This window comes from Terrabacter sp. GCM10028922, from assembly GCF_042666095.1.
Classification (GTDB): domain Bacteria; phylum Actinomycetota; class Actinomycetes; order Actinomycetales; family Dermatophilaceae; genus Terrabacter.
The window spans coordinates 226,126-283,475 of record NZ_JBHTFG010000036.1 but is presented as its reverse complement, the minus strand read 5'-3'; the positions used below and the strand labels follow the sequence as shown (position 1 = coordinate 283,475).

Below are 57,350 nucleotides of genomic sequence, written 5' to 3'. Positions count from 1 at the left end.
CGACCCTGCCGCCAGCGCACGATCCCCACGCTCCAGAGCCCGTAGGCCTCCGAGGACAGGGCGCCGTGCCGCTCGGCCAGAGCCAGGGCCTGCTGGCTGAAGTCCTCGACCCGCGGGTCCTCCATGAAGAAGGCCGCCGCCGAGAGGAGGACCAAGGTGTCGAACTGGCCCAGCGGGTCGCCCACCGTGCGGAACCGGCGCAGACCGCTCTCCAGGTAGGCGCAGGCCCCGGCCAGGTCCCCTTGGTACATGGACGCGTGGCCGCGGCACTCGTCGATCCGCGCCCGCAGCAGCTCGTCGTCGAACCGCTCGGCGAGCTCAGAGCACTCGCCCAGCATCGTGCGCGTCCGGTCGAACTCGCCGGCGAACATGGAGAGGTAGCTCGCTGCCCACAGCCCGTACGCGCGGCGGCGGTCGGGCTCCGTGGCGCGGTCGAGAGCCCGGATGAGATAGCGGTGCCCCTCGCGCAGGAAGCCCGCGAACCAGAAGTTCCACAGGGGTGCGGCGATGTCGAGGGCCACGGCTGCCTCGCCCGGCGTCTCCAGGCACAGGTCGATGGCGGCTCGCAGGTTGCCGTGCTCGCGCCGGAGCTGCAGGAACCAGTCCGCCTGCCGCGGGCTGAAGCTCTCACGCCCGAACTGCTGGGCGAGAGCACGGTAGTGGTCCCGGTGGCGGCGGCGCATCTCCGGCACCTCACCGGCCTGGACGAGCTGCGCGGCACCGTACTGGCGGATCGTCTCGAGCATCTGGTACCGGGAAGAGGCATGGCTCGTCGCGTCCTGGCGCGTGATGATCGACTTGTTGACGAGACTCGCGATGAGACCCAGGATCTCGTGCCGCTCCAGGCCGCTGCCCGAGCACACGTCCTCAGCGGCGTCGAGGTCGAAACCTCCGACGAAGACCGAGAGGCGGCCCCAGAGCAGCTGCTCGGCGGGGGAGCACAGGTCGAAGCTCCAGCCGATCGCCGTGTCGAGAGCACGCTGGCGGGCCGGCGCGGCGTTCCTGCCGGAGGAGAGGAGCGCGAAGCGGTCCTCGAGCCGGTCGAGGATCTGGGCCGGCGAAAGGGTGCGGAGCCAGACTGCGGCCAGCTCGATGGCCAGGGGAACACCGTCGAGGCGCCTGCACAGCTCGAGGACGGCGGCACGGTTGACGTCCACCAGCCTGAAGTCCGGCGCCACCGCGCCGGCGCGGTCCAGGAACAGTGCCACGGACTCGTAGCGGCGCGGATCACCGGGCGCGGGCCCGGCCTCGTCGGGCGCGGAGAGAGGCGGCACCGGCAGGATCCGCTCGCCCTCGACCCCGAGGACGTGGCGGCTCGTCGCCAGCACGTGGAGGCCGGGAGCCGCTGCCAGAAGCTTGCTGGTGAGCACCGCGCAGGCATCGGTCAGGTGCTCGCAGTTGTCGAGCACCACGAGCAGCCGCTTGTCCTCGAGGTACTCGGCGAGGTCGGCGGCCGGGTTGGCGGACACCTGACGCAGGTCGAGAGTGCCTGCCACCGTGTTGGGGAGCAGCTGCGGGTCCTGGAGGGAGGCGAGCTCGACGAACCAGACACCGTCGGGGAAGGTGCGGCGCAGGTCTGCGGCCATCCGCACTGCCAGACGCGTCTTGCCGACTCCGCCCGCCCCCGTGAGCGTGAGCAGACGACTGGTGGAGAGCAGGCGGCGGGTCTCAGCCATCTCCCGGCGCCGACCGACGAAGCTCGTCATCTCGGCCGGGAGAGACCCTGGCGCCCTTACCGCTGTCTTCGCACGTGCCATGCCCGTCCGAACCCTTCACCCGCCGGTTGAGGCCCCAGCGGTCACCGTCCACCAGTGTAGGTCTGCCGCGGCGTCCGGTCGTTGCTTCCGGTGGTGTACCTCAGGTTACGGACCGAACTTCTGGGCCTCGCTGGACTGAGGCAGAATCGAGCCAGTCCGTCCCATCCAGCGAAAGACAGTGCATGCAGACTCCGACGGCCATGACGGCAAGCGACGCCCGGTCGGTCACAGAACAGAGCAGTCGCCTGAAAGTGCTGCTGCTGGAGAACATCCACGCTGTCGCGGCGGAGGCGTTTCGCCGCGACGGCTTCGAGGTCGAGGTCCGTCCGGGATCGTTGACCGAGGGCGAGCTGGTCGACGCCCTGCAGGGCGTGTCACTGCTGGGGATCCGGTCCAACACGAAGGTCACCCCTCGGGTGCTGGAGTCGGCGACGGACCTCCTGGCGGTGGGCTGCTTCTGCATCGGGACCAACCAGGTCGACCTGGCCGGTGCGGCCGCACGCGGCGTGGCCGTCTTCAACGCCCCGTTCTCCAACACCCGCAGTGTCGTCGAGCTGGTTCTCGGTGAGATCCTCGCCCTGGCGCGACGCCTCCCCGAGAAGACCCAGCGCATGCACGACGGCATCTGGGACAAGTCGGCGAAGGGCAGCCACGAGGTCCGCGCTCGCACCCTGGGCATCGTCGGCTACGGCAACATCGGAACCCAGCTGTCCAACGTGGCCGAGTCGATCGGCATGCACGTGGTGTTCTTCGACACCGCGGACCGGCTGGCGCACGGCAACGCCCGTCGCGTCGGGTCGTTGGACGAGCTGCTCGCCGAGGCGGACGTCGTCAGCCTCCACGTCGACGGGCGGCCCGGCAACGCAGGGCTGTTCGGGGCGGAGCAGTTCGCACTGATGAAGCAGGGTGCGGTCTTCATCAATGCCTCCCGTGGCATGGTCGTCGACGACGAGGCGCTGCGCGACCACATCCTCTCGGGGCACCTGTCGGGTGCGGCGATCGACGTCTTCCCGACCGAGCCGAAGGCCCAGGGCGACGCGTTCGAGTCCCCGCTGCGCGGGCTGGACAACGTGATTCTCACGCCGCACGTGGGAGGGTCGACCCAGGAGGCGCAGGAGGAGATCGGGTCCTTCGTCGCCACGAAGCTGCGGGGCTTCGTCGGCGCCGGGGCAACTGCACTCTCGGTCAACCTGCCGGAGGTCCTGCCGCCCCCCGCGGAAGGGGCATTCCGGATGGGGTACCTCCACCGGAACGTCCCGGGCGTGCTGGCCTCGATCAACCGGACCCTGGCCGACACCGGGGCCAACATCATCGACCAGATGCTCTCCACCCGCGGGGAGTACGGCTACGTCGTCACCGACTCGAGCGTGGCCCCGCCGGAGGCCACTCTGTCGGCCCTGCGCGAGTCTCCGGAGGCCATCTGGCTCCGGACCTGGCCGGCCTGATCACGAAGCTGACCCCCCTGCGGCCGGCACGTGCTCGTGCCGGCCGCAGGCGTGTGGTCGCAGAGCTGATCGAACCGGTCAGCCCTGGGGCAGGGGCGCCGCGAACCTGCTGACGGTCAGCTTGTCGACCAGCGGTGCGTACCTCGACCGAAGGGGCTCACCCGGGAAGGTCTGCGACGCGTACGACTGCCCGTCGAAGTTCGCCAGCTCCTCCGACGAGAAACGGATCGTGTTCTCGCCCGCTGCCAGCTTCATGGGGATGGTCAGCATCCAGAAGTTGTTCTGGTGGAACGTGTGCGGGAAGAGCGTCGGCGTGGACGGTCCGCCGTTGACGGAGATGTCCGCGCGCCGGGCCAGCGGGTCGGGGTTGTAGTGCGTCGCCGGCGACTGCTCCGGGTTGGAGTAGCGCACCCGCACCGCATACGTGCCGGCGGTGGGCACCTGCACCCGGAACGTCAGAGCGTTGTCGTTGCCCGGGGCTCCGCCGATGCCGTCGATGGCCTGCCCGCCACTGGCCAGGGCCAGCGCCGCGAGTGCGGCAGACCCCGTCCGCTGCGCGGCCTCGGCCTCGTAGGCGCGCGGGGCGAGGCGGCCGGTGCCGCCGCCCACGACGAGACGGTCGAGCACCGACGACCTGCTGAGGCCGGTCACGGTGATCTTGTTGACCCCGCCGGAGAGGGAGGCCGCCACCTTGCGCGTGGCCGCCGTGGCGACGAGGACCTTTTCGCCGTTGACCGACACCGCGGCGTCGCCGGCACCGACCATACCCACGTCGAGGGTTGCCTCGCCGTCGTCTCGCGCGTACACCCAGAAGGTTGCCGAGTCGCCCTTGGCCAGTCGCACGGCCCCCGCTCCCGAGATGGTGCCCGGCGTACCGGGCAGGCCGGCGTAGATCGCCTGTGCCCCAGCCAGACTCGCGGTCTCCGCCTCGTAGATCGCGGTGCTCGCGTCCGGGTTCGACAACGCGAGGTGGATGCGGTCGACGATGGCGTCTCCCTTGGTCACCTTGCTGCCGTCGAGGCTCCTGGCCGCGAGCGCGATGACATGTCGACCCGCGCTGAGCGCCACCGTGGTGTCGGTGTGGTCCCACACCACCCACTTGTAGCCCAGGGGCAGGAACAGCTCCTGCTCGGCGGCGCCGTCCACGCGCAGGAAGACGTTGGTCGGCCCCTGCTCCTGTACCCGCGAGAACGTGTTGAGGGAGTTGGCGAAGACGCTGAGGTCGTAGCGGCCGTCCTTGGGCACGTCGACAGTGAAGGAGAGCACGCCGTCCGAGCCGGTGCGAAGGCCACCGACGTCGTACATCCCCGACGTGTAGAACTTCGACACGTCGTTGGGCGACCCCTCCGGCCCGTTGCGGCTGTAGCCGGAGCCGGTGTAGGTCGCCTTCTCCGCCTCGTAGTCCTGCTGCCAGAGGAAGGGCCTCACCGACGTCGGGTTGCGGACGCCGCTCGGGCTGAGCACGATCTCGTAGGCCGACGACTCCTTCAGCTTCGGCAGGACGCCGCCGTCGAAGTCGAAGGCGACGGTGCCGTTCTGCACGGTGGTGTCGAGCTCGGCCACGGCCTGGGGCTGCGCGGAGTCGCCGATCTGACCGGTCCACGGGATCTCCCGGACCCAGGCGTGCACCGACGAGCCGAACGTGCTTGGCACGTGGTCGAACTGGATGTACCCGGGGCCGTCGGCACCCCCGAAGATCGCGCGTGACTGCGTCTTGGTGTCGTCGATGGTGGCCAGTCCCTTGAGCGTGTAGTTCTGGCCCGGCATCGGAGGCGTCACGGCGACGGTGTCACCGGTCATGCCCGCGTACGCGTTGTAGAGCCACCACTGGCCGTTGCCCCGGTTGGCCTGAACCGCCGAGTCGGAGAGGTTGCCGTCGATGTTCCAGTACGCGATGTCGGCGTCGACCTTCGACTCCTCGATGGCCGACATCCACTGCACCATCTGGCCCGGCACGGACGTGTGGTAGTTGAACGCGTACTCGTTGATGTTGATCGGCAGCTGCCTGCCCTCGTAGGGCGTTCCGGCGAAGACCTCCTTCTCCCAGCCGCGGTACTTCACCACGCTGGTGCGCACCTGCTCGGGGTGGCTCAGCTCGTGCCACGTCATGACGTCCGGCACGGTGCCGGCCTGCACGGCGTGCTGCAGGAAACCCTTCACCTGGCCGTACAGGACGCTCGTGTTGGGGCCGGCGATCCGGGCGCTCGGCATCTTGCCCTTGATGAGCGCGTACGCACGGTCCCACGCACCGAAGTAGTCCTTCGGGTCGTTGAGCCAGCTGACCCGGTTGTAGCTCCAGTCGCCGGTGCCGAACATGTTGCCCTCGGGCTCGTTGAACGGCACGAAGACGACGTGCTTCTGGTACGTCGGGTCGAGCGTGAGGACCTGGTCGACCTGCTTGGCCATCTTGTCCATGTAGATGGAGAGCTTCTCCTGCGGGGTGCTGCCCTCCCACTGGTAAGGGAACCCGCGGTGGATGTCGGTCATGTAGATGTAGACGTCGCCGCCGGTGCTGTCGGCGAGCGGCTTGACCACCTCGAGGGCGTCCGCGCCGGGGTGCTGGGGCCCGTCCTGCGCCTTGGTCGACACGGTGCGCAGGCCCATTCCCTCGATGAGGTTGCGGGTGGGCACCCCCTCGCCGTAGAGGCCGTACAGGGTTCCGGACGCGCCGCCGTGGAAGGCGCCGGTGCGCGTGCCGAGGTCGATGTGCATCTCCCCGGCACGGATGACGGTGACGCTGGCCGTCACGGGGAACGGGCCCGCCATGCCGGCCACCGTGAACGTGCCGGGGCTCGCGTACCGGTCCGCGGGCACGGCGTCCCACGTGATCGGCACGTTGCGGTCGTAGCCGTCGGTGAACTCACCCCGGGCGCCGGCCGGCAGGGCGGGCGCGGTGCCGACGAACGTCCTGACGTCGAAGCTGGTCGTCGACACGTCCGTCAGGCTCGCAGCCCCGGCGCCCACGAGCTCGGCCACCTGCGCGCCCGAGAGTGCGCTGCGGAAGATCTGGAAGTCATCGACTGCTCCTGCGAAGTACGGGTCAGGGTAGAACGACCTGCCGATGTAGCCGCCGGTGGTGGCGGTCGCGTCGACGAGCTGGCCGCCGCTCACGGAGGTCGGGGCAGAAGCCACGGCGGCGCCGTCGAGGTAGGCCGTGATGCGGTCAGCCTGGTCGTCGAGCACGACCGTGACGGTCTTCCACGAGTCCTTCGGCAGGGCGGCGAGGCCGGTGACCTGGGCCTCCGCAGCCCCGCCCCCGTTCGTGGTCACGGCTGCTCGGAGCTTGCCGTCGCTGTTCGACGGCGTCGCGAAGAGGTAGCGGGTCGTGTTGGTGCCAAGGGTGTAGATCCACTGCCAGGGCGCGCTCGTGCCGTCCCAGCGGACGCGCGCAGAGATGGTGAGGTCGGTGGATCCGATGACGGGCGCAGCCGGAACGCGCACGTATGCGGCAGCCGAGCTCGACGCTCCGCCAGGCAGTTTCAGCGCCTGGCCGTCGACGCCGGCGACCAGGGACGCGGTGGAGGCGTTGACGAGCGTGGCGTCGGCGCCGTTGCCGGAGGAGTCGGTGATGCGACCGGTGCCGAGGTCGTCGCCGAAGGTGTAGTGCACGGCGGGTGCGGGCACCGCGGCCGAGGCCGGTAGGCCGGTCGCGACGACGCTGGACGTCGCCAGCAACCCGGCGACCAGAACCGTGGGGATGAGCCCCCGTGGACGTGGATGAGGCATGGGCGTCATTGCTCCTTGTCGTCGAACCGGTTCGAATGGCGATCAAGGTAGCCAGTGGCACGAACAGGCACAAGAGGCATCTCGCGGCGCCGACCCGGCGTCGACCCGGCGTCGACACGGCGTCGAGGCGGCGAGGCGGGGCCATCAACGAGCGTTCGACAAGCTCCGGAGGAGCCGACGAATGCGGACATTTCGCGCTGATCGGCGCGTTCGACCTGGCGCTGGGCGGAATTCATGAGATGGAGCCTTGTCACCGGGCCAGTTCGGCCGCTACATTCCATCGAACCGGTTCGACGTGTTCGACCAAGGAAAGGGGCATGAGATGGGTCCGACCATCGGCGACGTGGCCAAGGCCGCAGGTGTGTCGCGCAGCACCGTCTCGTACGCCCTCTCCGGGAAGCGGACCATCTCCGCCGAGACGCGCGACCGCATCCAGGAGGCGATCCGCTCCCTGGGCTTCACGGCGAACGCCGGCGCCAGAGCCTTGGCCACCCACCGCACGATGGTGCTCGGGCTGCTCCTGCAGTTCGAGCCCGACGAGTTCGCGCCGGCCATGCTGCAGTACCTGCTGCCCATCACCGACACCGCCCGAGCCAACGGCTACGACATCCTCATGGTGACCGACGCCGACGGACCTGCGGCGCTTCGGCGCATCACGGAGTCGGACATGGTCGACGGCGTCGTGCTGCTCGACGTGCTCCACGACGACCCGCGGCTCCCGGTCCTCCGGGAGGCGCGCCAGCCCGGAGCGATGGTCGGCCTGCCGGCCAACACCGAGGGCATGGACGTCTACGACCTCGACTTCGGCGAGGCGGCACGGATGATCGTCGACCACCTCTGCCAGCTCGGGCACCGCGAGATCGCCCTGGTCAGCCCGCCGGCTCACGTCTTCGAGCGCGGCGGGGCGTACGCGTGGCGCTTTCGCGACGCCGCGGTCGAACGGGCGGCGCGCCACGGCGTCCGGCTGTTCCCCCACTTCGGGGCGGCGGACCAGGCGGAGATCGGCCGCTCGGTCAACGCGGTTCTCGACGCACGCCCGGGGGCAACCGCCCTGGTTGTGCACAACGACACCACCGTGGCCATGCTCCCAGCGATCCTGAACGCGCGTGGCACCTCGGTTCCTGACGACCTCTCCGTCGTCAGCCTGTTCTCGAGCGACTTCGCCCGAAACTTCTCGCTGCCGTACACCTTCGTCGAGTCGGCGCCGGACGTCCTCGGACGGTCGGCCGTCGAGGCGCTGGTCCACCGGATCGAGCACCCCGACACGGTGGACGATCCCGTCACCCGTTTCATCGCACCGGAGCTCGTCGACCGGGGCACCACTCGCTGAGTGGGCTCCGCTCCGGGACCGGTGCCCCCACCGGCTCCCCACCTGCCCCGTTCTCGAACCGGTTCGATTCCGTCAGCATCCCGGGTCCTTCACGGAGAAGACCCCGCGTCACGTCATCAAGGAGGATTCACGTGATCACCCAGAACAACCGCACCGCGACGGCAGCCGTCGCAGGCCTCCTCGCCGTCGGTGCCCTCGCCGCCTGCTCGAACGGCGGCTCGGCAGCGTCCCCAGGTGGCACGGCCGCCGGTGACGGCGCAGCCGGCGGCACCTACACATGGTGGGACCCGTACCCGCAGTACGACGCGTCGTCCGACTGGGCGAAGGTGATCGACAAATGCGGCCAGGCGGCCGGCGTGACGATGAAGCGCACGGCATACGACACGTCCGACCTCACCGGCAAGGCGCTGCTCGCCGGCCAGCAGGGCAGCTCCCCGGACCTGCTGCTCGTCGACAACCCCGTGGTCTCCACCCTCGCCGAGGCGGGCGTGCTCACCACGACGAAGGACAGCGGCCTCAGCGTCGACGGCTTCGCGGCGAACATCCTCGCCGCAGGCCAGAGCGGTGGCGAGACGTTCGGTGTGCCGATCGGCGCGAACACGCTCGCGCTGTACTACAACCCCAAGGTGCTGACGAAGGCCGGGATCGACGCGGCGTCGGTCAAGGACTGGGCCTCGCTCACCGCCGCCCTCGAGAAGGCCAAGGCCGCAGGGTTCAAGGGCATCACCTTCTCCGCGGTGGGGACCGAGGAGGGCACCTTCCAGTTCCTGCCGTGGTTCTGGGGAAGCGGCGGGCAGCTGACCGACATCGGCAGCCCGAACGCCGTCGCCGCGCTCGACCTCTGGGCGGGCTGGGTCAAGCAGGGACTGGCCCCCAACTCCGTCATCAACAACACCCAGACCACCAGCTGGCAGGAGTTCCAGGCCGGGAAGATCGCCTTCGCCGAGAACGGCACGTGGCAGAAGGCCGACGCCAAGAAGAACGGGTTCGAGGTGATGCCGCTGCCCGGCAAGGACGGCGGCACGGCTCCCGCGCCGACGGGCGGCGAGTTCCTCAGCCTCCCCGTGCAGAAGGACACGGCCCGCTACGCGGTCTCGGCCAAGATCGCCGCGTGCATGACCGACACCGCCAACATCGTCGGCACCGACAACACGCTCAACTATGTCGCGCCGACGGAGGCCGCCCAGAAGGAGCAGCTCGGCGCTGACGGCTCCCTCAAGCCGTGGGTGGACGCGGTCGGGGCGGCCAAGGGTCGCACGAGCGACGACCTGGGCACCAAGTACCCGAAGATCTCCGAGCAGCTCTGGACCGCGGTGCAGAGCGCCCTCACCGGGAAGTCGTCGGCACAGGAGGCGCTCCAGCAGGCGCAGACGGCCGCCAAGGAAGCCACGCAGTAGCCCGTCCGGTGGGGTGGGGAACGCAGCCAGAGATCCAGGAGACACCGAGATGAGCACGACACGAACACACCCCGTCGCCGGTCGGGCGACCGAGGTGCCACCTCGGTCCAGGACCTCGCCGCCGTCGAGACGACGGTCGTCCCGAACCCGCGACCGCCTCGCCGCGGCAGCGTTCCTCACCCCACTGCTCGCCTACCTCGCCCTCTTCTACGCCTTCCCGCTGTTTCGCAACCTCGATCTGAGCGTGCGGGGCTACACGGTCCGGAACTTCGTGCAGGGCGGTGCCCCGTTCATCGGGTTCGACAACTACGTCAAGGTGTTCACGTCGCAGACGTTCGTGCCAGCACTCACGCACACGGCGGTCTTCACGCTCGTGTCGATCGCCTTCCAGTTCGCCGTCGGGCTCGCGCTCGCCGTGTTCTTCCACTCGAGCTTCCGGCTCTCGGCCACGCTGCGTGCGCTCTTCCTCGTGCCGTGGCTCCTGCCCCTCATCGTCTCCGCGTCGACGTGGTCGTGGATGCTCAACAGCGACTCGGGGGTCGTCAACTCGCTCCTGCGCGCGGTCGGCGTCGACCCGGTCAACTGGCTGACCGACCCGAACATGGCACTGGTCAGCGTCCTCGTCGCCAACATCTGGATCGGCATCCCGTTCAACCTCGTCATCCTCTACAGCGGGCTGCAGAACATCCCCAAAGACCTCTACGAGGCGGCGGCCCTGGACGGAGCGACGGCGTGGCAGACCTTCTGGCGCGTCACGTTCCCCCTGCTGCGTCCGGTGTCGGCCATCGTCATCCTGCTCGGACTCGTCTACACGCTCAAGGTGTTCGACATCATCTGGATCATGACCCGAGGCGGGCCGGCCGGCTCGTCGACGACGCTCGCCACGTGGACGTACCAGCTGGGGTTCGGCTCCCTGCTGCCGAACTTCGGCCCCGCTGCGGCGGTCGGCAACATCCTCATCGTCCTCGCGCTGCTGGCCGGACTGGCCTACATCCGCCTGCAGCGACGTCAGGAGGCGTGATGACCACGCGACGTTCCTCGTGGCGCACCGCCGTCGGCGTGGTGCTCACCGCGATCATGCTCTTCCCCGTCTACTGGATGGTCAACGTCTCGCTCACCGCGACGACCGACATGCGCAAGGACCCGCCGAACCTCTTCCCGGTCAACCCCACCCTCGTGGGCTACGAGGCGGTCCTCGAGCAGCAGCTGCCGTTCCTGACGACGAGCCTCGTGGTCGGCATCGGCACCGTGCTGCTGACCCTGGCCGTGGCCGCGCCGGCCGGCTATGCGCTGGCCAAGCTGAGGCCGCGGGGCGAGGGGGCGCTCAACTTCGTGCTGCTCATCAGCCAGATGATCCCGGCGATCATCATGGCGATGGGGTTCTACGCCATCTACCTCAAGCTCGGCATCCTCAACACCGTCGCCGGGCTCGTCGTGGCCGACAGCACCATCGCCGTCCCGTTCGCGGTCATGGTCTTCACGGCCTTCATGCAGGGCATCCCCGACGAGCTCGTCAATGCCGCCAAGATCGACGGCGCGTCCCACCTGCGCACCTTCTGGTCGGTCGTCATGCCGGTGAGCCGGAACGCGGCGGTGACGGTGTCGCTCTTCGCCTTCCTCTGGGCGTGGTCGGACTTCATCTTCGCCTCGTCGCTCGACAACGGCGGCGACTCCAGGCCGATCACGCTCGGCATCTACGCCTACATCGGCAACAACAACCAGCAGTGGAACGCGATCATGGCCACGGCCGTCGTGGCCTCCATCCCGGCCACCGTGCTCCTCGTCATCGCCCAGCGCTACGTCGCCGCAGGCGTCACGGCCGGCGCCGTCAAGGACTGATCCCCGCACCCCTCAGCCGTGATGACCGGGCAATGCCGTCGACCCCAGCCGTCTCCCATCCGAGAGGACCTCCGTGCCATCCCTTCCCACCGTCGAGCTCGACGTGCGCGCCATCCCGTTCAGCACGCGGGGCGCGTGGCTCAACATCAGTCCGGTGGTCGGGCTGCACGAGTACGCCGAGGACCTGCACCTCGTGGCCCACCGCAACGGGCACCGCAACGGTCTGACCCCGGTGCTGCGGCTGCAGCCGTGGCGCGACGGTGCGGTGGTGCCGGCGATGACCTCCGCGACGAGCTCGGTGCTGACGTGGCGCGACGAGCGCGGCAGCGTGGAGGCGGTGTTCGACGGGCCGGAGCTCGTCCGCCTGCGCGGCACGGGCCTCGGCCTGCGCCTCGAGGACGCCGCGGCCACGCTGACACCCTTCAGCGGCACCTACCTCTACCTCGACGCCGCCACGGGCGACCACGTGTTCACGTCGTACGAGACCGGCCTTCGCTATCGCGTCACGGTGCTGTCCGCTCACTGCGAGGTCGATGGTGCGGGCGCCCTCGGGACGGCACCTCGTGCGCTGACGCTCGGTGGGGACGGCGGGCCATGGGAGGTCGCCGTCGAGGAGCTCAGGACGGCGCGTGCCGCCCTGGTGGTCTCGTCGACGTTCGACGAGGCGCTCGAGGGCGCCGAGGCGCGTTTCGCGGCCTATCTCGAACGGGTCGCTCCCTGGCGCGACGATTCCACGCCCGCAGCGGCGCTCGCGGCCTACGTGCTGTGGTCGGCGACGGTCGCGCCCGAGGGTTTCCTCCGCCGTGAGTCGGTGCTCATGTCGATGCACTGGATGGACAAGCTGTGGAGCTGGGACCACTGCTTCAACGCTCTCGCCCTCGCCCAGGGTGAGCCCGAGCTGGCCATCGACCAGTTCCTCGCACCGTTCGACCACCAGACGGACGAGGGCGCGCTCCCTGACTCGATCTCACACTCGGAGCTGCTCTACAACTACGTCAAGCCGCCCATCCACGGCTGGGCTTTCGAGGAGCTGCGGACGCTCCTGCCCGCGACGGACACAGAGCTGCTGGTGCAGGTGCGTGACCGGCTCGCCGCGTGGACCCGGTTCTGGCTCGACCACCGTCGGGCGCCGGGCCACGCGTTGCCGTACTACCAGCACGGCAACGACAGCGGCTGGGACAACTCCACGACCTTCGATGCCGACCGCGTCATCGAGTCACCAGACCTCGCGGCGTTCCTCGTGCTGCAGCTCGACGCGCTGGCCGGCCTCGAGGAGCAGCTCGGTGACGCAGCCGGGGCTGCCGCGTGGCGCGCGGAGTCGGAGCAGCTGCTCGACGCCCTGATGACGCTGTGGGGCGGCGACGCCTTCGTCGCACGGTCGGCCAGCACGGGTGAGGCCAGCAGCACGAGCAGCCTGCTCAACCTGCTGCCTCTCGTGCTCGGTGACCGGCTGCCCGATGATGTCCGTGCGTCCCTCCGGGAGCGGCTCGCGGAGCACATGACGACGTGGGGCCCCGCGACCGAGCCACCGACCTCTCCCCACTACGAGGCCGACGGCTACTGGCGCGGTCCGATCTGGGCACCGTCCACGGTGCTCATCGAGAACGGGCTGCGACGTGGTGGGGACACCGAGACCGCCGACGACGTCAGCGAGAGGTTCCGGCGGCTCTGCGAGACAAGCGGTTTCGCGGAGAACTTCGACGCCCTCACCGGTGAGGGGCTGCGCGACCGCGCCTACACCTGGACGGCGAGCGCCTACCTCCGGTTCGCTGCCGCCTCGGTGCAGCGCAAGGCGGTCGACCTCGGCGCGCTGTCGGGGAGCATCTCCGGCCGGTGAGCCGGCGGGCGTCCGCGCACCTGAGACAGCGCTTTCCAAGATTCCCCGGCAAATGGTTGTATGCGTCGACGGCCTACCCGTAAGGTGTGGGAAAGCGCATTCCAAGCACCGAGGGTGAGGAGCGATCATGGCGCACCAGCGCGGTCAGGTGTCCGCATGACAGCCCCGGCACCGTCACCCGTGATCCCGAGTCCCGAGCACGTGCCCGCACCGGCCGGCAGGACCCCCCGCCGTCCGGGCGCGACGGCGCAGCGGCGAAGGCCGCGCGACCTCGTCAGCGTCCTGCTCCTCGCGCTGCCTGCGCTGACCCTGCTCTTCGTCTTCGCCTACCTGCCCATGCTCGGCCTGGTGGTCGCGTTCAAGGCGTTCAACATCACCGATGGCGTGGCAGGCAGCCCGTGGGTCGGCCTCGACAACTTCACCTTCTTCTTCACGAGTGGCGACGCCGGGCGCGTCCTGCTCAACACGGTCGGGCTCAACACCCTGTTCCTGGCGGCAACGCTCTTCAGCGGGCTGCTCCTTGCCATCATGCTCAACGAGATCCGCTCGAAGTACCTGCGCAAGCCACTGCAGTCCGCGATCTTCTTCCCGTACTTCGTGTCCCCGATCGTCGTGAGCGTCATCCTCCAGACCCTGCTCTCGGGGGTGGGTGGTTCCGGGGGAGCGGTCAACAAGATGCTCGGCTTCTTCTCCCTTCCCGACGTCAGCTGGTACACCGAACCGGGCCCGTGGCCGTGGATCCTCACGATCGTCAAGATCTGGCAGCTCGGCGGCTACACGTCAGTCATCTTCCTGGCTGCGATCACCGCCATCCCCGAAGAGGTCTATGAGGCCGGCGCGCTCGACGGAGCCTCCCGCGCACGAATGGCGCTGCACATCACCGCCCCACTCCTGCGCCCGACTGCGGCGATCCTGCTGGTCCTCGGCGTCGGACGCATCTTCTTCGGAGACTTCGGCACCATCTACGCCATCGTCGGAGACAACGGCACCCTCTTTCCGACCACGGATGTCATCGACACCTACGTGTTCCGGGCCCTTCGATCGCAGGGCGACTTCGGGATGACCGCGGCGATCGGCCTCTTCCAGTCCGTCGTCGGCTTTGTCCTCATCAGCGTGGCCACTCTCATCAGCCGCCGCTACTCGCGCGAGTCCTCGCTCATCTGACCCCGGAGTCCTGCCATGACCACAACGATCTCTCGCGACTCGCAGCAGGAGCAGAGCAGAGCGTCCGCCGACCCACCGACCGCGGTACCGAAGCGCTCCAGCAAGGCGGAGCCCTTCACCATCGTGAGCCTCGTCGGCGTGGGAGCCTTCGCGCTGTTCTGCCTCATCCCTCTGTGGATGATCCTGGCGGGCTCCCTGACCGACGAGAACAAGCTCTCGGTGGACGGGTACAGCTTCTGGCCATCGCCGTTCTCGCTCAAGGCGTACTCGGCCATCGTGGCCGGGGGCGCCCTGTGGAAGGCCATGGGGGCGAGCCTGTTCATCACGATCGTCGGCACGGCGATCTCCCTCGTGGCCACGGCGGGGATCGCCTGGGCCATCGCTCGGCGCGTGCCCAGGCTCAGCACGTCCCTTGCGGTCGTGGGCTACGTCCCGATGCTCTTCCACGGTGGGCTGGTCCCGCTCTACATCCTGGTGACCCAGTACCTGCACCTGCAGGACTCCTGGTTCTCGGTGATCCTGCCGCTGGCCGTGGCCCCGTTCCTCGTCTTCATCGGCGTCAGCTTCTTCGCCCAGCTGCCGAAGGAGATCCTCGAGTCGGCCCGCGTCGACGGAGCCGGCGAGCTGCGCACCTTCTTCCAGATCGTGCTGCCCCTCAGCAAGCCGATTCTCGCGGTCATCGGACTGTTCTATGCCGTCGCCTACTGGAACGAGTGGTTCATGGCGCTGCTGTTCATCACCGACCCCGAGAAGTTCCCCATGCAGCTGGTGCTGCAGAACCTCATCGCAAGTGTCTCGAACGCGGCAGGCATGGTCCCCGCGAGCTCCGACGTGGCGCCGGTCTACCAGCTCCGGCTGGCGCTCACGGTCGTCACCATGCTGCCCATCCTCTTCGCCTACCCCTTCGCCCAGCGGTACTTCGTCAAGGGCCTCACGCTCGGCGCCACCAACGGCTGAGCCTCGCACCACCCATCGGCTGACCAGTTACGGCATCGAGCAGGCACGAGCAGGCACCGGGCACCGGTGCACCCCCATCCCAGAAAGGCACGTCATGTCCGAATTCCTCTCCGCCCCCGTCTCCCGGCGGTCCGTGCTCGGCGGGGCAGGTGGCGTCTCACTCGCAGCCCTCCTGGCCGCGTGCAGCTCCGGAAGTGGCAGCACCGCCGCCGGCGGCAAGTTCGCCGGAACGATGACCTTCCTGCTCCCGGGCACCGCCCCGGCCGGCTGGCAGGCCGTGCTCGCCGCGGTGAACAAGCAGCTCAAGACCGACCTTGGTTTCCAGATCAACCCGCAGTTCATCTCATGGACCGACTACTCCACCCAGTCGCTCCTTCGGTTCACGTCCGGCGCCAACTTCGACACGGCGCTCCAGGCTCGGTGGCTGGCGATGAACCAGCTCGTGAGCGACAAGGCCGTCATCGGGCTGAACAGCCTCTACGGCTCAGGCGAGTACGCAGACCTGGCCGGCGCGATCAGCCCTGAGATCATCGAGGCCAACCGGTGGAACGGCGAGCTCTACGGCATTCCCCAGGTCAACGGCGCTGCACGCATCCACCACTACGTGATCCGTCAGGACCTCGCCGAACAGGTCGGCGCCGGTGAGATCACGAGCTTCGACCAGCTCGAGAAGTACTGGTACGACGTCAAGCAGAAGAGCGCCGGCGTCATTCCGTTCGGCCTCTCCTCCAACAACACCCGCAACTCGGTGTTCGGTCCGATCACGCCGGTCCTCAACCCGTACTCGTGGGACAACCGGATGATCTCGGCCGTGAACTTCACGGGCGAGTCGCTGTGGTTCTCGCTGAGTCCCGACGGCGTCTCGACCGGTAGCTCCAACCCGGTTCCCTTCTGGGAGGCCGAGGGTGTGGTCGACGCACTGAACCGCGTCCGCAAGTACTACCTCGACGGCATCATCAACAAGGACATGCTCAACGCCGACTCCAAGGCCGTCTCCGGCCTGTTCAGCGCCGGCAAGTACGCGACGAGCTGGGCGATCACCGACGGTACGTCGTCCAACGCCATCACCGCGCTGGCCAAGGCAGTGCCCAGTGCGAAGCTCGCCAACGTCCTCCCTCTCGCGGGAGGGCTGGAGAGCATGCCGTACCAGACGTTCCAGTCCGACAACTTCGTGGTCCTCAACGCGCGGGGACAGAGCCACGAGTCCGCGATGCAGCTGCAGAACTGGCTCTCGGTCAAGAAGAACCATGACCTCATCAGCTACGGCATCGAGGGCAGTGACTGGAAGGCCAGTGGCGAGGACGGCATCCAGCGTGTCTCCACCTACGACTTCCCGGGCTTCGCGCTCTGCTGGCGTGTGCCGCTCGAGCGCAAGCCCGTCACGATGTCCGCCTCCGAGGAGAGGATCTTCGAGTGGTCGAAGGACCCGAAGAACTTCGAGCTCGACCCCTACGCCTCCTTCATCCCCGACGTGACGCCGGTCAAGAACGAGAACACGCAGCTCGCGGCCGTCATGACCCAGTACTGCAAGCCGCTCTTCGCTGGTGCGGTCGATGTCGTCCAGGGCCTCGACAACCTCAAGAAGGCGTGCGAGCGCGCCGGTCTGGCCAAGGTGCAGGCCGAGCTGGCCAAGCAGGCCGACGCCTACCTGAAGACGAAGAAGTCCTGAGCCCCAGGGCAGCCTGACCGTCGACCAGAGTGCCGCGAGGCAGGCCCCGGGTGCCCATGCACATGCACACCCGGGGCTTCGCGATCTGACGCGCGGTTTCGCGCGCTCGTACCGCGAGCGCGCGAACGAGCCTGTCTGCCCCCGTGACCCGACGTGGACCGGACGACTACGGCGTTCGGGCGTCGAGGTCGAGCAGCGCGCCGGCAAACGATGTCGGACGGCTCAGCGTGGGCAGAAGCGCCGCCTGGTATGCGTGGTAGACGTCCGGTCGGCCTTTCCAGACAGTGCTGGCCTGGTGGTTCTCCGGCGACAGCTCATGGCGCCATGATCCGTCGCGTGCGTCGACGAACAGCTCGCGCGCATGCTCCCACCACACGGCGTGCCACGCCGCGTACGCCGGCTCTCCCGTGGCTTCGTACAGAGCCCAGGCCGCGGCGATCGCCTCGGTCACGACCCAGTGGAGGCGGTCCCGCACGACGGGCCGACCGGTGAAGTCGGTGGTGTAGACGAAGCCCGGGCGGCCGTCCACCGCCCACCCGTCGCGTACCGCCGCGTGGAAGAGGGACCTCGCATCCGGGAGCATCCACGCGGGCGCGGACGCCCCCAGGGCGGTGCGGGTCTGAAGCGTCAGCCGGGCCCATTCGAGAAGGTGGCCGATCGTGACCCCGAAGGGCCTGAACGGGTGCGCGGGGTCGTCCCGGTTGTGCTCGAGCACCGCCTGCCAGCCGGCCGTGAAGTGCTCGGGCAGACGAAACGCGTGGCCCGCGGCGAATCCGTGCACCACGCGCTCGACGATGGACGCGGCGCAGTCGGACCAGCGGGTCCGGCGCGTCACGTCAGCGGCGGCCAGGAGCGCCTCGACCATGTGCATGTTGGCATTCACGCCCCGGTAGGACTCGAGATCGCTCCACGAGCGGTCCCACACGTCAACCGTCAGACCGTCGTCCGGCCGCCAGAACCGCGCCTCGAAGGTCTCGAGGGCCTCGTCGAGAAGCTGCCGCGCGCCATCGGCCCCTGCCGCCGAACCGCTGCACAGCGCAAGGATGACGAACGCGTGCTCGTAGGCGCGCTTGTCCGAAAGGGTCGGTGCCCCGTCGTGCACGGCGGCGAACCAGCCGCCGAACCTCTTGTCGCGGAACAGGTCCCGGAGCGCGACCACCCCGTGCATCAGCGCGTGCTCGAGGCTCGGGTCACCTTCCAGCACCGAGAGCGCGGCAACGTGCGTCATGCGCGCCGTGATCCACAGCTCGACGGGGCGCTCGAGCTGCGGTGTGCAGTCGTCATCGAGCCAGGCAAAGCCACCGTCGGGATGAACCGCCGAGATGACGTGGTGGCGTAGCAGCCGTCTCTGCAGCTCGAGCCAGGCACGGGACGGGGCGTCGACGACGTCTGTCATGTCTCTCAACTCGCTCGCTCGGCCGAAGGGGTGGATGGGAGACCGGCGGCGTCGAGGCCTGCAGCCATCACCCGACCCGCTTCACGCGCCCAGGCCACTGGGTCGGCCATGGCTGCTTCCGCGCTGCCGGCCACGTCACGGAGCGTGGTCACCGAAGCGACGTGTCGAACGGCCTCCGGGTCCGCTTGGCCCACCAGCGCCCAGAGCGGCTTGCCGGCACGTCGAGCGGAAGCCGCGACCCGGCCGACGACCTTCCCGCGAAAGCTCTGCGCGTCCAGCCTGCCCTCGCCGGTCACGACGAGGTCTGCCGTTTCCACGTGCTCATCCAGTCGCGTGAGCCGGGCGACCGCATCGGAGCCTGCGGTGAGGTGCGCGCCCCACAGGTTGACAAGGCCGAAGGCCGTGCCGCCTGCTGCCCCGCTTCCGGGGGCGGTGCCGTTGTCTCCGACGACCTGCGAGAGCCGTCGAAGACCGGCTTCGAGCAGGGCGACCTGGTCGGGCCCGGCACCCTTCTGGGCCCCGAAGGCACCCGCGGCGCCAGCAGGGCCGAGCAGCGGCGCGTCAACGTCGACAAGCACTTCCACGCCTTCCGGGGGCGGCGGCAGTGCGCGGCTGGAGTCGATGCGCTCGAGCCGCGGGAGGTGTCGACCGCCGAGGGGCAGCCGCAGGTTGTCGGGGCCCATGAAACGATGCCCGAGCGCCGCGAGGGCGGCGGTACCACCGTCTGTGCTGGCTGAGCCGCCAAGGGTGGCCACGATGCGTCTGACCGATCCATGAACGGCAGCTGCTGCCAGCTGTTGGCCGAACCCGAAGGTGTGTGCCCCCAGGGCGTCCGGCGTCGGAAGGAGCGGCAGACCGCTTGCCCGTGCGAGCTCGACGACGGCAGACCCGTCCTCGAGTAGCAGCCACGGCGCCACGAGCGGGCCGGCTGGTCCCAGTACGCGGGTGTGAACGCGTTGGCTCCCTGGGGTCGCGGCTTCGACGACGTCGAGGGTGCCTTCGCCGCCGTCCGCCATGGGCACGCACACGAGCTCGTCGCGAGGCCGTACGTCCGACCAGCCCTCGGCGACCGCTTCGACCACAGCCTGGGCGCTCAGCGTGCCCTTGAAGGAGTCTGGGGCCAGGACGACGCGCATGGTCACCCGGCCATGACGTCACGCTGGGGCATGGCGCGGATGCCCGCGTCGCGGTCTGCTGTCCGGACGTTGCCGATGGTCTGCGTGGTCAATGGCTCGGTCCTCGCCGGAGATGGAAAGCGCTTGCCCGACACCGTAGTCGCGGCTGGGATCGGGACGCAAGCCTTCGCGCCGCTTGGCATTCATCCCCACACCGGGGCGAGCCGGTGTCGCGGGCTGGGTCCGCGCAGTGTCTTCGACCAGGGTTCCCAGGAAAGCGCTTGCCTGTCAGACTGGGCAGCGAATCCACCGCAGTCACCCTGCGCCCTCCCATCGAAAGGAATGCCGCGTGACGTCCCGCCCGGTCGCCCTCCTCACCATGGACTCCGACCTGCCCGCTCGGCTCTTCGACGATGCGGCTCGTCACCGAGTGCTGCAGGTGCTCGATGTCGACTTCTCGAGGCCCGTCGCGACGTTCGACGATGTCGACCCTGCAGCGCTGGCCTCGACCGAGGTTCTCATCACCGGCTGGGGAAGTCCGAGGATCGACGGTGACGTGCTCGACCGCGCACCCGCACTGCGCGCCGTGTTGCACGCGGCCGGCTCCGTGCGCGGCCACGTCGACCCCGTCTGCTGGGAACGCGGCATCCTCGTCACGACGGCGGCGGATGCGAATGCTCAGCCCGTGGCGGAGTACGCGGTCGCCATGATCATCCTCAGCGCCAAGGAGGTCTTCCGCGCCCAGGCTCTCTACCGCAGGTCTCAGACGCTGGACCACCGCTCCGAGTTCGCGTCCGTGGGGTGCAACGGGCGTCGGGTAGGCCTCGTGGGTGCGTCACGGATCGGGCGTCGCGTCCTCGAGCTGCTCGCCGGCTTCGACCTCGAGATCTGGCTGAGTGACCCGTATGTCGATGCTCACGAGGCGAGCCGCCTCGGCGTTCGCCTCGCGTCGCTCGACGACCTGCTTCAGGCGTGTGACGTCGTGAGCCTGCATGCACCACTGCTGCCGTCGACGCGTCACCTGCTGGATGGGGGCCGACTCGGCCTCATGCGTGACGGGGCGACGCTGGTCAACACAGCCCGAGGGGGCCTGGTCGACCATGCGGCGCTCGTCGAAGAGCTGCAGGCCGGCAGGATCCGCGCAGTGCTGGACGCCACCGACCCCCATGAGCCGCTCGCGGCCGACTCGCCGCTTCTCGGCCTCGAGAACGTCGTGGTGACGCCACACGTGGCCGGGGCCCTGGGCAACGAGCTCTACCGGCTCGGCGCCCACGCCGTCGACAATGCGGTGCGGCTGACGGAGTCACGGCCCCTGCAGGGCGTGGTGTCGCTCGACGAGCTGGCCCGAATGGCATGAGCTCAGCGGCCGGGCGTGCTCTCTCGCACGAGCACCTCACCCTTGACCCGACGGGTCCGCGCCTCGATCGCGCCATCGGCGGACACGACGAGATCCAGTGCCAGGGCGCCGATCTGCTCGAGCGGCAGCCTGACTGTGGTCAAGGAGGGCACCACGTCGCGAAGGGTGCCGATGTCGTCGAAGCCGGCCAGGGCCATGTCCTGAGGCAGGCGCAGGCCTCGGGCACGGCACGCGGCCATCGCGCCCACGGCCATGACGTCGTTGACGGCAAGGACGCAGTCGATGGGCGCTCCCGACTCGAGAACGGCGTCCATCGCGTTGTACCCGCCGTCGCGGGTGAAGTCGCCGTGGACGACGAGAGGTGCGGGCAGGCCCGCCTTCGTGATGCCCTCTCGAAAGCCGAGCACGCGGTCACGGGCGGTCAACAGCTTGTTCGGGCCTCCGAGCACCGCGAAGCTCCGATAGCCGAGGCGTGTCAGTTCGCTCGCGAGCGCCTTTGCGCCACTTCGATTCTCGATGACCACCGTGTCGAACGGCAAACGATTCTGACTGATCACCACGACGCGGCCGCCGGACCGCTCGAACGCCTCTCCCTGCTCGCGAAGGCGTGCCAACAGGGACTCGTCGTCAACCCTGGAACCCGCCAGGATCACGGCCCGGCTGCGTTGGCCCCGAAGGACGCGGAGGTAGTCGAGCTCCCGTTCCGGGCGCCGAACCGTGCTCCCGAGCGTGACCAGCAGGTCGTGGCTCTCGGCCGCGCCCATCACGCCCGCGGCAATCGAGGAGAAGTAGGGATCAGCGATGTCGTGCACGATCAGGCCCACGACGTCCGTGCGTCCGCGCGCCATGGCCTGGGCCGGGGCGTTTGCCGAGTAGTTCAGCTTGAGCGCCGCCTCGAGGACGCGTTCGCGCAGGTCCTCGCGAACCTTGCGCGTGCTTCCGTTGATCGCGCGAGAAGCCGTCGCGAGGGAGACGCCGGCCTCGTTGGCCACGTCCAGCAGCGTGACTGGTCCGGGAGTCAGGTCGGTCATGAGGCACGTCCTCGGTGGATCTGGGAGTCAGCAGCCGCATCGTGCGGAAGGCGCATTCCGTACAGTAGACGAAGTGGTTCGGTCACCCCATGAGGTCAGGCCGGATCGACGTGTGTGTCGGATGAGCGCGCACCAGGGAGCTCCGGAGCGGTGAGCAGGCGGCACCTCTTCAGCCGTGGCTCTCGGCCAGGTACCGCTCTTCTCGTCCACGGATGGGGCTCGAACGGGGCTTCTTGGGCGCCGATCGCCTCCCGGCTCAGGGTCGGGCGAGTCCTCGCCCCGGACCTTCTGGGGCACGGTCTGCGGACGAGCGAGCTGGATGAGGTGGTGACGGTCCCTCGCGCTGCCGATGACCTGGCCCACCGCCTGTGCGGCCAGCCGGCTGACGTCGCGATCGGCCATTCCATGGGCGGTCAGGTGGTCGTGCGCCTGGCCCTTCGCGCTCCGTTGCTGGCCCGTGCGCTCGTCGTCGTGGACCCTGCGTACTGCGCGGACGCCGATGAGATGCGTTCGGCGCCGGAGCGGCTGGACGACCTGCAGCACCGAGGCGCCGTCAGCGCTGCCGAGTTCGCCGAGGGCGCTTTCGTGGCAGGCGAACCCGCAGACCTCAGGCATGCCGTGGTGGAGCAGATGCTCAACACCCCAGGGTCGGTGCTCACCTCCCTCTTCTCCTCGATGTACCTGGAACCCGAGAGCCTGGGGCCGACGGCCCCGGCCCTGAGCGCCCTGCGCCTCGTGCGCGTCCCGGTCCTCAACGTCTACTCGAGCACGCGGGCGGCCGACCGGGTGGCAGACGTGCCCTGGGCCGAGGGGAGTGACGTGGTGGTGTGGCCCGGCGCTGGGCACTACCTGCACCTCGAGCGGCCGGCCGCCTTCGCTGGCCTCGTCGATGAGTGGCTGCGTGGCCTGTGACATGGCTGTCCTTCCGAGCGAAACGTCCCTATGCTGGGCAAGCGCTTTCCCGCGCAGTTCTTCCCAGGCGTAGCGAGGATCGATGACCACAGCCACCCCTTCCGCATCGAGCGCGCCGCTCATCACCAACCCCGTCATTCCCGGGTTTCATCCAGACCCCTCCATCGTGCGGATCGGCGACGCGTACCTGGTTGCCAACAGCACGTTCGAGTGGTTCCCCGGCGTGCGACTGCATCGGTCGACCGATCTCGTCCGGTGGCAGCCGGCCGGCCATGTCTTCACCGACCCGGCGCACCTGGACCTCCGTGACGTGCCCGACTCCTGTGGGCTGTGGGCGCCATCCCTGAGCATCTTCGACGACCGGATCTGGCTCGTGGTCGGACTCATCCACACGCTGGGGGGTGCACACAAGGACATCGACATCCTGCTCACCACGGCGGACTCGGCCGAGGGCCCGTGGTCCGAGCCCGTCAGGCTGGGTGGCGGAGGTTTCGACCCGTCCATCTTCCACGACGAGGACGGCCGCCACTGGCTCGTCAACATGCGCTGGGACCACCGTCCTGACCGCAACTCGTTCGCGGGTATCACGCTCCAAGAGGTCGACGAGACCGGTGTCGTCGGGCCTGAGCGGGTCATTCTCGACACGGGCGACTCGCTGCTCGAGGGGCCGAACCTCTATCGCCACGACGGCTGGTACCACCTGATGCTGGCCGAAGGCGGCACCGGCTGGAACCACGGCATCGCCATGGCCAGGTCGCGCTCCGTCGAGGGGCCGTACGAGCTGTCACCGCACGGTCCGCTGCTGACCAGCAGAGACGATCCGGAGCAGCCGCTGCAGAAGGCCGGTCATGGCGAGCTGGTCCGCTCACCTGACGGCGAATGGTTCCTCGTGCACCTCGCAAGCCGGGCGACGGTCGCGGACACAGGGGAGCGCTACAGCGTTCTCGGACGTGAGACCTGCCTCCAGCGAGTTGCGTGGGGGGATGACGGGTGGCTTCGTCTCGCGCACGGCGGCCACCATCCCCTCGTCACCGTCCCTGCCACCCGCGACACAGGTCTGACCAATATGGCTCTACCAGAAGAGGACTCGTCGGAATCCTCGGTCGTCTTGTCACGGGACGGCTTGGATGACGAGTGGTCGGCACTGCGCGAGTCGATCGGCCCAGCGTGGGCAGACCTGACGGCGCGGCCCGGCTGGCTGCGCCTGCTCGGTCGCCGCAGCCTGGACTCAGCCGTCGGGGTGAGCCTCGTGGCACGACGTGTCTCGGCCATGCCGTGGTCGTGGCGCACGGCGGTCGAGGCTCGACCGGCGAGCCCGCGTGAGCGTGCGGGCGTCGTGTGCTGGTACGACCGCCGTGGGCACCACGCCCTCTGGCTCACGGGTGGCGACTGCGGTCCGCAGATCGTCGTCGCGTCACAGGACTCGGACGGCTATCGCGAGCGCCCGTCGTCCGTGGACGTGTCGACATGGGCGACCGTCCACCTGCGCGTCGAGGTCGACCACCGTCACGTCCGTTTCGGTGTCTCGCCTGACGGCAGTGCCTGGGTGCCGGCAGGCGAACCGCTGGAGACCCTCGTCGTGTCCGACGACTACCCGGGTCCGCTCCGCTTCACCGGCCCGATGGTCGGCCTCGCCGCGGTCGACTCCTCCGAGGGCAGGTTCACCGCCGACTTCACCGCGTGCGTGGAGACCCGGCGCCGGCGAGGCTGATCCCCTCCCAAGCCCCTGCGCTGGGGTGAGGCGACCGTGCCGGGCGCCTCACCCCAGCGACAGGTCATCTCGTGGGACCCTTCCCGACAAAGCAGGACGAACGCGCAGCAGGCACGCCGATCGGTCATGGGCACTCTCTGTGGCGGCGGCCCACGACTGTCCTATCTTTACCCTCCGTCAGCGCCTGTTTGGGTGGATTTTTCCCATAATTCTTGAATGACCCGAATTGCGCTGTACTCGCATGACGGCCTGGGTCTCGGGCACATCCGCCGCTCCTTCGTCGTCGCGCGGGCGCTGAGCACTCTGCCCGGCGGGGTCGACCTGCTGGTACTCAGCGGCGCCCGCGAGGCGGCGTCGCTGCCCCGGCCGCGACGGTGCGACGTCGTGACCCTCCCCGGGGTGGTCAAGACCGGATCCGGGCGGTACGCCCCGCGCGAGCTCACCGGGCTCAGCCACCGGGAGCTGGTGGCCCTGCGTGGCTCGGTCGCCACCGCGACCCTGCGGGCGTTCGCGCCGGATCTCCTCGTGGTCGACCGCCATCCGGGGGGCCTGGACGGTGAGCTGCTCGACGCCCTCGAGGCCGTGCGGGGCCGAGCGCGCGTCGTGCTGGGCCTGCGCGACGTCGTCGACGAGCCGGCCGCCGCGAGGCGGGAATGGCACGAACGGAGCTGCAGCGAGGTGCTGGACAGCTCGTACGACGCGGTGTGGGTGTACGGCGACCCACGCGTGCACGACCCGACGAGCCACCTCGAGATCCCTCCACGACTGCGTTCCGGGGTACAGTTCACGGGCTACCTCGCGCGCGGGCGCGACGACAGCTCAGCCGGGCACGGTCCGCGCACCCTTCTCGGGCTCGTGGGAGGTGGCGCCGACGGTGCGCGCCTGGCGCTGGCGTTCGCCACGGCCGCTGCGTCCCACGGGCGCACGGCCGACCTCGTCCTGGGCTCCCAGATGCCCGGTGAAGCGCGACGCACGGTGCGAGCCGCCGCTGAGGCGGCGCCACGTCTGCGGGTCCACGACTTCGTGCCCGACATGACGCCCCTGCTCGACCGGGCGGCAGCCGTCGTGTCCATGGGGGGCTACAACACCGCCTGCGAGGTGCTCGACCGCGGACTGCCGACGCTGATGGTGCCGCGCGTGCGACCGCGGAAGGAACAGCTCGTGCGGGCGCTCGCCCTGGCGCCCTGGAGCCGCATCACGGTGCTCGATCCCGGCGGCCTCGACGCCGATGCGGTCGCGTCGTGGGTTCGTGAGCTCGACACCGACGACGTCGTGCATTCGGGTTTCGGGCCGGACCTCGACGGGCTGCGCCGGGTGCGGGAGGCAGCCGGTGCGCTCATCGACCGAGGTGGCGTCCATGTGGCGGTCTGACAAGCGCATCGGCTACGTCCTCAAGATGTACCCCCGCTTCTCGGAGACGTTCGTCGTCAACGAGATCCGGGCCAGAGAGGTCCAGGGCGAGCAGCTCGAGATCTTCTCGCTGCGCCTCCCGGCAGACGGGCGCTTCCACGAGTCGCTCGCCGGCGTCCGGGCTTCCGTCACCTATCTTCAGCACGGCAGTGTGCGTGGGGCCGGCATCTGGCAGAGCCTGCGCGAGGCCCAGCAGGTCTTCGGTGACCTCGGTCCGCATCTGCCCGACCTGCTGCGGGCCGACGTCCAGGACGCCGTTCAGGCGCTGGAGCTGGCGGTGCAGGTCCGCCGGCGCGGGATCGAGCACCTCCATGCTCACTTCGCCTCGGCGGCGACGACCGTGGCGCAAGCGGCGGCCGAGATCGCCGGCGTGCCCTACTCCTTCACGGCCCATGCCAAGGACATCTTCCACGAGTCGGTGGACCCGGAAGACCTCGAGCGCAAGCTCGCGCGCGCCCACCACGTCGTCACCGTGAGCGACTACAACCTGGCCCACCTGCGCGAACGCTTCCCGGCAGCATGCGGGCGGCTCGTCCGGGTCTACAACGGCCTCGACCTCGACCGCTTCCCCCGGTCCGCCGAGCGTCGTGCGCCGGGCATCGTCGCCGTCGGGCGGCTCGTGGAGAAGAAGGGGTTCGCCGTGCTGGTCGAGGCGGTCGCCGAGCTGCGTCGTGCTGGTCGCGACGTGCGGTGCACGATCGTCGGTGGCGGCGAGCTCGGCACCGCGCTCGCCGACCAGGTGCAACGCCTCGGTGTCGCTGACCTGGTCACCCTGACGGGACCCCTGCCGCAGTCGGGCGTCCAGTCCATCGTGGCCCGCACGCAGGTGCTCGCCGCGCCCTGCGTGATCGGCTCTGACGGCAACGCGGACGGCCTGCCCACGGTGCTGCTCGAGGCGCTCGCGGTCGGCACGGCGTGCGTCTCCACGACCGTCACCGGGATCCCGGAAGTCGTGCGCGACGGGGAGACGGGGATGCTGGTGCCGCCGGGCGACCCGCTCGCGCTCGCCGCAGCCGTCACCCGGCTGCTCGACGACGCGGCGCTTCGTGCCCGGCTCGCCGACGCGGGGCGACAGCTCGTCGAGTCGGAGTTCGACGGCCGACGTCAGGCCCGTGAGCTCCGCTCCCTCGCCGGGGCCGACCACCCCGTGGCCGCCGGCGCGGCGCACCGGGCAGCGGGGGTGGCCTGATGCGCGTCGCCTACGTGTGCACCGACCCGGGTGTCCCGGTCTTCGGGCAGAAGGGTTCGTCCGTCCACGTGCAGGCGGTCCTGCGCGAGCTCGTACGCGGTGGCGCGGAGGTGGAGCTCTTCGCGGCTCGTCTCGGCGCGTCGCCGCCGAACGGGCTGTCGCCGGTCAGCCTGAACGATCTCGGGCGGCCTGCGACGGGCGACCTGGCTGGCCGCGAACGTGAGCTGCAGCGCGCCGACGACCAGCTGCCCGCACGGCTCGCGGTGGGCCCGCCGTTCGACCTCGTCTACGAGCGCTTCTCGCTCTGGAGCACCGCAGGGATGCGGCACGCCGCGGCCGCGGGCATCCCCTCGATCCTCGAGGTGAACGCCCCGCTAGTCGAGGAGCAGGCCGAGCACCGGGGGTTGGTCGACCGGGCCGAGGCCCATCGCCGGGCCGCGACGGCTCTGCGCCTCGCCGGTGCGGCCATCTGCGTCTCGGAGCCGGTCGCCGCGTGGGTGCGCACGCTCTCGCCGACCACCCCCACGCGGGTCGTGCCCAACGGGGTCGACCCGGATCGGTTCGACGTCCGACGCGGTGGACCGGGCCTCTCCACCCGGGCTCGCCCCTTCACGGTGGCCTTCGTGGGCACGCTCAAGCCCTGGCACGGGGTGGACGTGCTGGTGCACGCGATCGCCGCTGTGGCCGACGTGCACCTGCTCGTGGTCGGAGACGGTCCCGAGCGCGAGTCCCTCGGACGACTGGCCACCGCCCTTGGGGTCGAGGAACGGGTCCACTTCCGTGGTCCGGTGGCCCCCGAGGCGATGCCCGCCGAGCTGGCCGGGGCGGATGCCGCCGCCGCGCCCTACCCGATGGCGGAGTGCTACTTCTCCCCGCTCAAGGTCTTCGAGTACCTGGCAGCGGGGCTGCCCGTGGTCGCCAGCCGGTCCGGCCAGCTGCCGCAGCTGCTCACCGACGGTGCCGACGCCCTACTCGTCCCGCCGGCTGACCCCGTGGCCCTCGCGCACGCGCTCTCGCGGCTGCGTGACGACGAGCAGCTGCGCGAGAGGCTGGGTGCCACCGCGCGAGCCGCCGCACAGCGTCACAGCTGGGCACGCGTGGTCGCCGCCTCCCTGGCGGCGGTCGGTCTGCGGCTGCCGGCCGATGACTCGGCCGATGACTCGGCCGATGACTCGGCCGATGACTCGGCCGATGACTCGGCCGATGACTCGGCCGATGACTCGGCCGATGACTCGGCAGATGACTCGGTGACGGTCTGATGGGCCGCCGGCGCACCGACCTCCGGTCGGCGGTCCCCAGCCTCTGGCACACGCTCGGCGTGCTGCGGCCGCACGTGAAGCCCGAGCGCGCCCTGCTCGCCGGTGGGCTGGTGGCGCTCCTGGCGGAGGTCGTCTTCCGCCTCGTCGAGCCGTGGCCGCTCAAAGTCGTCATCGACGCGGCCGTGGCACCGGGCGCCGGCGCGCGACCGGACATCGGGCGCCTGATGTTGCTCGCCTCGGCGGCCGTGGTCCTCGCGGCTGGGCTGCGCGCCGGCGCGTCCTATCTCGCCACCGTGGCGCTGGCTCTGGCCGGCACCCGGGCGATGACGCGCGTGCGTGCCGCGGTCTTCGACCACCTTCTCGGCCTGTCGCTGCGCTACTACGGCCGGGCTCGCACCGGTGACCTCGTGACCAGGCTCGTCGGCGACGTGGGCCGTCTCCAGGACGTCGCCGTCACCGCAGCCCTCCCGCTCGTCAGCAACGTCGTCACGCTGGTCGGGATGGTCGTCGTGATGCTGGTGCTCGACCCGCTCCTCGGCCTCGTGGTGCTCGGCGCGTTCCCGGTCTTCGCCGTGACGAGTGCTCGGCGGGGGCGACGCATCACCACGGCCGCCCGGCGCCAGCGTCAGCGCGATGGCGACCTCGCCAGCACGGCGGCCGAGAGCCTGGCGGCGATGCCGCTCGTCCACGCGTACGGCCTGGAGTCCCTGCTCAAGGAGCGGTTCGCCGCGAGCAACCGGCGCAGCCTCAAGGAGGGCGCCAAGGCCACTCGGCTCTCCGCCGGTCTCGAGCGGCAGACCGACCTCATCGTCGGCGCCGCCACTGCCGTGGTCGTCTTCGCGGGAGGCCTGCGTGTCGTGCGCGGGGACCTCACGCCCGGTGAGCTCGTGGTGTTCATCACCTACCTCAAGGGAGCCTTCAAGCCCATGCGTGACCTGGCCAAGTACACCGGCCGGATCGCCAAGGCGGCTGCCTCCGGTGAACGGCTCCTCGCCGTGTTCGCCGAGCGACCCGACATCGCCGACCGGCCCGGCGCGCCCGACGCGCCCCGGTTCCGCGGCCACGTCCGTCTCGAGGATGTCACGGTCGACTACGGGGTCGGCCGCCCAGCCCTGCAGGGCCTCACCCTCGACGTGCCCGCCGGTACTCGTCTGGGCCTCGTGGGACCGTCGGGGTCGGGCAAGTCGACCCTCGCAGCACTGCTCCTGCGCCTCCAGGATCCCGACTCCGGGCGGGTCCTCGTCGACGGCCGGGACGTGCGCGAGTACACCGTGGCATCGGTGCGTGCGCAGCAGGCCATCGTGCTGCAGGACTCGATGCTGTTTGCGGCGACGGTCCGTGACAACATCCGCCTGGGTCGCGCGGGGGCGAGCGACGCCGACGTCGAGCGGGCGGCGCGCCTGGCGTCGGCGCACGGCTTCATCATTGAGACCCTGGGCGGCTACGACACCGAGCTCGGCGAACGCGGTGCCACGCTCTCGGGAGGCCAGCGGCAGCGGCTGGCCGTGGCCCGTGCGATGGTGCGTGACCCGTCGATCATCATCCTCGACGAGGCGACGACCGGCCTTGACGCGGTGAACCAGCGCGAGGTCGCCACCGCGCTCCACCGCCTGTGCACCGGCCGGACCAGCGTGGTCATCTCGCACGACCTCGAGGCCGTGCTCGACTGTGACCTCGTGGCCTGCCTCGACCAGGGGCGCCTGGCCGAGCTCGGCGAACCGCACGAGCTGCTCGCGCGACGCGACAGCGTGTTCGCAGCCCTGCGCCAGGCCGGCCGCGCAGCCGCGACCCGGGACGCCGTCGATGCTCGCCCCTGACGACGCCGAGCTCCTAGCACGTGCCCCAGGCCTCGAGGGCGCCTGGCGGCTGCTCGACCCCGAGGCAGCGACCGCGCTCGTCCACGAGGCGGCCCATCCGAGCGTCGGACGTGGGCTCCGGGTCACCGTGGACTACCTGCGCTACAAGCCCTCGACGAGTCTGGTCGCCGGCCTGCGTGTGGACACCTCCGACGGTGCCCGGTGGGCCTTCGCCGTGGCGGGATCGCGCGGGCACGCCGCCAAGCTGACCAAACACGTGTCGACTGACGTGGGCGTCCCCGATGGCTTCGTCCCGCGCGTGACCCGGGACCTCGTGCTCGTCGCGCCCCTGCGTGCCGACCCCCGGCTGAAGGCAGCCCTGCGGGTGATGTCGCGACCGTTCCTCGTCGTGGAGCACGCCGAGGCGGCCGAGGTGCTGCGCTACCGCCCTCACCGACGGCTCGTGGTTCGCGTGGATGGCGCGAGTGGGCCCCTCGCGGTGGTGCGCGGCTATCCCGGCCCGGCTGCCAGGACCATGCTGGCGGCCTGCCGCTCGCTGAGCCGCGCGGGGCTCCCCGTGCCCCGCCCGCGTGGTCTGCGGCGTGGTGGCCGGCTCGTGGTGTTCGAGCACCTCCCCGGCGTCGCGGCGTCCGACGGCACAGACCCGGCGCTGCTTGCCGCGGCAGGCGCCCTGCTCGCGCGCGTGCAGGGCGTCGCGCCGCACCGGCGGCTGACCGAGCTCGACTGTGCCCACCTCGCCCAGGGCTCGCTCGGTGCCGTGCATGCGCTGGTTCCCGACAGCCTGGCGCTCGCCGAGGCCGTGGTAGGCCGTTCCCTCGACCGGCTCGCGGCCGCGCCGGGTGGCGCGCCGGTGACGGCACACGGTGACTTCTCGGCCGACCAGCTGCTCGTGCACGAGCACGGGGTCTCCCTGCTCGACCTGGACCGTGCAGCCGCCGACGGGCCGGCCGGCGACCCGGCGTCGTGGTTCGCAGCTGAAGCCGTGGCCGGCCGCTGGGACGCCGGCGCCGACCCTCGCGAGGCGCTGGCCCCGCTTCTCGACACCCTCTTCACGTGCGGGCCGAGCCGGCCGGCGGCGCCCACGAGACGGCACGTGGACGAGACGCTGCGCGCCCGGACCGCCTTGGCCCTGCTGGCCCGTGTGCCCGAGCCGTTTCGCGTGCGGGCACCGGGAGCACCCTGGGCGGACCGTTGCCGCGGCCTCGTCGAGGCGGCCGCCCGACAGGTGGGACTGACGTGAGGCGTTGGCTGGGCGCGCCGCTCCAGGTCGACGACGGCGACGCCCGGATGGACCTTCGGCGGGTCTGGCCGAGGGAGCAGGGCGTCCTGCACCTCGAGTACGCCCACGTGGACAACCGTCGTCTCGGTGCGCAGCTGCTCACCGACGAGCACGCTCGGCGACGGTTGCTGCATCGCACGCCGGGCCTCGACGCCGTCGAGGACGACCCCGGCCCGCCGCTGCTCGTGCACCGCGGCGGTGCGGACAGGCGGCTGGCCGGTCTGGCCGGTCTCGCCGCGCAGCCCGGTGCGCGGGTCGTCTCCCACGTGCCGGAGCGCCGAGGGGTCGTACGCCTTCACGACGGCTCGTACGCCCGCGCTCTGAGGCAAGGACGGTCGGGCCCGGCCATGGCCTCGGTCGAGCGGGCCGGAGCCGCATCCGATGGGACGTTCGTGGTGCCCCGCCTGCTCGGGCACGACGTCGAGACGAGCACCACCGTTTGGGCGCCGCTCGAGGGGCTGACCCTCCTGGCCCTGGCGACAGCAGGGCCATCGGCCTCGGTGCTCGGCGAGGCCTGGAGGTCGGCGGGGCGGGCCGTCAGTGCGCTCCACGACGGCGACCGAACCGGGCTGCCTCACCACGGGCCTGTCGAGGAGCTCGCCGTGACGCGTCGATGGCTCTCTGCCGCCAGCGAATGGGGACTTCTGCCACCGCGCGGCGACCACCCGGCATACGCGGAGCTCGTGGACGGCGAGCCGGGACCCCTGGGCCTGCTGCACCGCGACCTCCATGACAAGCAGGTGCTCGTCGGTCCGCAGCTCGGGCTCCTCGACCTCGACACGGTGGCCGCCGGCGAGCGGGCGCTCGACCTCGGCAACGTGCTCGCGCACCTCGACCTTCGCTGCGACCAGGGGCTGCTCGACCAACGGTCGGCGAGGGTGGCGGCCGAGGCCTTCCTGGCCGGGGCGGGGCCCGACCGAGCCACCAGGAGGCGGGTCGCGGCCTATCGGGCGGTGACCCGGCTGCGGCTCACCGGGTTGTACGCGTTCCGGCCGCGGTGGCATCGACTGGCTCGAGCCTGGGACCACGACCTGTGGGCCGTCCGCGAGGCAGCTCGTCCGAGGCGTTCCGCCCTGTCGTGAGCCGGTCCGCCCTGCGGGTACGGGGGAGCCATCAGCGTCCAGGAGGTTCGGCATGCGACGGATGGCCCAGGCCCAAGGCCTCTTCAACGTGCTCGGCGGCGTGTGGCCGCTGGTGAGCATGCGCACCTTCGAGGCGGTGTACGGACCGAAGACCGATCGCTGGCTCGTGCAGACCGTGGGTGGTCTGCTGACCGCGGTCGGCACGACCCAGCTCATGAGCCGCGACCCGGCGCAGCTCCGGGTCGCACGAGCGCTGGGAGTCGGCACAGCGACAACGCTGCTCGCGATCGACCTGGTCTATGTGCCCAAGGGCAGGATCAGCCGGATGTACCTGCAGGACGCCGCCTGCGAGATCGCGTTACTGGCCGGGTGGGTGTGGACGTCGCGTCCGCGGTGACACAGCGGTGGTCCCGACCGACCGCGGGTCAGGGACCCCCGCACGTAGACGCCGTGCCGTCCACGCCGGGGGAGCGGCGGCCGTCTGGGTATGCACCTCCCATGGAGCCGATTCCGGAGACGAACGAGGCCCTGCTGGAGCTGGAGCGGTACGGTGACACCGACCTGCGCGGTGACCTGAACCGCCTGACGTCGACGGCCAAGGAGCGGGTGCCCGGCCTGATGGGGGTCAGCCTCGCCCTGGTGACGGAGGACCTGGTCCTCACCTACGTCGCCAGTGGCGTGGACATCGCTGCACTCGACGCCGTCCAGTACGCCGATGACGGACCGTGCCTGGAGGCCATCCGACAAGGGGAGACAGTCCGGAGCGACACCGACTCGCTGCTCGACGAGGGCAAGTGGCAGCTGTTCGCCCAGGCGAACGCCGCGGCCGGCATCCGCAGCACGCTGTCGATGCCCATCCGCCGGAACGACGTCGTCACCGGCGGAGTGAACCTCTACGGCGATGCGAGCGACACCTTCGACGGGCACGTGGAGCAGCTCGCCAGCATGTTCGGCGCCTGGGCGCCCGGTGCTGTGGCGAACGCCGACCTGTCGTTCGCCACCCGGTTGGAGGCGGTCAAGAGCCCGGAGCGGCTCAGGGGACAGGTGTATCGCGACCAGGCGATCGGGCTGCTCGTGGCGGCGCGCGGGTTGGAGCCCGACGCCGCCGAGGAGAGACTGCGGAACGCCGCAGCGCGAGCGGGTGTCGCCGTCTTCGTGCTCGCCCGGGCGTTGGTGGAGGCGTTCGACCCGGACGCCTGACGCGCGGCGACGGCGGACTACCCCTCTGACGGCCAGCCGGTGTACTGCTCCGCGAGGTAGGTCTGTCCCGCCCTGGTCGAGACGAGGTTGTCGAGCTCGCCGAGCTGACGTCGGCGGTCGAACTCGGAGCCGTCGGCCGGCAGGTGCAGCAGCTGGGTCATCCAGTACGAGAAGCTCTGGGCCCGCCACACCCGCGCCAGCGCACGCTGTGCGTACTCCTCGAGGACGGAGTCGTCGCGAGCCGTGATGGCGCGGGTGAGGACGTCGGCCAGGACGCGCACGTCGTGGATCGCGAGGTTGAGCCCGCGGGCGCCGGTGGGCGGCACCGTGTGGGCGGCGTCGCCCGCCAGCAGCAGGCGGCCCCAGCGCATCGGCTCCTGCACGAACGACCGGAAGGGCAGCACGCTCTTCTGGATCACCGGGCCCTCGTGCAGCCGGAAGCCGTCGTCACCGGCGAGGCACGACTGGAGGCGCTCCCAGATCCGGTCGTCGCTCCACTCGTCGACGTCGTCGGTCGCGTCGCACTGGAAATAGAGGCGCTGGACCGTGTCGGTGCGCTGGCTCACGAGCGCGAACCCGTGGTCGGAGTTCGCATAGATCAGCTCGTCCCAGCTGATCGGCGCCTCGGCGAGGATCCCGAACCACGCGAAGGGGTACTCCCGGAAGCGCCGCACCCGACGGTCCTCCGGAACGAGGTCGCGACAGACGCTCCGCGACCCGTCGGACCCGATGACGTATGCCGCCCGCACCTCCACGCGCGTCCCGTCAGCCTCCGTGAACGCGACCGTCGGGCGCTCGGTCTCGACGCCCTCGACGTTGACGTCCCGCACCCCGAACCTCACGTCGCCGCCGTCGCGGGCGCGAGCGTCGGCGAGGTCGATGAAGACCTCCTGCTGGGGGTAGAGCCACACCGACTCGCCGACGAGCTTCTTGAAGTCGATCCGGTGGCTGCGCCCGGCGAAGCGCAGGTAGGTGCCCTCGTGCTCGTGCCCCTCCCGGAGGACCCGGTCGCTGACGCCGGAGTCGACGAGCAGCCGGGCGGAGTTCGCCTCGAGGATGCCGGCCCGGTGGGTGGTCTCGATCTCGTGACGGGTCCGCACGTCGATCGCGACGGTGGAGATCCCGGCGCGATGGAGCAGGTGCGCTGCCATCAGGCCGGCGGGTCCCGCTCCGACGATCGCCACCTCGGCATGGAGGACGGTGTCCGGGGTCATGGGGGTCTCCTTGGGTCGATGGTCTGCTGGGCGGCGTTGCAGTCAGCCGGCCTGCGGGAAGGCCTCGGTGTCGATGTCGGCCTCTGCGGCCGCGCTGTAGCGCCGGCCTGTGACGGTGCGTTCGTTGACGAGCTCACCGGCGCGCCTGAGCACGTCCGCAGCGATGGGGACCGTTGCGGCGCGGACGTTCTCACGCAGGTGGTCGACGCTGCGGGTGCCGGGAATCGGGATGACGTGGTCACCCCGGTCCAGCAGCCAGGCGAGCGCGAGCTGCGCCGGTGTGCACCCGGCCTCGTCGGCCAGCTCGGCGAGCTGGCGCTGGAGGGCCAGGTTGGCGGCATACGCCGCGCCCTGGAAGCGCGGCATCCCGTGGCGGAGGTCCTTCGCCGGCAGGGCGGACATGACGGGCGGGCTCGAGGTGAGCAGGCCCCGCCCGAGCGGCGAGAACGCGACGAGCGCGATCCCGAGCTCTCGGCACACCGCATCCGTGCCGAGCTCGGGGTTGCGGGTCCAGAGGCTGTACTCGTTCTGCAGCGCGGCGATCGGATGGACGGCGTGCGCGCGCCGCACCGTGGGCGCAGAGGCCTCGGAGAGACCGATGTGCCGGACGGAGCCGGCCTCGACGAGCTGGGCCATCACGCCGACGCTCTCCTCGATCGGCACGGCGGGGTCGAGTCGGTGGAGGTAGTAGACGTCGATGACGTCGGTGCGGAGGCGACGCAGGGCCGCCTCGGCGGTCGCCCGGATCGTCTCCGGACGTCCGTCGACGACGCGCTTGCCGTCGACGCCGGTCATCCCGCACTTGCTGGCGAGGACGAACCGATCGCGGTGCTGGCCGAGGACCCGACCGACGAGCTCCTCGTTCGCCCCGAAGCCGTAGAGGGCGGCGGTGTCGAGGTGCACGACGCCGACCTCGAGGGCCGTGAGCAGGAGGCGCTCTGCCTCCCGTTCGCTCGGCGCGGTGCCGTAGGCGTGACTGAGGTTCATGCAGCCCAGCCCGATGGCTCCGACCTCGAGGCCCCCGATGCGCCGGGTCACCGTGGTGAGGGACGTCATCGGCCCCGCGTCCCCGGGTGCTCGTCCAGCTGCGTCTCCAGCTGGTTCTCCAAGGCGGCGAGGGTGCGGTAGCACGGCATGACGTCGGCGATCGACGCGTTCGGCCGGCGGCCCTCACGGATCGCGGCGACGAACTCGCGGTCCTGCAGCTCGATGCCGTCCAGTGACACGTCGACGCCGCTGACGTCGATCGGCTCCTCGCGGCCCGTCACGAGGTCGTCGTACCGGGCGATGTAGGTGCCCGTGTCGCCGATGTAGCGGAAGAAGGTGCCCAGGGGGCCGTCGTTGTTGAAGGACAGCGACAGCGTGCACACCGCACCGGACCCGGCCAGGAGCTGGATCGACATGTCCATGGCGATACCGAGCTCGGGGTGGATGGGTCCCTGGAGCGCGTTGGCCCGGACGACGGGCGACCCCGTCTGGTAGGCGAAGAGGTCGACGGTGTGGGCGGCGTGGTGCCACAGCAGGTGGTCGGTCCAGGACCGCGGCTGACCGAGTGCGTTGAGGTTCTTGCGGCGGAAGAAGTACGTCTGGACGTCCAGCTGCTGGAGGTGGAGGTCGCCGTCGACGATCCGGTGGTGGACCCACTGGTGGCTCGGGTTGAAGCGTCGGGTGTGCCCGACCATCCCCACCAGGCCGCTCTGCTCCTGCAGCGCGAGGCACGCCTCGGCGTCGCCGAGGTTGTCGGCGAGGGGGATCTCGACCTGGACGTGCTTGCCGGCGCGCAGCACCTGCTGGGTCTGCTCGGCGTGCAACGGTGTCGGTGTCGCGAGGATGACGGCGTCGATCTCGTCCATCGCGAGGACGTCGTCGAGCGACGCGACGGCGCGGCCGACGCCGTGTTCAGCGGCGAAGGCCGTCGCGGACTCGAGCGTGGCGCTGACGACCGCAGCGACCTCGACGTCCTGGATCCGTTGGAGGGCGGCGACGTGCTTGGCGCCGAAGGCGCCGCCGCCGGCGAGGGCGACCCTGATCGGCTGCTGGCTCATGTCACTCCCCGTCCGCAGCGTCGGACCGCGGCTTGTTCTCGAGGATCAGGTGTCCGACGGCGGTGTTCGAGGCGGGCACGTGGTAGAAGCGGTGCACGACCTCGACGTCCCCGGTGTCGTCGATGTCGCTCAGGGCGCCACGCGCGATGAACCACATGACGAGCTCGATGCCCTCGGAGCCGGCCTCCTCGACGTACTCGAGGTGCGGCACCTGCGCCAGGCCGGCCGGGTCGTCGACGAGCCGGTCGAGGAACGCGTTGTCCCACTCCCGGTTGATGAGCCCCGCGCGCGGCCCCTGGAGCTGGTGGCTCATGCCGCCGGTGCCCCAGACCTGGACCGTGATGGGGCGGTCGTACGACTCGATCGCCTTGCGCAGGGCCTTGCCGAGCGCGAAGCACCGGGCGCCCGAGGGGACGGGGTACTGGACGACGTTGACGTGGAAGGGGATGACCTTGCAGGGCCATTTCTCGACCTGACCGAACATCAAGGACAGCGGCACGGTCAGGCCGTGGTCCACGGTCATCTCGTTGACGAGGGTGAGGTCGAAGTCGTCTCGGATGAGCGAGTGGGCGATGTGCGCCGCCAGGTCCGGGTCACCCTCGATCCCCGGGACCGGGCGGGGCCCGTAGCCCTCGTCGGCCGCCGGGTAGCTCGCGCCCGTCCCGAGGACGAAGGTCGGGATCAGCGCGAGGTCGAACGCGGTCGCGTGGTCGTTGTAGACGAGGAAGATGACGTCCGGGAGGTTCTCCTGCTCCCACGCCTTGGAGAACTCGTAGCCGTCGAAGACGCGCTTCCAGTACGGCTCGTCGGCCTTGCCCAGGTCGAGGGCCGCACCGATCGCCGGGACGTGCGACGTGAACACGGCGCCGGTGATCGTCGCGTGCTGCTCCGGCGCCGGCAGCTCCCGGGCCGCGGCTGCCTCCTTGACCGCGTCACCGATGGGGTCGGCCTGCGGGTCGGTCGGCACGCTCGCGTCAGCCCTGTCGCGGTCGGCGATGCGGTTGCCCTCGATCGAGCGTCCGCCGTGGAGCATGAGGTCGCGGTAGTCCTCCTCCGACATCCCGGTCATGGATCCCGCCATCTGCTGGAAGGACAGGCCGAGGGTCGCGCCCCACTTGGCGAGGAAGTAGATGTTTCCGCCCAGCCGGATGCACTCGTTGAGGTCGACGTCGAGGACGGCCTGCTTCTGCTCCTCGCTCAGCCCCTCCCACTCATCGAGGTAGGCCCGCTGGTCGGCGAGGAAGCGCTCGCGGTTCTCGGCCTTCATCAGGGACATGCAGAACTGGTTGAGGTGGTATCCCTTGGCCGACTGCTCGGCGTCGAAGATCGTCGTGCCTGGGACCTTCTGGTAGCTCTTGTCCAGTGCCATCGTGTGCTCCAATCCGGTTGCTGCTCAAAGCTCTTCTGGCCAGTAGAGGCGCATGGGGTTGTCGACGAGGAGGGCCTGCTGCTCTGCCGCGGTCGGCGCGATGGAGGGGATCCAGTCCACGAGCAGCCCGTCGTCGGGCATGTGGTCGGTCAGGTTCGGGTGCGGCCAGTCGGTGCCCCAGAGGACCCGGTCGGGGAACTCCTCGACGACACGGCGGGCAAAGGGCACGACGTCGCGGTATGCCGCCTGCTCCCCCGTGAGCGCGGGTGGCCCACCCACGGTGAGCCGCTCGGGGCAGGTCACCTTGCACCAGATGTCGTCCCTCGCTCGCAGCAGGTCGAGGAAGCCGGTGAACTCGGCCCCGTCGACCGGTCGGGTCACGTCGGGACGGCCCATGTGGTCGACGACGAGAGGCACCGGCAGGCCGAGGAAGAAGTCGGCCAGCTCCGGCAGCTCCTGTGCCTCGAAGTAGATGACGATGTGCCAGCCGAGCGGGGCGATCTGCTCTGCAACCTGCCTCAGCCCGTCCATCGGGAGGGTGTCGACGAGCCGCCTGACGAAGTTGAACCGGACGCCGCGGACCCCAGCCTCGTCGAGGCGACGGAGCTCGTCGTCGGAGGTGCCCGGGGTGACGGTGGCGACGCCGCGGGCCCGCCTCCCGGCCGACCGCACCGCGTCGACCATCGCGCTGTTGTCGGCCCCGTGGCAGGTGGCCTGGACGATGACGTTCCGGGTGAAGCCGAGGTGGTCCCGCAGTGCGAAGAGCTGGTCCTTGCTCGCGTCGCACGGGGAGTACTTGCGCTCGGGAGCGAAGGGGAACTCCGCGGCCGGGCCGAAGACGTGGCAGTGGGCGTCCACCGCACCGCTCGGAAGGACGAACCTGGGCCGGCTGGGCTCGGTATGCCAGTCGAGCCAACCGGGGGTCTTGACGAACTCGCTTGCCATTGCTCAGTCCTCGTAGCGAAGGCCGGCGGCCGCCAGCGGCTCGCGCATGTTGTAGAGGTCAAGGCCGAGGACACCCGCGCGGAACTTCGCCCGCTTGCCCTCCTCGTTCGCCTCGCGTGTCTCCGAGGCCTCGACCACCTCTGCAAGGCGCTCCTGGGGCACGACGACGACTCCGTCGATGTCTGCGACGACGACGTCGCCGGGACGCACCAGCGCGTTCGCGCAGACGACGGGCACGTTGACCGAGCCGAGAGTGGCCTTGACCGTGCCCTTGGCGTTGATCGCGCGGCTGAACACGGGGAAGTCCATCTGTTCGAGGTCGGCGACGTCGCGCACCCCGCCGTCGATGACGAGGCCCCGACAACCCTGCGCCCGCAGAGAGGTGGCGAGCAGGTCGCCGAAGAAGCCGTCCTCGCACTCGGTGGTGCAGCCGGCGACGAGCACGTCGCCGTCGCGCACCTGCTCGGCGGCGACGTGGAGCATCCAGTTGTCGCCCGGCTGGAGGAGCACGGTGACTGCGGGTCCACACAGGCGCGCCGTCGGGTACACGGGACGGATGTACGGACGCATGAGGCCGACACGGCCCATCGCCTCGTGGACGGTCGCCACGCCGAAGGCGCTGAGGCGGTCGACCAGCTGCTGGTCGGGTCGGTCGACCTTGGTGTGGACGACGCCGAGTTCGTTGCTTGGCACGGTGGTTCGCTCCTTCTGCCGTCAGCGGCCCTGCGACGCGAGGAGCGCGTCGAGCCGCGGGTAGACACGTCGGACGTTGGACTCGTAGACCGCTTCGCGCTCGGCGTCGGTGAGGTTCGGCGTGGCGTCGACGTAGCGCTTCGTGTCGTCGAAGTGGTGCCCCGTACGCGGGTCGATGCCACGGACGGCGCCGATCATCTCGCTCGCGAAGAGGACTGACTCGGAGGGGATGACGTCCGTGAGGAGGTCGATGCCGGGCTGGTGGTAGACGCAGGTGTCGAAGAAGACGTTGCGGAGCAGCTCTTCGGGATCCGGTTTGCCGAGCATGTCGGCGAGCCCACGGAACCGGCCCCAGTGGTAGGGCGCGGCGCCGCCACCATGAGGGATCACGAGCCGCAGGGTGGGGAAGTCGGCGAAGAGGTCGCCCTGGACCAGCTGCATGAAGGCGGTCGTGTCGGCGTTGAGGTAGTGCGCCCCCGTGGTGTGGAAGGCGGGGTTGCACGACGTGCTCACGTGGACCATGGCCGGGACCTCGAGCTCGACAAGCGTCTCGTAGACGGGGTACCAGCTGCGGTCCGTGAGTGGCGGGCTGTCCCAGTGGCCGCCGGACGGGTCGGGGTTGAGGTTGACGACGACGGCGCCGAGCTCCTCGACGGCGCGGCGCAGCTCGGGCAGCACCGTGGTCGGGTCGACGCCCGGCGACTGCGGCAGCATCGCGCCCATCGCGAACCGTCGCGGGAAGAGGGTGGCGACCCGGTGACAGAGGTCGTTGCAGATCCGGGCCCATGTCGAGGACACGTCGACGTCACCGACGTGGTGGGCCATGAAGCTCGCACGAGGGCTGAAGACCGTGAGGTCGCTCCCGCGCTCGTCCATGACCCTCAGCTGGTTGGTCTCGATCGACTCGCGCAGCTCGTCGTCGGAGATGACCAGCTCGGTGGGGTCGGGCGCGTTCGTCGGGTCGCCGATCGCCGCGACCTGACGGTCGCGCCAGTCGGCGAGCTGTTGCGGCGCCGTCGTGTAGTGACCGTGGCAGTCGATGATCACGTCGTCTCCTGGTGTGCGGGGGGCCGCGGGAAGACCCGGCCGTCGAAGAGCATGCGGGCGGTGCGGACGACGATCGTCGTGACCGACGGTCGCTCGCCGTCGTCCACGCCTGCGCCGAGGTCGAGGCTCCCCGTGGGGTGCTCCAGACGCCACGGCGCGCCGTCGGCGGGCGCCGTGGCGAGGTCGTGGGCGACGGTTCCGGGCAGTGCGGCCGCAGCGAGGATGCTCGCTCCGGCCAGCACGCCGAGTGAGGTGTGGACGGTGACCGGGATGAAGCAGCGGGTCGCGATCGACCCGCCGTCGCGTGCTTCGGACACGAGCGCGATCTTCGGCGTCGTCGAGTCCGGGCCGGTCGGCACGCCCATGAGGGCACCCGCCTCGGCGCGCACCGCAGCGATCGCCGCGGTGAGCCTTGGGTCGGCCTCGAGGGTGTCGGGGTCCTCGTCGCCGACGACGCCGACGTCTGCGGCACGCACGACGACCACCGGCATGCCGTTGTCGACACAGGTGACCTCGACGCCGGCCACCGTGTCGACGCGGTTGCCGGTGGGGAACAACGGCTGATCCTGGGGGAGTGTCGCGATCTCGACCGGCGCCGCGGTGCCGGGGACGCCGCTGACCGACGCTTCGCCGGCATACGTGACCCGGCCTCCGGGAGTGCGGACGGTCAGTCGGGCGGTGGCGCCCGTGTTGACCAGACGGACGCGCACCTGCGTCTCGTCGCCCGTGGCCGGGACCAGCCCGCGCTCGATCGCGAAGGGACCGACGGCGGCGAGGATGTTGCCGCACGTCTGGGTCGCCGACACCTGCGGCTCGCCGACGACGACCTGGAGGAAGAGGTAGTCGACGTCCGCCTCGTCGTCGGGGGAGGAGGAGACGACGGCGACCTTGCTCGTGACCGAGACCGCTCCGCCCACACCGTCGATCTGACGCGGGTCAGGACTGCCCATCACCCGGAGGAGAAGGTCGTTGCGCTCGGTCTCGTCACCTGGAAGGTCGGAGGCGAGGAAGACGGCACCCTTCGACGTTCCGCCGCGCATGAGCGCGCACGGGATGCCTTCTGTGACAGGGTCGGTCACGGCTGCGGCTCCGTCGTGGCCCGGAGCGCGGTGATGACGCTCTCCAGGTGGGCGTAGACGGCACGGCGCGCGCGCTCAGGGTCGCCGGCGACGATGCCCTCGATCATCTCGAGGTGCTCGCCGAGGGACTGGCGCGGCCGGCCGTCGCGCTGCGAGAGCCGGAAGCGGTGACGGACGAGCTGGCCGTTGAGCCGGCCCAGGACGTCGGCAGCCACGGCCTGGTGGCCGATGTCGCGGATCAGGGTGTGCAGCTCGATGTTGAGCTGGGCGTAGCGGGTGGGCTCACCGGCCTCGACGGCGGCCTGCATCCGGGCCCCGATGTCGCGCAGCTGGTCGCGCTCCTCGTCTGTCGCAGCCTCGGCGGCCTTGGCCGCCAGCAGCCCCTCGAGGAGCATGCGCACCTCGGTGATCTCGACGGCCTCCTCGATCGTGACGACCCGGACCCGCGAGCCACGGTTCGGCACGCGCTCGATGAGGCCCTCCGCCGAGAGGTCGATCAGGGCGGCGCGGATGCTTCCCCGGGTCACGCCGTACGACTCGGCCAGCTCCTGCTCGACGAGCCGTTGGGCGGGGAGGAGGTCGCCGCGGGTGATGGCCCGCCTGAGTGCCTCGATCGCCACCTGCTTGCCGTGCTCACCGGACAGGACTGCGGACTCGATGCTCACCGGAGCTCCCGAGCCGGAGGCCCTGTGGGCCGGCGTCGAGACTGCGTCATGGGCTCCTCCTCGAGACCGTGCGTCGTGGCGTTCCGCATCAGTCTGGGAGATCGTCGACAAAATTGTCAACAATTTCGTCAGCAATCCCACGACGTGGGTGGGCGATGGCTCTCACCGACCGCCGCCGCCCCGCTCAGGGCGCGGCGCCGTTGGAGGACACTCGCGTCCAGGAGTGGGTCGCGGACGGAGTCAGCTCCACCAGCTCTTCGCCCAGGTGATGCCCGCCAGCCGCGACTGTCCGCTCAGGCTCGGGTGGAAGTAGTCGAGCGTGCTCACGTCCGCCCGGCTGAACCGGAAGGAGAAGACGGCGTTGTCGTCGAACCTGCACCTCGCGTATCTCGCGCACTCCTGCTGGAGCACCGCGTTGAAGGCGATGTTGCGCTGGCGCACCTGGATGCGCTGCTCGTCCGTCCGGCTCGGTGACAGCAGGGACTGACAGATGTCCGCGAGGTCCCAGACGAGCTGCGCCGTGGCGCTCGTGTGGTAGATCTGCCACAGCTGGTAGACGTCCGGGATGCTGCTGACGAAGATGTGCGCTCGTCGCGGCAGGCCGGAGTCGAGAGCGGCGAGCGTCTGCCGCAGCTGCGAACGGAACACGTCGACCGAGGTCATCGACTCCAGCGACGACGTGCACAGGTCGTTCGCGCCCAGCAGGAGCGTCACGTAGCGCACGCGCTGTGACACGGCCCTGCTCGCCTGCACCGGCCCGTCCTTCATGCGAGCACCGGAAACGGAGTCGTTGTAGTTCTTCCCGGTGATGTCCGGGTTCGTCGCCCGGATCCTCTCGTAGTGGCTGGTGACGCCGTCCCATCCGGCGCTGCCGGTGCTCCATGAGTTCGCGGGATGGTTGCCGTACCAGCAGCAGGCGTCGGCTGCCTGCGTGATCGAGTCACCGATCGCGGCCATGCTGCTCGGCAGCCTGGGCGTCCCGTCGGCGCCCGTCGCGGACACGGGCGCCGCCAGGGCCATGGTGAGCACGGACATCAGGGCCACAGCCATGCGTCGCATGCCGGCCTCCTCGCGTAGGCAGTCGTGCCGGGCTTGGCAGGTGTGCGCAGCCCTGAGCGTCTGTACCCACCGCCCACGAGGCGAAACGGCCCTCCGAGTGCGACTACGCGTCGAGGAGCGCTCGCGCGTCAGCGAGAAGGAGCGCCATCGCGTCGTCGACGGAGCTCTCCAGCCCGGCCAGCTGACGCCTGTGCCGCGACAGGTCCTCGTCGGCAAGGGCGGCCAGCTCCTTCCGGCGCACCTCTGCGGTGCCGCCGGACGACGTGCGGGTGCGAACGAACGTCCACGGGTCCAAGAGCTCGACGACCCGTTCGAGCGAGTAGCCCTCGAGGTGCTTCGCGACGAGGTCGGCCCGAAGCTGTTCGCCCGCGCCGGCGTCCTCGTGCGCCGTCACGAGCCTGGCGACGAGCTCGTGGGCCGCCCGGTAGCTCAGGCCGTGCACGTCGACGAGGTCGTCGGCCAGGGCGCTCGTGGCAGACCAGTTGCGCGCAGCCGAGGCGGCGAGGGCCGCCTCGTCGATCTCGAGGGTGTCGATCGCCTCGGTCAGCAGGGCGACCGCTCCTGCGGTCTCGTGGCAGTACGCGGGGAGGGGGTTGCGGACGTACCCCTGGTCCGCGTCCGTGGAGCTGGCGAAGTGCAACAGGCCGAGCTGGCTGGCGGACCAGCCTGCGGCATCGCCCGCCAAGGCCCGGATGCGTTCCAGCGCAATGGGATTGCGCTTCTGCGGCATCATGCTCGACGTGCCGCAGAGCGACGGGTGGAGTCGCACGAGCCCGACCTCCGACGAGGACCAGTAGTAGAGGTCGGAGGCGCACCGACTGAGGCCGGAGAGCGTCAGCCCCAGTGCGGCGGCGAGCTCGGCGCCGGAGTCCATCGCCGACATGCCGGCGTCCCGGGCATTGGGGATGGGCCGGCTGAAGCCGAGGTAGCGGGCGGTCAGGTCGCGGTCGATGGGCCAGCTGGTGCCGCTGTGGGCGGCCCCACCGAGCGGGCTCTCGTTGATGCGCTGGAAGTTCTCACGCTGCCTGCTGAGGTTTCGCGAGGTCGTCCAGTAGTGCGCGTTGAAGTAGTGGCCCAAGGTCGTCGGCTGGGCGTGTTGAAGGTGCGTGTACCCGGGGGCGAGCACCTCGTCGTGCTCGGCAGAGGCCGCCAACAGCGTTTCGGCCAGGCGGACGAGGTGGCGCAGCACCGTCAAGGACCCTCGGCGGTCGGCCATCCGCAGACCGGTGGCGTTCTGGTCGATGCGGCTGCGGGCCCGCTGGATGTCCATCCCGCCCGGCCCGCACTCGCGCTCGAGGTAGCGCTCGATGTGCAGTGTCATGGTCCCGATCTCGGGGGAGTGGCCGAGCAGGCCCCGGGTGTCTCCTTCCAGCAGCATGAGGAGGGCCGCGACCACTGCGCGGCCCTGTCGCCGGTCGAAGATCCCCTGCCGGGTCAGCATGAGGGCGTGAGCCAGGTCGATGAGTACGAAGCTCTCCGCGTCGGCGAGCTCGTCCGTCAGCTCGATGGCGTTGACGTGCTCGACGAGAAGGGGGGACGGTCGGGACCCGAGACGCCCGTCGGTCAGGCGGGCGGTCACTTGACGGCTCCTGCGGTGACACCGGCGGTGATGTGCTTCTGGAGGACGAGGAAGGCGAGCACGACGGGCGCCGAGACGACCAGGGAGGCGGCCATGACCTGGTTCCAGTAGACGTTCGCCTCGCTGGCGTAGCTCTGGAGGCCGATCGCCACCGTGCGGGTCTGCTCGTCGGTCAGCACGGACGCGAAGAGGACCTCGCCCCAGGCCAGCATGAACGAGAAGATCGAGACGGCGATGATGACCGGGCGTGCTGCCGGCAGCAGGACGCTCACCAGCAGGCGAAGCGGTCCGCACCCGTCGACCTCGGCGGCGTCGTCCAGCTCTCGGGGGATCGTCTCGAAGTAGCTGACGAGCATCCAGATGGCGTACGGCAGGGCGAACGTCAGGTAGGTGATGACCAGACCCGTGCGGCTGCCGACGAGGGTGAGCCCGGTGAGGCGGTCGGTCATGACGAAGAGCAGGAAGAGGGGCAGCAGGAAGAGGATGCCGGGGAACATCTGGGTCGACAGCACCGCGAGACGGAACGTCTCCCTGCCCCGGAAGTTCCAGCGGCTGACCGCATACGCCGCCAGCACGGCGACAGAGACCGACAGGACGGTCGCCGTCGTCGCCACGACCACCGAGTTCACGAAGTAGGTGGCCAGCGGAACGGTCGACCACATGTCGATGAACGGCTGGAACGTGGGTTCAGTGGGCACCCACCGGAACTGTCCCTGCACCTGGCTGAGTGGCTTGATCGCCGTGGTGATCATGACCACGAGCGGGGCGCAGACGAAGATCGTCAACAGCGACAGGGTGATTCGGCGGAAGGTGCGGTAGCCGAGGGTTTCATGCATGGTTGGTTCGCCTCCGGGCCACGGCCAGGTAGATGCCGGTGATGAGAATGAGGAAGAGCAGCAGCAGGACGCTCATGGCCGAGCCCAGACCGAAGTTGAAGGTCACGAAGGAGCTCTGGTAGATCTCCAGCGAGATCAGCCTGCCTTCGTCTGGTGCGCTGCCGCCGAAGAGCACGTACGGGGTCTCGAAGTCGCGGAAGGTCCTCAGGGTCATGACGAGGACGAGCACCTGGTTGACCGGCGAGATGAGGGGCAGCGTCATGGTGCGCAGCTGCCTCCAGGGCCCCGCCCCGTCCAGGCTCGAGGCCTCGTAGACGTCCTCCGGGATCGACTGCAGGGCGGCCATGACCATGAGGAAGGCGAAGGGCCACTCCCGCCAGATCGCCACCACGCAGAGGGACCAGAACGAGTTCGGGCCGATCAGGTAGAACGCGTTGCTGTCGAGCAGGTGGAGCTGGTCGACGAGAACGTGGTTGAGCATTCCGTTGTCGCGCTGGAGCAGGAACCGCCAGGTGATGACCGCGGCGAACACCGGCAGCGCGTAGGGGACGAGGAACAGGGTGCGCATGAGCCCACGTCCGCGGCCGACCCGCTGGAGCGAGATGGCGCCGGCCAGGCCGAGCACCCAGGAGACGCCGACGACGATCAGGGTGTAGCCGAGCGTGACGAGGAACGAGCCGATGAGGGAGGCGCCCACGGGCTGGTCGGAGTCGATGACCACGCCGTAGTTGTCCAGCCCGACGAAGGGCGCCTCCCACCACTGGGCGAGCTGGTACTGCGTCAGCTTGAGGGTGCTCATGACCAGCCCCGCGACCATCGGGCCGAAGTGGACGAAGATCTCGAGGGCGAGAGCGGGGAGCAGGAAGAGGTACGGGATCCTGCGTCGTGACCGGCTGCGGCCGGTCCCCGGGGACGTGCGGGCCCCACTGCGTCGTGGTGGGAGCACCCGAGCCTTCCGGGTCCTGGTGTCGGTGTCGGTCACGGCGTTCATCCGCCGGCACTGACCTTGCCGGCGGCCGCGGCCAGGGCGGCGCTGATGTCTGTCGCCGAGGGCTGACGACCGGTCGCGGTGCTGGAGAGCCAGTTGACGACGTCCTTGCCGAGAAGCGTCTCGAACTGCGTCTCCTGGGGCACGCGCGGCATCGGGATCGCACGTGAGGCGATCGTGTCGCGCGCGATCTTCATCTCCGCAGAGTCGAAGGCGGCACCACGGGCGTCCTTGACCGCGGGGATGGTGCCGTACGCGGCGTTCAGGGTCGACTGTTCCGATGCGCTCGTCAGGAACTTCACGAGGTTCACGGCGCCGTCGAGGTTCTCGGTCCCCTTGAACACGGCGACGTTGGTGCCGCCGACGAACGAGGCGACGTCGGCCCCCGTCCCACTGCTCGACCGGGGCATCGGTGCGACGCCGTAGTCGTTCGAGGTCAGCTTGTAGTCGTGCAACGTCTTGCCCAGGGTCTGGGCGAGGATCATCCCCGCCTTGTCACCCGCAAACGCCTCGTAGACATTGGCCCAGTCCGCGTTCTCGGCGTCCGAGGGGTTGACGATCTTGTCCTCGCCCATCCAGGAGAGGTACTGCTCGATCCCGGCCGCGGCCTCGGGGGAGTCGAAGGTCGGCTTGCCGTCCTTGAAGAAGACCGCGCCGCGGGCCGAACCGAGGATGAAGGCGTAGTGGGCCGCGTTCGTGCTGGCCTGTCCGCGAAGGCTCAGCCCCCACTGGTCGGGCTTGCCGTCGCCGTTCGTGTCCTTCGTCAGCTTCTTCCCGACATCGACGAACTCGTCCCAGGTGGCAGGTGGGGACGTCACCCCGGCTGCCGCGAAGAGCTTCTTGTTGTAGTACAGCTGGTAGACCTTGTTGTAGAGCGGGACGGCGGCCGGCGGTGTGCCCTCGGCTCCGGTCGTGGCCAGAGCCGCGGGCTCGAACCGGCCGGAGCCACCGAGCTTGTCCATCATCGCGGCGTCCCAGTCGACGAGTGCGCCAGATGCCTGCAGCGAGGGTGTCCAGGTGTTGCCGATGTTGAGCACGTCCGGGCCGCGGCCGCTCGTCGTTGCCGTGAGGATCTTGTTCAGCAGCTCGGTGAACGGGATCACCTCGAGCTTGACCTCGATGCCGGTCTGCTGGGTGAAGCGGCGCAGCTCCGGCTCGAGGATGGCCTTGTCCTGCTGAACGCTGGGTGACTGCTGCGAGGCCCAGTACGTCAGCACCTTCTTCGAGCCGGCGTCGCCCCCGTCGCCGCCGCATGCGGCAAGGAGGGCGACGACCGCGGCCGCCACCGTGGCAGTCGTGGCGGTCGTGACGGCGCGCGTTCGCAGGGGCATTGTCGTCTCCTTCGACGAATGTAATCGATGACATCCGCCATGGTGGGGCACGGCATGGCATGATGTCAACGATTACATTCGTCGAGGACTGGGGGTTGCCGATGTCAGTTGAGCGCGCAAGGGGTCGCAGGGAGTCGACGGCGTCCCAGCGGGTCACGGTCTCGGACGTGGCGCGCGAGGCCGGTGTCAGCACCGCGACCGTCACCCGTGCACTGCAGGGCTCGGCAGCGGTGGTTCCCGCGACCAAGCAGCGGGTGGAGGAGGTGGCGCGCCGGCTGGGCTACTCGCCCAACCCGATGGCCCGCGATCTCCGGCACGGCAGCCGGGTGCGGGCGGTGGGACTGGTCACGGCCGGGTTCACCAACGCCTTCCAGGCGGCGGTCGCCGCGGGCGCCGAGCAGGAGCTGAGGAGCTCGGGCCTCGAGCTGCTGATCGCGTCGACCGACGACGACCCCGAGCGCGAGCCGGAGCTGGCCCGGGCGATGGTCGACCGACGAGTCAGTGCTCTGCTCATGATGCCGGACGGGCACGCGCGCGAGTTCCTGAGGCCGGAGTCGACCTACGGCACGCCGGTCGTCATGGTGGGTCGCCCAGCAGGCGAGCTGGACGTCGACGTCGTCATGACCGATGACGACGTTGCGGTCGAGGAGGCGACGGCACATCTCTGGTCCCTCGGGCACCGTCGCATCGCCGCCCTGGCGGGGCGTTCCGACTCGTTCCGCACGAGGCAGCGCCTGAAGGGATACCGCCGAGCGCTCGCTCGGTGTGGGGGAGAGCCGGACGAGACCCTTGTCGTCACAGGCCTCGAGAGCGCAGCCGCCGGTAGGCAGGCGATGCAGGAGCTGATGCGGGGCGACGAGGTGCCCACGGCCGTAATGGCACTCAACCTCGGCATCAGCACGGGCGTCCTGCTCGACCGCATCGAGAACCATCGGGAGACGGCCTTCATCGCTCTCGACGAGAGCGAGCTCTCGGCCGGCCTGGGCATCTCCGCCATCGTGCGCGACCCGCGAGCGCTCGGCCGCGAGGCGGCCCGCCTGGCCGTGGCCCGCATCGAGTCACCCGACGCTCCACGGCGGACGGTTCTGCTGCCCAGCAAGCTCGTCCAGCGCGGGTCCGGCGAGATTCCCGCGACCCGCGTGCGCCGCTGAGGCCACGCCGCATACAGCCGGGCGCACCAGATGCTGACAGTGACACGGTGCCCCTCGGCCAACCACAGGTGGCCCCGTCGGAACACCATGGAGGATGGTCACGCGGACGCGGCGCCACACAGGTATCGCGCTCGGGCTGGTGGTCGTGCTCCTCGTCGGGTTGGCGGTAGGCATGTTGGCGTTGCTGCAGCGGCGACTGATCTACTTCCCTGACTCGGCCAGGGTGCCGCCGGCCGGGGAGGTGATCGAGGGTGCCCTCGACGTCACCGTGCGCACACCCGACGGGTTGGCGCTCGGCGCCTGGTACGTGCCGGCCGCCCCGGCGTCGGATCTGGGCATGGCCGTCCTGGTCGCACCCGGGAACGGCGGCAACCGGTCGGGGCGTGCGGAGCTGGCGGCCGAGCTGAGCCGGCGCGGGTTGGCCGTGCTGTTGCTGGACTACCGCGGCTACGGCGGGAACCCGGGCAGTCCGAGCGAGCACGGCCTCGTCATGGACGCCACGTCGGCCGCCCACTTCCTCGAGGACCAGGGCTACCCAGCGGCCCGGACGATCTACTTCGGCGAGTCGTTGGGCACGGGGGTGGTCGCTGCGCTGCAGTCGCAGCGGGCACCCGCGGGGATGGTGCTGCGCTCGCCCTTCACCGCGCTGGCTGACGTGGCAGCGCACCACTATCCGTGGCTGCCCGTGCGGATCCTGCTGCGAGACCGCTTCGAGGTCACCTCCCTGCTGTCCGGAAGCGCAGTACCGGTGACCGTGATCTACGGGGACCGCGACTCGGTCGTCCCGAGTGAGCTGAGCGCCAGGGTCGCCGACGAGGCGACGACGCTGGTCGAACGGGTGGTGATCCCCGGGGCCGACCACAACGACGCCGTGATGTTCGGACCGCGGGTGGCGGATGCGGTCGCGAGGCTCGCGAAGGCCGTGTCCTGACGTCTGAACCGAGCCACGGACCGCGTTCGTCTCCGGGATCACAGCGGGCGTCGAGCGAGCACGGCGTATCGTGGGATGACCTGCCCCAGCCGAGCGCGCTCGGGCCGTAGGAAGCGCGGTGCCCCACCATGACGGCCTTGACGCCACCGAAGGGAACCGACGATCCGGACTGGCTTCATCCCGCGGCGTGTCCCGCGGCCACACCGGACCTCGCCGAGGTCCTGAGCGGGCTCGGGGAAGCGATGACCCTGGCGCGGAGGGTCTTCATGGCCGCCCGCCGTCCTCCCGCTGGACCGATGCAGCTGAAGAACGCCCGGGATGACTACCTGGCGACGATGCTCGCCTACGAACAAGCCCTGACGGTCATGCGGTTGCCAGTCCCTCCGCGACTGCGCGACGAGGTGCGGCTCCTGCGCCGGCTGACGCCCCTTCCGGGCGGACGGCGCTGAGCTGCCAGCGGATGCCGGTCCCCGTCAGCCCCAGGAAGCCCCAGAAGAAGGTGTCACCATGCCAGTCCCCGAAGAGGCTCACAGCCCTCGGCCGGAGGCCTGGGCGCTCGAACGCGCCGCCGACGAGCTGTACGACGAGGGCGACCCGGACGTCGTCGTGGCGCGCGCGTGGGACCTGATGCGGGCTGCCCGGGACCTCGAGGAGGAGCGGCACGACGAGTACGACGACCCCGACGAGGGCGGGGAGGCCTGACGGGCGTCGACCCCCCATCGAGCATCGAGCATCTCGGGCATCAGCCGGCCTGATGCCCGAGATCGGTGATCGTGATTTCCGCGCGGGCTCGGCCTCGCTCCACACTGACGAGCACCGCGACGCCGGTCACCCGGACCGCGTCCCCGCGCAACGGAGCGTGACCCGTGTCCCAGACCACCCCCTCCTCGCCGACCTCCGGTGACGTCGCGTCGGGCTCCCTGGCCGGGGACGTCGCCCGTCGACCCGGCCACGGGACGCCGGGCCGGGCGGGCGCAGGCGCTCGTCCTGCTGGTGTCGGGCTGTCTGTCCGTCCTCGGGGCGGTGCTCCTCGCAACCCGTCCTGCCGCGGATCGCGGACGCCTTTGCGGGAACGTTCTAGGTGCGTCCGAACGAGTTCGACGTCGCCTTCCAGCCCTTGCACCAGGTGGCGATCCCTCACATCGGCCTGTTCATCGGGGAGATGTGGGACCTCGACGCGCTCGCTCAGGCCTGCGCTGCCGACGGGGTCTTCGAGTTCTTCCTCGTCGCTGCCCCGCTGCGCGTCACCGGAGCGGTGGGCTCTCCGGTGAACCCGGTGGCCGTGCGCTGACGCGCAGGCCGGCAGGCCTGTGGTACGAAGCAGTTCGGCTCGCCACCGGCCGGCGTCACTGGCCGGCATCACCGGTCGCGAGGAGCAAGCAGCTGCGAGAGGAACCTTCGTGCGACACCACACGCCCGCCATCCCCTTCGACCTCACGGCATCCCCGGGCTCGACGTGGAAGCTCGACGCCGAGACGGGGGCCGTCACGGTCAAGGCCACGCCACACAGCGACATCTTCATCGACCCCGGAGCGGGCACCCAGCTGAACGCGGAGTCGCTGCTGAACGCCGCCACGCTCCTCGGCGTCCCGCCGCAGGGTGACGTCCAGCTGAGCGCGCGTGTGACGGTCGACTTCCGTGCGACGTTCGACGCGGGCGTGCTCTTGGTCTGGGTCGACGACCGTCACTGGGCCAAGCTCTGCTTCGAGTACTCGCCGAGCGGCGAGCCCATGGTGGTCTCCGTCGTCAACCGCGGTGTGGCCGACGACGCGAACGCCTTTGTGGTCGAAGGTCGTTCGGTGTGGCTTCGCGTGGCGCGCCTCGACGGGGCCTTCGCCTTCCACGCGTCGACGGACGGCAAGGTGTGGCGCATGGTGCGGTTCTTCGCCCTGGACGGAGCCGACGGGTCGACGGAGCTCGGGTTCGAGGCGCAGTCCCCGACGGGAGACGGGTGCCTCGTGCGGTTCGACGACATCCAGTTCGGCACCGACCGCCTCCGCGACCTGCGGGACGGTTCCTGAGGGTCCGCCTCGTCACACGGCCGGCGTGGGCCGACTCAAGACCTCGTGAGGAGGCCGGCGATGCGGGAGATGGCGAGGGTGTACCCCTGGGTGCCGCACCCCGCGATCACCCCGTCGACGACATCCGACAGGTACGAGTGCCCGCGAAAGGCCTCGCGGCGGTGGATGTTCGTGATGTGCACCTCGATCACCGGGGCGTCGACGACGGCAACCGCGTCACGGATGGCGACGGACGTGTGCGTGTACGCGGCGGCGTTGATGACCATGCCGCCCACCCGGTGTCGCAGCTCGTGGATCGCCTCGACGATCTCGCCCTCGTGGTTGCTCTGGCGAAAGTCCACCTGCAGGCCCGCGCCCTGAGCAGTCTGCAGGCACAGCCGGCGCACGTCGTCGAGCGTCTCCCGGCCGTAGACCTCAGGTTGACGCTCACCGAGGAGGTTGAGGTTCGGGCCGTTCAGGACGGCCACGAGTGGGGCGTTCGGCGACATGGGGTCGCGCTCCTTCTCAAGGGGTTCGTGGTGGGAGGGAGGTCAGCCTCGGACGGGACCGGTGGAGCCGCGCACGACGAGCGTGGTGGGAGCGACGATCTCGGCCGGCGCCTCGCGTTCGAGCCTGCCGTGGTCGCGCACCAGGGCCACCAGCAAGTCCACTGCCGAGCGGCCGGCCTGTTCGGTGCGGTCGCTGAGCGTGGTCAGGGGCGGGTCGCAGAAGTCGGCGCCGAAGATGTCGTCGAAGCCGACGATGCTCACGTCCTCGGGGACGGACACGCCACGTGAGCGCAGTCGCTTCAGGGCGCCGATCGCCATGAGGTCGTTGTGGGCGATGACGGCCGTGGCGCCGTCGGCGAGAGCGGCCTCTCCCGCGAGGAAGCCTCCGTCCACCGAGGGCGCGTAGGGTCCGAGCCGGCGCACGGTGAGCTGACGCCGCCGAGCCGCGGCGGAGATGCCTGCCCAGCGCTGCCCGCCCAGCCAGGACTGAGGGGGCCCGGCCAGGAAGATCGCCCGGCGGTGCCCCAGGGCGACGAGGTGCTCGACGATCTGCCGGGTGCCGTCCTGCTGGTCAGGGCTCACACTCGTCACGGACCCGACCCTGCGGTTGACGAGGACGACGGGCCGCAGTGCGCTGAACTGCACGATCGTGGCATCGGCCAGCCGACTCGACCCCAGCAGGAACCCGTCCACGCTCGGGGCCAGCCTCTCGACCATGCGCGCCTCGGCCCGGGCGTTCTCCTCGCTGTTGCCGATCACGAGGATGTGGCCGGTGGCCTCAGCCTGGCGCTCGGCCCCACGGATGAGCCCGGCGAAGTACGGGTTGGTGATGTCGGGCAGCACGAGGGCAAGGGTCGATGTGCGTCCCGTGCCGAGCGCCCGGGCGGCGGGACTCGGACGGTAGCCGAGTCGCGCGGCCACCTGCTGCACGTGCTCGCGCGTCACGACGTTGACCCTGTCGGGATTGCTCAGGGCGCGCGAGACCGTGGACGCCGCCACACCGGCCTCGCGAGCCACGTCCGTGATCGTCACCGCTCTGGGTGGGTTGCCTCGCGTCATCTGGCAAATTTTGGCAACCGATTGCCACATCTGGCAAGCCCTCCCTACCGTCGAGATCACCTCGTAGCCCCACCGGGCAGCGTGAGGAGCCACGAACATCGCCGTTCTCGTCCGCCTGCGGCACGCCCGCCGTCGGTCGGATGAGATGGCCCTGCACCAGGAGGATCGACAATGACGCCAATCCCCGGCACAGCACCGGTGCGCACTCCCAAGAAGGCGGCCATCGCCGCCTGGGTCGGCAGCGCGCTGGAGTACTACGACTTCGTCATCTACGGCACGGCTGCCTCGCTGGTCTTCCCGCAGATCTTCTTCCCAGAGGGCAATCCGGCGGCGGCCACGGTCGCCTCGCTCGCCACCTTCGGCGTCGGCTACGTCGCCCGACCGATCGGGTCCTTCGTGCTCGGCCACGTCGGTGACAAGCTGGGGCGCAAGAAGGTCCTCATCTTCACCCTGCTGCTCATGGGTGTGTCGACCTTCCTCGTCGGCTGCCTCCCGACCTACCACAGCATCGGCATCCTCGCCCCGATCCTGCTCGTGGTGCTCCGCCTGCTCCAGGGTCTCTCCGCTGCAGGCGAGCAGGCCGGCGCCAACTCCATGTCGTTCGAGCACGCCCCGGACGACCGCCGTGGTTTCTTCACGAGCTGGACACTCAGCGGCACGCAGGGTGGCCAGGTCCTCGCACCGGCTGTGTTCCTTCCGCTCGCGGCGCTGCTGTCCGAGGAACAGCTCCTCTCGTGGGGCTGGCGCATCCCCTTCTTCATCAGTGCCGTCGTCGTCGTGGTCGGCTTCGTGATCCGGCGAACGCTGGACGAGACGCCCGCCTTCGAGTCGGAGGTCGAGGCCCACGCCGTGCCCCGCACCCCTCTGGCGGAGCTGCTCCGCGACCACTGGCGAGCCGTGCTGCGCGTGATGTTCGCCGCGTTCGTCGCCATGGTGAACACGCTCTACACCGTCTTCGCCCTCGCGTTCGCCACGAAGGAGGACTACGGCATCGGCTTCAGCTCGACCTTCATGCTCTGGGTCGCCATCATCTCCAACCTCGTCGCCATCGCCGTCATCCCCTTCTGGGGTTCGGTGTCCGACCGGGTCGGCCGCAAGCCGGTGTTCCTCAGCGGGCTCGCGGGCTCGGCGCTGCTCGCCGCCGCCTACGTCGCAGTCATCGCCAGTGGTAACCGGGCCCTCACCGCGGTGGTCGGGATCCTGCTCGCCGGCTTCGTCTACAGCGCGACCAACGCGGTGTGGCCCTCGACGTATGCCGAGTACTTCCCGACCAGCGTGCGGCTCTCGGGCATGGCGATCGGCACGCAGTTCGGCTTCGCGCTCGCGGGGTTCACGCCGACCATCGCCGCGGCGCTCCTCGGCCCCACGGGAGACGGCTGGCCGAAGGTCGCGGGCTTCGCCGTGGTCGCCTGCCTCGTCTCGGCGATCGCGGTGGCGACCGGCCCCCGCGGCACACACCGCGTGCCGACGGAGCAGCTGGGCGGGAACCACTCGCCGCGTGCGGCGACGGACGCCAGCCACCTGTCACCCCAAGCCTCGCGCTAGGGCTGCCATCGAGATCCATTGAGAACCAAGGAGAGTCGCATCATGTCGTCACCGAAGGGCCGGAAGTCGCTCGTCATCGGGCTCCTCGGCGCGCACATCGGGAGGTCGCTGGCTGCGCTTCTCCAGGAGGGCGAGGGGGCGGCCCAGGGCCGTTCCCTCGCCTACCGCCTCATCGACGCCGCCGAGCTCGGACTCGGGCTGGACGCGGCCGGCGACGTGTTGGCGTGGGCGGTCAGGCTCGGCTTCGACGGGCTCAACGTGACCCACCCCTTCAAGAACGTCGTGCTCGACCTGGTCGACGAGCTCTCGCCCGAGGCGCGGGCCCTCGGGGCGGTGAACACCGTCCTCATCCGGGACGGCCGCACGGTCGGGCACAACACCGACTGGAGCGGGTTCGCCTCGGCGCTGTCCGTGACGCTGCCTCAGGCCGAGGGCCGCGACGCCGTCCTGCTCGGGGCCGGGGGTGCGGGCGTCGCCGTCGGGTACGGCGCGCTGCGTGCCGGGGTGCGGCACCTTCGTGTCGTCGACACCGACCCGGCGCGTGCCCACGCGGTCGTCGAGAGGCTCATCGCCGCGCTGGGCCCTGCCTGCGCGAGCGTGCACTCCGACGTCGGCGTCGCGCTCGACGGCGCGGGTGGCCTCATCCAGGCCACCCCGGTGGGCATGACAGGCAGCCCGGGGATGCCGCTGGAGCCGGATCTCCTCGATCCGACGCAGTGGCTCGCCGAGATCATCTACTTCCCGCTCGAGACCGAGCTCGTCCACGCGGCGCGGGCGCGTGGCTGCGCCACGATGACCGGGGGCGCCATGGCGGTCTTCCAGCACGCGGCGGCATACGAGCTGTTCACGGGTGAACGCGCCGACGCGACGCGCATGTCCACCCACTTCACCGAGCTCACCGGGCTCGACGTCGTCGGTGGGGCCGGTCCGGCACGGCAGCGCCGCGTTGTCGACCAACGCACCTGAGGAGGCCTGATGCGCAAGGGAATCGCCACCGTCTCGATCAGTGGGAGCCTGGAGGTGAAGCTGGAGGCTGTCGCAGCCGCACACTTCGACTCCGTGGAGCTCTTCGACGCCGACGTCGTCGCGTCACCGCGCCGACCGGAGGAGATCGCCCAGCGATGTGCCGACCTCGGCCTGGACATCGACCTCTTCCAGCCGCTGCGTGACATCGTCGGCCTGACCCCCGAGGCCTTCCCCGACCGGCTCCGGTTCGCCCGGGCCAAGTTCGAGCTCATGGAGCGGCTCGGAGCCACCCGGGCGCTGTTGTGCTCCGCCGTGCACCCGGCCTCCGTGGACGAGCCGGAGCTCACCGCCGAGCAGCTCGGCGTCGTGGGCGGCGTGGCTGCGGAGCACGGCTTCACGCTGGCCTACGAGGCTCTCGCCTGGGGCACCCACGTCAACCGGTTCCGACAGACCCGCGAGA

At 70.2% G+C, this 57,350-nt stretch carries 49 protein-coding genes and 1 pseudogene (2 of these 50 only partly in view); 29 read left to right on the top strand and 21 right to left on the bottom strand.

All coding sequences use genetic code 11. The annotated features are described in order from the left end of the window. Positions 1-1,676: the 5' portion of an ATP-binding protein gene (locus ACFQU3_RS23915; RefSeq protein ID WP_385914526.1), read on the bottom strand. It extends 583 nt beyond the left edge of the window; only the first 1,676 of its 2,259 coding nucleotides appear in the window; its start codon is at positions 1,674-1,676; its stop codon lies beyond the left edge, outside the window. A 281-nt stretch (positions 1,677-1,957) separates the two neighbouring features. Here ACFQU3_RS23915 and serA point away from each other — a divergent pair, with 281 nt between their 5' ends. Then, positions 1,958-3,202: a phosphoglycerate dehydrogenase gene (serA, locus tag ACFQU3_RS23910; protein ID WP_385914523.1), complete on the top strand. Its 1,245-nt coding sequence runs from the start codon at positions 1,958-1,960 to the stop codon at positions 3,200-3,202. Between the two features lie 78 nt (positions 3,203-3,280). On the opposite strand, the gene ACFQU3_RS23905 is transcribed toward serA, so the two are convergent. Next, a complete protein-coding gene (locus ACFQU3_RS23905) occupies positions 3,281-6,928 on the bottom strand; it encodes a LamG-like jellyroll fold domain-containing protein (RefSeq protein ID WP_385914520.1) in 3,648 nt (1,215 codons plus the stop codon). Positions 6,929-7,250: 322 nt separating this feature from the next. Here ACFQU3_RS23905 and ACFQU3_RS23900 point away from each other — a divergent pair, with 322 nt between their 5' ends. From ACFQU3_RS23900 to ACFQU3_RS23865, 8 genes are all read left to right on the top strand, one after another. Then, the gene (locus ACFQU3_RS23900; RefSeq protein ID WP_385914517.1) at positions 7,251-8,258 is read left to right on the top strand and encodes a LacI family DNA-binding transcriptional regulator; all 1,008 of its coding nucleotides are present in this window, start codon (positions 7,251-7,253) and stop codon (positions 8,256-8,258) included. 131 nt (positions 8,259-8,389) lie between these two features. After that, entirely contained in the window at positions 8,390-9,655 is a 1,266-nt protein-coding gene (locus ACFQU3_RS23895; RefSeq protein ID WP_385914514.1) for an extracellular solute-binding protein, read from the top strand. A 49-nt stretch (positions 9,656-9,704) separates the two neighbouring features. Continuing rightward, positions 9,705-10,676 (top strand): carbohydrate ABC transporter permease, encoded by a 972-nt coding sequence (locus ACFQU3_RS23890; RefSeq protein ID WP_385914512.1) that lies wholly within the window; start codon positions 9,705-9,707, stop codon positions 10,674-10,676. After that, the gene (locus ACFQU3_RS23885) at positions 10,676-11,494 is read left to right on the top strand and encodes a carbohydrate ABC transporter permease (RefSeq protein ID WP_385914510.1); all 819 of its coding nucleotides are present in this window, start codon (positions 10,676-10,678) and stop codon (positions 11,492-11,494) included. The genes ACFQU3_RS23890 and ACFQU3_RS23885 overlap by 1 nt, the downstream gene beginning before the upstream one ends. Before the next feature lie 73 nt (positions 11,495-11,567). Continuing rightward, positions 11,568-13,331 (top strand): amylo-alpha-1,6-glucosidase, encoded by a 1,764-nt coding sequence (locus tag ACFQU3_RS23880; protein WP_385914507.1) that lies wholly within the window; start codon positions 11,568-11,570, stop codon positions 13,329-13,331. A 156-nt stretch (positions 13,332-13,487) separates the two neighbouring features. Continuing rightward, positions 13,488-14,495 (top strand): ABC transporter permease, encoded by a 1,008-nt coding sequence (locus ACFQU3_RS23875; RefSeq protein ID WP_385914505.1) that lies wholly within the window; start codon positions 13,488-13,490, stop codon positions 14,493-14,495. Between the two features lie 15 nt (positions 14,496-14,510). Continuing rightward, positions 14,511-15,452 carry a carbohydrate ABC transporter permease gene (locus tag ACFQU3_RS23870; RefSeq protein WP_385914502.1) on the top strand — a complete coding sequence of 314 codons (942 nt, stop codon included), beginning with the start codon at positions 14,511-14,513 and terminating at the stop codon, positions 15,450-15,452. A 94-nt stretch (positions 15,453-15,546) separates the two neighbouring features. Next, entirely contained in the window at positions 15,547-17,121 is a 1,575-nt protein-coding gene (locus ACFQU3_RS23865; RefSeq protein ID WP_385914499.1) for an ABC transporter substrate-binding protein, read from the top strand. Positions 17,122-17,287: 166 nt separating this feature from the next. Here ACFQU3_RS23865 and ACFQU3_RS23860 read toward each other — a convergent pair whose 3' ends face one another. Next, the gene (locus ACFQU3_RS23860) at positions 17,288-18,517 is read right to left on the bottom strand and encodes an AGE family epimerase/isomerase (RefSeq protein WP_385914496.1); all 1,230 of its coding nucleotides are present in this window, start codon (positions 18,515-18,517) and stop codon (positions 17,288-17,290) included. A gap of 5 nt (positions 18,518-18,522) precedes the next feature. Then, positions 18,523-19,653, bottom strand: a complete 1,131-nt coding sequence (locus tag ACFQU3_RS23855) for a glycerate kinase (protein WP_385914780.1) — start codon at positions 19,651-19,653, stop codon at positions 18,523-18,525. A gap of 328 nt (positions 19,654-19,981) precedes the next feature. On the opposite strand from ACFQU3_RS23855, the gene ACFQU3_RS23850 reads away from it, so the two are divergent. Next, complete coding sequence (locus tag ACFQU3_RS23850; protein ID WP_385914494.1) at positions 19,982-20,989, top strand: hydroxyacid dehydrogenase; 1,008 nt, start codon at positions 19,982-19,984, stop codon at positions 20,987-20,989. 2 nt (positions 20,990-20,991) lie between these two features. Here ACFQU3_RS23850 and ACFQU3_RS23845 read toward each other — a convergent pair whose 3' ends face one another. Next, positions 20,992-22,020 (bottom strand): LacI family DNA-binding transcriptional regulator, encoded by a 1,029-nt coding sequence (locus ACFQU3_RS23845; RefSeq protein WP_385914491.1) that lies wholly within the window; start codon positions 22,018-22,020, stop codon positions 20,992-20,994. Positions 22,021-22,134: 114 nt separating this feature from the next. Here ACFQU3_RS23845 and ACFQU3_RS23840 point away from each other — a divergent pair, with 114 nt between their 5' ends. The 10 genes from ACFQU3_RS23840 to ACFQU3_RS23795 all read left to right on the top strand — a co-directional run bounded on the left by ACFQU3_RS23840 (position 22,135) and on the right by ACFQU3_RS23795 (position 33,879). After that, positions 22,135-22,932: an alpha/beta fold hydrolase gene (locus ACFQU3_RS23840; protein ID WP_385914488.1), complete on the top strand. Its 798-nt coding sequence runs from the start codon at positions 22,135-22,137 to the stop codon at positions 22,930-22,932. A gap of 82 nt (positions 22,933-23,014) precedes the next feature. Then, positions 23,015-24,643 (top strand): glycoside hydrolase family 43 protein, encoded by a 1,629-nt coding sequence (locus tag ACFQU3_RS23835; protein ID WP_385914485.1) that lies wholly within the window; start codon positions 23,015-23,017, stop codon positions 24,641-24,643. A gap of 216 nt (positions 24,644-24,859) precedes the next feature. Further along, positions 24,860-26,014 carry a glycosyltransferase family protein gene (locus ACFQU3_RS23830; RefSeq protein WP_385914482.1) on the top strand — a complete coding sequence of 385 codons (1,155 nt, stop codon included), beginning with the start codon at positions 24,860-24,862 and terminating at the stop codon, positions 26,012-26,014. Next, positions 26,001-27,242 carry a glycosyltransferase gene (locus ACFQU3_RS23825; RefSeq protein WP_385914479.1) on the top strand — a complete coding sequence of 414 codons (1,242 nt, stop codon included), beginning with the start codon at positions 26,001-26,003 and terminating at the stop codon, positions 27,240-27,242. The genes ACFQU3_RS23830 and ACFQU3_RS23825 overlap by 14 nt, the downstream gene beginning before the upstream one ends. Then, positions 27,242-28,501 carry a glycosyltransferase family 4 protein gene (locus ACFQU3_RS23820; RefSeq protein ID WP_385914476.1) on the top strand — a complete coding sequence of 420 codons (1,260 nt, stop codon included), beginning with the start codon at positions 27,242-27,244 and terminating at the stop codon, positions 28,499-28,501. Before ACFQU3_RS23825 ends, ACFQU3_RS23820 begins: the two co-directional genes overlap by 1 nt. Then, a complete protein-coding gene (locus ACFQU3_RS23815) occupies positions 28,501-30,318 on the top strand; it encodes an ABC transporter ATP-binding protein (RefSeq protein WP_385914473.1) in 1,818 nt (605 codons plus the stop codon). The genes ACFQU3_RS23820 and ACFQU3_RS23815 overlap by 1 nt, the downstream gene beginning before the upstream one ends. After that, complete coding sequence (locus tag ACFQU3_RS23810; protein ID WP_385914470.1) at positions 30,305-31,558, top strand: hypothetical protein; 1,254 nt, start codon at positions 30,305-30,307, stop codon at positions 31,556-31,558. Before ACFQU3_RS23815 ends, ACFQU3_RS23810 begins: the two co-directional genes overlap by 14 nt. Then, complete coding sequence (locus ACFQU3_RS23805) at positions 31,555-32,679, top strand: hypothetical protein (RefSeq protein WP_385914467.1); 1,125 nt, start codon at positions 31,555-31,557, stop codon at positions 32,677-32,679. Before ACFQU3_RS23810 ends, ACFQU3_RS23805 begins: the two co-directional genes overlap by 4 nt. Positions 32,680-32,731: 52 nt before the next feature. After that, positions 32,732-33,076 carry a hypothetical protein gene (locus ACFQU3_RS23800; RefSeq protein WP_385914464.1) on the top strand — a complete coding sequence of 115 codons (345 nt, stop codon included), beginning with the start codon at positions 32,732-32,734 and terminating at the stop codon, positions 33,074-33,076. A gap of 101 nt (positions 33,077-33,177) precedes the next feature. Then, positions 33,178-33,879: a GAF and ANTAR domain-containing protein gene (locus tag ACFQU3_RS23795; protein WP_385914461.1), complete on the top strand. Its 702-nt coding sequence runs from the start codon at positions 33,178-33,180 to the stop codon at positions 33,877-33,879. Positions 33,880-33,896: 17 nt separating this feature from the next. On the opposite strand, the gene ACFQU3_RS23790 is transcribed toward ACFQU3_RS23795, so the two are convergent. From ACFQU3_RS23790 to ACFQU3_RS23725, 14 genes are all read right to left on the bottom strand, one after another. Then, positions 33,897-35,093 carry a 4-hydroxybenzoate 3-monooxygenase gene (locus ACFQU3_RS23790; protein WP_385914458.1) on the bottom strand — a complete coding sequence of 399 codons (1,197 nt, stop codon included), beginning with the start codon at positions 35,091-35,093 and terminating at the stop codon, positions 33,897-33,899. A 42-nt stretch (positions 35,094-35,135) separates the two neighbouring features. Beyond that, positions 35,136-36,149 carry an aldo/keto reductase gene (locus ACFQU3_RS23785; protein ID WP_385914455.1) on the bottom strand — a complete coding sequence of 338 codons (1,014 nt, stop codon included), beginning with the start codon at positions 36,147-36,149 and terminating at the stop codon, positions 35,136-35,138. Then, the gene (locus ACFQU3_RS23780) at positions 36,146-37,138 is read right to left on the bottom strand and encodes a Gfo/Idh/MocA family oxidoreductase (RefSeq protein ID WP_385914453.1); all 993 of its coding nucleotides are present in this window, start codon (positions 37,136-37,138) and stop codon (positions 36,146-36,148) included. Before ACFQU3_RS23780 ends, ACFQU3_RS23785 begins: the two co-directional genes overlap by 4 nt. Position 37,139: 1 nt before the next feature. Beyond that, the gene (gene ligA / locus ACFQU3_RS23775) at positions 37,140-38,507 is read right to left on the bottom strand and encodes a protocatechuate 4,5-dioxygenase subunit alpha (protein ID WP_385914450.1); all 1,368 of its coding nucleotides are present in this window, start codon (positions 38,505-38,507) and stop codon (positions 37,140-37,142) included. 24 nt (positions 38,508-38,531) lie between these two features. Further along, positions 38,532-39,452 (bottom strand): amidohydrolase family protein, encoded by a 921-nt coding sequence (locus tag ACFQU3_RS23770; protein ID WP_385914448.1) that lies wholly within the window; start codon positions 39,450-39,452, stop codon positions 38,532-38,534. Between the two features lie 3 nt (positions 39,453-39,455). Beyond that, on the bottom strand, positions 39,456-40,145 hold the full coding sequence (gene ligK / locus ACFQU3_RS23765; protein WP_385914446.1) for a 4-carboxy-4-hydroxy-2-oxoadipate aldolase/oxaloacetate decarboxylase: 690 nt from the start codon (positions 40,143-40,145) through the stop codon (positions 39,456-39,458). 21 nt (positions 40,146-40,166) lie between these two features. Next, positions 40,167-41,192 carry an amidohydrolase family protein gene (locus tag ACFQU3_RS23760; RefSeq protein WP_385914444.1) on the bottom strand — a complete coding sequence of 342 codons (1,026 nt, stop codon included), beginning with the start codon at positions 41,190-41,192 and terminating at the stop codon, positions 40,167-40,169. Beyond that, a complete protein-coding gene (locus tag ACFQU3_RS23755; protein WP_385914441.1) occupies positions 41,189-42,271 on the bottom strand; it encodes a PrpF domain-containing protein in 1,083 nt (360 codons plus the stop codon). The genes ACFQU3_RS23760 and ACFQU3_RS23755 overlap by 4 nt, the downstream gene beginning before the upstream one ends. Next, entirely contained in the window at positions 42,268-42,936 is a 669-nt protein-coding gene (locus ACFQU3_RS23750) for a GntR family transcriptional regulator (protein ID WP_385914439.1), read from the bottom strand. Before ACFQU3_RS23750 ends, ACFQU3_RS23755 begins: the two co-directional genes overlap by 4 nt. Positions 42,937-43,176: 240 nt before the next feature. Next, complete coding sequence (locus ACFQU3_RS23745) at positions 43,177-43,995, bottom strand: SGNH/GDSL hydrolase family protein (protein WP_385914437.1); 819 nt, start codon at positions 43,993-43,995, stop codon at positions 43,177-43,179. Positions 43,996-44,098: 103 nt separating this feature from the next. Continuing rightward, a complete protein-coding gene (locus ACFQU3_RS23740; RefSeq protein ID WP_385914435.1) occupies positions 44,099-45,574 on the bottom strand; it encodes an argininosuccinate lyase in 1,476 nt (491 codons plus the stop codon). Continuing rightward, positions 45,571-46,410, bottom strand: coding sequence for a carbohydrate ABC transporter permease (locus ACFQU3_RS23735; protein WP_385914432.1), 840 nt, complete (start codon positions 46,408-46,410; stop codon positions 45,571-45,573). The genes ACFQU3_RS23740 and ACFQU3_RS23735 overlap by 4 nt, the downstream gene beginning before the upstream one ends. Further along, on the bottom strand, positions 46,403-47,392 hold the full coding sequence (locus tag ACFQU3_RS23730) for a carbohydrate ABC transporter permease (protein ID WP_385914429.1): 990 nt from the start codon (positions 47,390-47,392) through the stop codon (positions 46,403-46,405). The genes ACFQU3_RS23735 and ACFQU3_RS23730 overlap by 8 nt, the downstream gene beginning before the upstream one ends. A gap of 5 nt (positions 47,393-47,397) precedes the next feature. After that, positions 47,398-48,729, bottom strand: a complete 1,332-nt coding sequence (locus ACFQU3_RS23725) for an ABC transporter substrate-binding protein (RefSeq protein WP_385914426.1) — start codon at positions 48,727-48,729, stop codon at positions 47,398-47,400. A gap of 167 nt (positions 48,730-48,896) precedes the next feature. Between ACFQU3_RS23725 and ACFQU3_RS23720 the strand changes: the two genes are divergently transcribed. The 6 genes and pseudogenes from ACFQU3_RS23720 to ACFQU3_RS23695 all read left to right on the top strand — a co-directional run bounded on the left by ACFQU3_RS23720 (position 48,897) and on the right by ACFQU3_RS23695 (position 52,832). Beyond that, a complete protein-coding gene (locus ACFQU3_RS23720) occupies positions 48,897-49,880 on the top strand; it encodes a LacI family DNA-binding transcriptional regulator (RefSeq protein ID WP_385914424.1) in 984 nt (327 codons plus the stop codon). Positions 49,881-49,974: 94 nt separating this feature from the next. After that, complete coding sequence (locus tag ACFQU3_RS23715) at positions 49,975-50,811, top strand: alpha/beta hydrolase (protein ID WP_385914422.1); 837 nt, start codon at positions 49,975-49,977, stop codon at positions 50,809-50,811. Between the two features lie 137 nt (positions 50,812-50,948). After that, entirely contained in the window at positions 50,949-51,260 is a 312-nt protein-coding gene (locus ACFQU3_RS23710) for a hypothetical protein (RefSeq protein ID WP_385914419.1), read from the top strand. A gap of 58 nt (positions 51,261-51,318) precedes the next feature. Further along, a complete protein-coding gene (locus tag ACFQU3_RS23705; RefSeq protein WP_385914417.1) occupies positions 51,319-51,513 on the top strand; it encodes a hypothetical protein in 195 nt (64 codons plus the stop codon). A gap of 379 nt (positions 51,514-51,892) precedes the next feature. After that, positions 51,893-52,102, top strand: a pseudogene (locus tag ACFQU3_RS23700) (cyclase family protein); the annotation flags it as partial. 109 nt (positions 52,103-52,211) lie between these two features. Then, positions 52,212-52,832: a DUF1349 domain-containing protein gene (locus ACFQU3_RS23695; RefSeq protein ID WP_385914414.1), complete on the top strand. Its 621-nt coding sequence runs from the start codon at positions 52,212-52,214 to the stop codon at positions 52,830-52,832. Positions 52,833-52,867: 35 nt separating this feature from the next. On the opposite strand, the gene aroQ is transcribed toward ACFQU3_RS23695, so the two are convergent. Both aroQ and ACFQU3_RS23685 read right to left on the bottom strand, forming a co-directional pair. Then, entirely contained in the window at positions 52,868-53,320 is a 453-nt protein-coding gene (aroQ, locus tag ACFQU3_RS23690; protein WP_385914411.1) for a type II 3-dehydroquinate dehydratase, read from the bottom strand. Between the two features lie 42 nt (positions 53,321-53,362). Continuing rightward, on the bottom strand, positions 53,363-54,379 hold the full coding sequence (locus tag ACFQU3_RS23685) for a LacI family DNA-binding transcriptional regulator (RefSeq protein ID WP_385914409.1): 1,017 nt from the start codon (positions 54,377-54,379) through the stop codon (positions 53,363-53,365). Positions 54,380-54,550: 171 nt separating this feature from the next. Between ACFQU3_RS23685 and ACFQU3_RS23680 the strand changes: the two genes are divergently transcribed. The 3 genes in view from ACFQU3_RS23680 to ACFQU3_RS23670 are tightly spaced (at most 42 nt apart) and all read left to right on the top strand, a layout consistent with a single transcriptional unit that may run on beyond the window. Then, entirely contained in the window at positions 54,551-55,924 is a 1,374-nt protein-coding gene (locus tag ACFQU3_RS23680; RefSeq protein WP_385914406.1) for an MFS transporter, read from the top strand. Between the two features lie 42 nt (positions 55,925-55,966). Continuing rightward, positions 55,967-56,890: a shikimate dehydrogenase gene (locus ACFQU3_RS23675; RefSeq protein WP_385914403.1), complete on the top strand. Its 924-nt coding sequence runs from the start codon at positions 55,967-55,969 to the stop codon at positions 56,888-56,890. 9 nt (positions 56,891-56,899) lie between these two features. Further along, on the top strand, positions 56,900-57,350 hold the 5' portion of the coding sequence (locus ACFQU3_RS23670) for a TIM barrel protein (RefSeq protein WP_385914400.1). The gene runs 1,421 nt beyond the window's last position; 451 of the gene's 1,872 nt are visible here — the first part of the coding sequence; it begins with the start codon at positions 56,900-56,902; its stop codon lies beyond the right edge, outside the window.

Coding starts and splice junctions, on each gene's coding strand:
- aroQ (WP_385914411.1), bottom strand. CDS start 53,320: ATGTCGCCGAACGCCCCACTCGTGGCCGTCCTGAACGGCCCGAACCTC.
- ACFQU3_RS23825 (WP_385914479.1), top strand. CDS start 26,001: ATGTGGCGGTCTGACAAGCGCATCGGCTACGTCCTCAAGATGTACCCC.
- ACFQU3_RS23680 (WP_385914406.1), top strand. CDS start 54,551: ATGACGCCAATCCCCGGCACAGCACCGGTGCGCACTCCCAAGAAGGCG.
- ACFQU3_RS23860 (WP_385914496.1), bottom strand. CDS start 18,517: ATGACAGACGTCGTCGACGCCCCGTCCCGTGCCTGGCTCGAGCTGCAG.
- ACFQU3_RS23705 (WP_385914417.1), top strand. CDS start 51,319: ATGCCAGTCCCCGAAGAGGCTCACAGCCCTCGGCCGGAGGCCTGGGCG.
- ACFQU3_RS23870 (WP_385914502.1), top strand. CDS start 14,511: ATGACCACAACGATCTCTCGCGACTCGCAGCAGGAGCAGAGCAGAGCG.
- ACFQU3_RS23770 (WP_385914448.1), bottom strand. CDS start 39,452: ATGGCAAGCGAGTTCGTCAAGACCCCCGGTTGGCTCGACTGGCATACC.
- ACFQU3_RS23855 (WP_385914780.1), bottom strand. CDS start 19,653: ATGCGCGTCGTCCTGGCCCCAGACTCCTTCAAGGGCACGCTGAGCGCC.
- ACFQU3_RS23865 (WP_385914499.1), top strand. CDS start 15,547: ATGTCCGAATTCCTCTCCGCCCCCGTCTCCCGGCGGTCCGTGCTCGGC.
- ACFQU3_RS23830 (WP_385914482.1), top strand. CDS start 24,860: ATGACCCGAATTGCGCTGTACTCGCATGACGGCCTGGGTCTCGGGCAC.
- ACFQU3_RS23735 (WP_385914432.1), bottom strand. CDS start 46,410: ATGCATGAAACCCTCGGCTACCGCACCTTCCGCCGAATCACCCTGTCG.
- ACFQU3_RS23810 (WP_385914470.1), top strand. CDS start 30,305: ATGCTCGCCCCTGACGACGCCGAGCTCCTAGCACGTGCCCCAGGCCTC.
- ACFQU3_RS23795 (WP_385914461.1), top strand. CDS start 33,178: ATGGAGCCGATTCCGGAGACGAACGAGGCCCTGCTGGAGCTGGAGCGG.
- ACFQU3_RS23725 (WP_385914426.1), bottom strand. CDS start 48,729: ATGCCCCTGCGAACGCGCGCCGTCACGACCGCCACGACTGCCACGGTG.
- ACFQU3_RS23715 (WP_385914422.1), top strand. CDS start 49,975: ATGGTCACGCGGACGCGGCGCCACACAGGTATCGCGCTCGGGCTGGTG.
- ACFQU3_RS23845 (WP_385914491.1), bottom strand. CDS start 22,020: ATGACCGACCTGACTCCCGGACCAGTCACGCTGCTGGACGTGGCCAAC.
- ACFQU3_RS23685 (WP_385914409.1), bottom strand. CDS start 54,379: ATGACGCGAGGCAACCCACCCAGAGCGGTGACGATCACGGACGTGGCT.
- ACFQU3_RS23905 (WP_385914520.1), bottom strand. CDS start 6,928: ATGCCTCATCCACGTCCACGGGGGCTCATCCCCACGGTTCTGGTCGCC.
- ACFQU3_RS23900 (WP_385914517.1), top strand. CDS start 7,251: ATGGGTCCGACCATCGGCGACGTGGCCAAGGCCGCAGGTGTGTCGCGC.
- ligA (WP_385914450.1), bottom strand. CDS start 38,507: ATGGCACTGGACAAGAGCTACCAGAAGGTCCCAGGCACGACGATCTTC.
- ACFQU3_RS23790 (WP_385914458.1), bottom strand. CDS start 35,093: ATGACCCCGGACACCGTCCTCCATGCCGAGGTGGCGATCGTCGGAGCG.
- ACFQU3_RS23800 (WP_385914464.1), top strand. CDS start 32,732: ATGCGACGGATGGCCCAGGCCCAAGGCCTCTTCAACGTGCTCGGCGGC.
- ACFQU3_RS23820 (WP_385914476.1), top strand. CDS start 27,242: ATGCGCGTCGCCTACGTGTGCACCGACCCGGGTGTCCCGGTCTTCGGG.
- ACFQU3_RS23745 (WP_385914437.1), bottom strand. CDS start 43,995: ATGCGACGCATGGCTGTGGCCCTGATGTCCGTGCTCACCATGGCCCTG.
- ACFQU3_RS23815 (WP_385914473.1), top strand. CDS start 28,501: ATGGGCCGCCGGCGCACCGACCTCCGGTCGGCGGTCCCCAGCCTCTGG.
- ACFQU3_RS23890 (WP_385914512.1), top strand. CDS start 9,705: ATGAGCACGACACGAACACACCCCGTCGCCGGTCGGGCGACCGAGGTG.
- ACFQU3_RS23885 (WP_385914510.1), top strand. CDS start 10,676: ATGACCACGCGACGTTCCTCGTGGCGCACCGCCGTCGGCGTGGTGCTC.
- ACFQU3_RS23780 (WP_385914453.1), bottom strand. CDS start 37,138: ATGAGCCAGCAGCCGATCAGGGTCGCCCTCGCCGGCGGCGGCGCCTTC.
- ACFQU3_RS23675 (WP_385914403.1), top strand. CDS start 55,967: ATGTCGTCACCGAAGGGCCGGAAGTCGCTCGTCATCGGGCTCCTCGGC.
- serA (WP_385914523.1), top strand. CDS start 1,958: ATGACGGCAAGCGACGCCCGGTCGGTCACAGAACAGAGCAGTCGCCTG.
- ACFQU3_RS23785 (WP_385914455.1), bottom strand. CDS start 36,149: ATGACGTCCCTCACCACGGTGACCCGGCGCATCGGGGGCCTCGAGGTC.
- ACFQU3_RS23875 (WP_385914505.1), top strand. CDS start 13,488: ATGACAGCCCCGGCACCGTCACCCGTGATCCCGAGTCCCGAGCACGTG.
- ACFQU3_RS23835 (WP_385914485.1), top strand. CDS start 23,015: ATGACCACAGCCACCCCTTCCGCATCGAGCGCGCCGCTCATCACCAAC.